This is a genomic window from Nitrospirota bacterium (assembly GCA_016212215.1).
In the GTDB taxonomy this organism is placed as follows: Bacteria; Nitrospirota; 9FT-COMBO-42-15; order HDB-SIOI813; family HDB-SIOI813; genus JACRGV01.
On the sequence record JACRGV010000131.1, the window covers coordinates 1 to 57,671 of the forward strand.

Below are 57,671 nucleotides of genomic sequence, written 5' to 3' on the forward strand. Positions count from 1 at the left end.
AAACGTAAGGACCTGCTGACCAATTTCAGGGATGATGAGAACTGCATGGTCTTTCTCTCAACAGATGCAGGCGGCGTAGGTCTGAATCTGCAGAGCGCTTCTTTCCTTATAAATATGGACATCCCATGGAACCCCGCTGTTTTAGAGCAGCGTATAGCACGTATACACCGCCTCGGGCAGCATAAGCCTGTAAATATTATAAATTTTATATCCAAAGGTACCATTGAGGAGAACCTGTTAGGGCTTCTGAAATTCAAAAAATCCGTATTTGCAATACTGTTGTCATGATAATCGGGTTTTACAAGTGTAATCCAATTCGCCTTTTTTATTCTTTTATCCCCCATATTTCCCCATATATCTATGATAAGATTATCCCGTTTATTCGCCTCAATTTTTATGCGATTAAGCAGGTCAAGATGAAATTATAAATAACAAATTGAACAAAAGGAGGGGAGTTAAATGGCGAAGGCAAATGGTTTTAGAATAGGTCACTTTGGTGTTAAGAATAGTGAAATCCAAAAATACATTGAAACTTTTCCCTCTTTATGTATAATAAACGTGGATTTTGATTGTTAATAATGAGTTTAATCTGAAGTTGTTGCTCAAAAATACCCCGATTTTTCAGCAACAACTTATGAAGGAGGTGTGATATTGGGCAGTGTAGTTAAAAAAAGAAAAAAGAAGATGAGAAAGCATAAGCACAAGAAATTGCTTAAAAGATCAAGGATAGAGAGAAGAAAGAGAAAGTAGGTTTTATCCCGAGTTATGGCAATTAAAAAGGGAGACGTAGAGGTATATTTAAGCGAAAATGTATTCATGGGGCTTATACTGTCCTCTGTTGAGGTGTATAAAAAAGAGTGTTTCGGTCTCCTGCTTGGATATAAGACACCGCAAAAGTATATTGTTGAACATGCAGTCCCATATCAGAGTGCAAGAAGGGGACATAAGTGGATAGAGCTTAGGAGTGATAAGTGGAAGATTATTCAGGAGGTACTGAATAACTTTCCTAAGCTCGATATGATAGGGGATTTTCATTCACACACGATGTACCGGGATGTACGGGCTGATGTATCGTTAAGTGAGGATGACATTATTCACATGTATCCTGATGAGTTGCAGATAGTGATAGCTGTGAATGAGAATCGCCGATCAACGGCATGGGCAACCAGCCCTGATAATACTATTTCAGGAACAATAAGCGGATACCATTTCAAATTAGCAGCCTATTATTTTCCTACAGAAGATAACGAAGGCGAGAAGAAAAACTCTGAGGTACTGCATACAGCAAAGATTATAATCCCCTTTGTTATTGAGTAAGGTTATTCCGGTGGGGGATAGTTTTTCATAAAATGGTCTTCGTAAAATTGTATTGCCTTGAGAAAACTGATATGTTAATATCTCATCATTCCAGAATACCCCGCGGTACGAAGGCCCCCCGGAGGTCCATTGGGCTATAAAGGAGTTAATATGTATCTGATGAAGGTAAGGGGTTTAGTGTTTGACCCGCATACAAACATGTATATTGTAATCCTTAATGATGAAATGGATAAGGAGATTTTGCCGATCTGGATAGGTAAGTTTGAGGCAAATGCAATATGTTTTGTGCTGGAAGGGATAATACCTCCGAGACCTATGACCCATGACCTTACTAAGAATATGCTTGATACATTAAACGTAAAAGTTATCAGCGTGGTTATCAATAATCTGCAGGAAAATACATATTTTTCCAAAATACACCTGTTATCTCATGGGTCTGAGGTGGTGATTGATTCAAGACCCAGTGATGCAATAGCTATTGCATTAAGGGCAAATGCACCAATCTTTGTATCTGAAGAGGTGATGGATAAACGTAACTCTGAAAATTTAGATCAATGGTTAAAAAACTTGAAGCCTGAAGACTTCGGAAGGTATATGACTTGAAACATTCAAAACTGCTAAAACACCCCACTATCCCGTTTGAAATAAAAGAAGACAGAAGTGTTGCTGATGCATTGACTGCAATGTCCCAGACTGCGTTTCAGGGAAAGAATTTTGCAGTTGCAGTTGATGTATGGGGGGCGATGCTCAAAAAAAAGGTAACTATATTCCTTGGTGTAGCAGGAGCAATGATACCTGCCGGAATGAGGAATATTATTGTATATCTTATTCAGAACCGTCTTATTGACTGCCTCGTTTCTACAGGGGCCAACCTGTTTCATGACATGCATGAATCACTCGGCCGTTTCCACTATCAGGGTAATGCATTTATAGATGATGTCCTTCTTCAGGAAGAGGGGGTGGACAGGATTTATGATGTATTTGCCTCTGAATCAGAATTCAGGACACTTGATGATTATGTAGGTCACTTTGCTGATACACTGGATTTAGACCGGCCTTACACCACGAGAGAGTTTTTATACCTGCTAGGCCAAAAAATATCAAATGAGACAAACAGGGAAGGGATTGTTACAGCGGCATACAAGGCAGGTGTCCCAATCTACTGCCCTGCCATCGGGGATTCGTCTATAGGCATCGGTTTGGCAGGAAGGACAAAGGGAAAAAAGTTTCTATTTGATGTTGTCGCTGATGTGCAGGAGACAGCGATACTATCTATGAAGGCAAAAGAGACAGGTGTTATCTACATAGGCGGCGGTACACCAAAGAACTTTATTCAGCAGATGGAGGTAACTGCCGGCATGTGGGATGCAAATGTTGAAGGTCATGAGTATGCCATACAGATTACTGCAGATGCCCCGCATTGGGGAGGATTAAGCGGATGCACATTTGACGAGGCCAAGTCCTGGGGGAAGATTAAGAAGGATGCCAGGATGGTAACAGTCTACTGTGATTCTACAATAGCCCTGCCATTAATAGTAACTGCAACAGCCCAAAAGTATAAAGAACCTATTGCAAAAAGAACCAGGCCGGACCTCCTGAAAGTCCTGGAAAAAAATAAGATAGAAGATTTGAAACGGATTTAAAAAGAGTTCTTGACTAATATTTTCCGCTGTGTTAATTATACAGCCCATTTAATCCGCATACGTTATATATAATGGAGGTTTTTATTATAAATTGGGCAACGATTCTCTTTTTGTAAATTCAAATTTCGGAGGAATTCCTCCTGAGATATCAGACTGGGACAAATCCCGCTTTGTAGTATTACCTGTCCCTTTTGACCATACCACATCATTTCAACCGGGAACAAAAAAAGGACCAAAGGCAGCCATAGAGGCATCTGCATATATGGAGCTTTATGATGAGGAACTAAATATAGAGCCTTGTGATGCAGGAATCCATACACTGGGTCAACTTGAAGTTTCTCTTGATTCTGAGGAAACGATCGAAAGGATACGGAAGGTCGCTTCTGACATTATAAGTGCCGGAAAGATACCTGTGACAATCGGCGGTGAGCACTCTGTTACCTTTGGGGTGGTCAAGGCTTTGAAGGAGAAGTATAAAGACTTCTCTGTGTTACAGTTTGATGCACATGCTGACCTTAGAAAAGAGTACCAGGGATTAGGGCTAAGTCATGCATGTGTAATGCGCCGAGTTCATGAACTGGGGTTAAAGATAGTACAGGTCGGGATTCGCAGTATGAGCAAGGATGAGGCGGAGTTTCTTCAAAAGGCAGAAAACATCTTTACTTATTATGCAGCAAATATAATTGATTCAGATGACTGGATGGAAGATGCTGCATCACATCTCACGGGTAGTGTATATATAACAATTGATGTGGATGCGTTTGACCCTGCCTACATGCCGGCAACAGGTACACCGGAGCCTGGAGGGCTTGACTGGTACAAGGTTATACGGTTATTAAAAAAGGTTTGTGAGAGGTGTAATATTATTGGTTTTGATGCCATGGAATTATCACCCATAGCAGGGCAACCGGCATCAGATTTTCTAACAGCGAAGTTATTGTATAAGTTGATGGGATATACTCTAACGGTAAGCGGTGAGCAGAGGTAAGAAGTTAGAAGGAAGAAGTTAGAGGCAAGAGGCAAGAAGCTAGAGGCAAGAAGGAAGAAGCTATAAGCTATAAGCTATAGGCTATAAGGAAGAAGCTAGAAGATAGAAGCAAGAGGCTATATTGCTACGAATTCTTCCCCTTAAAGGAGAGGGTTAGGTTACTCTACGAATTCCCTCCCCCTTGAGGGGGGAGGGTTAGGGTGGGGGTGAGCTATGGGGATTTTTAGCTGAATCGAAATAAGGGAGACTAAAATGCTATATGTACCTAAAAGAGTTTTTTTTACAAAAGGTGTAGGGACACACAAGGAAGAACTGAGGTCCTTTGAGCTTGCCCTGCGTGATGCAAAGATAGAAAAGTGTAATTTGGTGCAGGTTTCAAGTATACTTCCCCCTCTTTGCAAGATCGTTTCCATAAATGAAGGTAAGAAGGCTTTAGAGGCAGGTATGATTACTTATGTAGTCCTCAGCCGTTGTGCAAGCAATGAGCCGCACAGGCTTATAGCAGCCTCTGTGGGGTGTGCAATCCCTACTGATAAAAATGCTTATGGTTATCTCAGTGAACACCATGCGTATGGTCAGAGCGACAAGATAGCAGGCGATTATGCCGAAGACCTTGCCGCAGCCATGCTTGCGTCTACACTTGGTATAGAGTTTGATGAAGATAAAAGCTGGGATGAAAAGAAAGAGGTCTACCGGATCAGCGACCGGATAGTAAGGACAACAAACATTACTCAATCAGCAATCGTTAAAAGCGGTTTCGGTTATACTACTGTAATTGCTGCTACAGTATTTCTTTTTTAACCTATAATGTTTAGATGGCCTTTGCTCCTTTAAGTATATTTGCTACAATGGTCTTCAATTCTGCAAGATTGGCGGACTTAACAAAATAGGCGTCTGATGCCCACGTCCCGAAGTCCTGTTTGTAATCTTCATAAGCGCTTACAAATATTAATGGTACATCATTTTTTATTTCTTTAATCTTCCGGGCAAGTGTGATCCCATCAACGCCGGGCATCTTGATGTCAAGGGTTACAATGTCCGGTGACCCCTTTTCTACCTGTAAAAGGGCCTCATCCCCATTGCCTGCTGTCAATACATTATATCCTTCTTCTTCAAATTCTTCCTTGTATAATAATCTTATGTGTTCCTCATCATCAACAACCAGTATGGTTTTCTTTGACATGTTATTTTCCCTTTCTTTGGATCCCTTACTTTTGTTAACTTAAATTTAGCATAAACTGTATGCTTTTTCTACCCTAAGAAGTGCGTTTAAGTGCCTTTTCAATATTAAGCATGATTTTCTCCCCGCTGTCCCCTTTTTCCTTCCATGCGGAAAGGCATGAGCGTGCAATCAGTTTATCCAACGGCGGCGGGTTATACAACAACTTTTTAATAGAAAAAGGATTGAGTGAAATAGGATTGTAAGACTTACTGAGATAGCCGGCCTGAATAAGACGGCCTTCCAGTTTTGTATGCGGCTGTATACCGAGAAAGAATATCATAGGTTTTGCCTGTCCTTTTCCCATTATGCCTTCAATAGTCTTATATGAATTTATAGTCTCTAAAAGGGTTTCTCGTGTCTCTCCGGGGGCATTTATTGAATAGTTCAGTGTGGCCTTTCCCCTGTAACCCTCCTTTTTCAGATACCTGCATCCTTCGTATAGATTTTCAAGTTTAAACCCCATACTCATCTCATTTAATACCTTCTGAGAGCCTGATGTTATGGATATCTCAAGGTCGCCTACGCCTGAAGCGACCATCAGTTTTGCAAGTTCAGGCGTTACAAGGCTTGTGCGGACATAACCGCTCCATTCTATCGGCAGACCTTTATTTATTATATTCTTTAATATGGCTGTGCATTGAGGGATTGCCGTACTGCCTGGGATAAACTGTGCATCTGCAAACCAAATTTTCCGGACATTCCAGTTAGAGTATAGATACTCAATCTCTTTTATTATTGAATCAGGATTACGGAAGCGGACATGTTCTCCTTCTATATAGTTATACAGGCAGAATTCACAGTGATACGGGCATCCCCTCTTTGTCTGAACCCCTATCGCCTCTCCGAAATAGGTTTTAACCTCCGGGAAAATAGTCTGAATGTATCTGTAATCAATCTCAATATCTTCTATTGATACAGGTCTTGCCTGTTTCCCTGATTTAATTATCCCGTCTTCTTTATAGATTACCCTGTGTTTATTAATATCAGTCCCGTCTGCTGCAGCAAGCAAGGCATCTTCTCCTTCACCAATAATACCTGTGATACCCTCAGGAAGTCTGGATATAAGCTCATTTGAGAATACGCTCATAGCCCCTCCTCCCAGTAATATTGTCTTGCCGGGAAAGGCATTCATCGTATCCTTAATCAATATGAATTTCTCTCTGATACTGTTTTCATAATTAAAGACCATGCTGATCCCTTTGATACTGGCCGCCAGTCTTCTGAATAAATTCTTTGAATAATAGAAATCAAAGGCAAGCTCAAGTGACCTATCTTCTTCATGAGGTGCGTATATCTGAATATCCCGCCAAGTAAAAGCGATAACATCCGGCTTAAATGCCTCCACCATATCATGTATGGCAGTACTCCTCTCTTTCTTATTTATCTGAGTAAGGTCTAATATACGCTGTCTGATATGCGGCCGTTTTGTATGGATATAATTTGATAGATAGGTAGGTCCAACAGGGTATATCTTCTTACACGGCAGCCAGATGTATAATATGGATTGCTTTTCTTTATTCATGTCAGCTTTAGATTATACAATAAATAACCCGGCGATTGAAGCACGTAAAATATAAATTTTAAAAATTGATTGACAGGAGATATGCCAAGATGATAAATATATATGTTCTGAATAATTAGTTGGGCCGCTAGCTCAGTTGGTAGAGCACCGCCCTTTTAAGGCGGGTGTCGATGGTTCGAATCCATCGCGGCTCATCAGTTTAGAAAACTGAAGGCTTCGTAAAAAAATCATGTGCAAGGCGCGGGAATCCTGAGGAATGAGGCGTACTTTGTTTGGACGCTGCAATGACGAAGGATGAAGTGCAACGCCGCAGATGGAGTTTTTACGAAGCCTGTTACGTCCCCATCGTCTAGCTCGGCTCAGGACGTCGCCCTTTCACGGCGCAAACAGGGGTTCAAATCCCCTTGGGGACACCAAATTTTCCAGCCTGCATGGTCTTTTAATTCTTATTGACACAACCACCTAAATTTATTAAAATTTAGTTCCTTCAAAAAGGTTAAAAAGAGTAGAAAGGGTAGAAGTCACCGACGGTCCTCCGCTTTTTTGAAACCTTGTAAACAAAGAAAAATTTATATTAATAGAAAGGAGAACAATATGGGAGCAAATATAACCCAGAAGATTCTTAAAGAACATCTGGCATCAGGAGAAATGGAGACCGGTAAGGCGATTACTATACGGATTGACCAGACCCTTACTCAGGATGCAACAGGGACTATGGCATATCTGCAATTTGAGGCAATGGGTGTACCGAGGGTAAAGACAAAGCTGTCTGTAAGTTATGTAGACCATAACACATTGCAGGTAGATTACATGAATCCTGATGATCACCTGTTCCTTCAGAGTATTGCGGCAAAATACGGCATCTACTTTTCAAGGCCTGGCAATGGTATCTGTCATCAGATTCACTTAGAGCGCTTCGGAGTTCCGGGAACTACACTCCTCGGTTCAGACAGCCACACACCAACAGGCGGAGGCGTCGGCCAGATTGCAATAGGCGCCGGCGGCCTTGATGTGGCATTTGCAATGGCCGGTAAGCCGTTCGGCCTGAAGATGCCTGAAGTGGTAAATGTGCGTCTGTCAGGAAAACTACCGCCTCTGGTTTCTGCAAAGGATGTGATTCTTGAGCTTTTGAGAAGAGTCGGGGTTAAAGGAGGAGTAGGAAAGGTGTTTGAATATTCAGGCCCCGGTGTTGCAACACTCAGTGTTCCTGAGCGTGCCACTATTACTAATATGGGTGCTGAGACAGGTGCAACAACTTCGGTTTTCCCAAGTGATGATATTACAAAGGGATGGCTTGAAAGCCAGAATCGCGGTAATCAGTATGTTCCTTTGGCGGCTGATAATGATGCAGTGTACAGCGATAATATAGAAATTGATTTATCTTCTTTAGTTCCACTATTGGCGGTTGACCCAAGTCCTGGAGATGTCAAAACCGTTGAGGAACTTGCAGGTATGAAGGTGAATCAGGTTGCTGTTGGAAGCTGTACAAACAGTTCATTCCGAGACCTGGCTATTTTTGCTGAATTATTAAAAGACAAGGTTGTGAATCCGGGACTTTCTGTAACTGTCTCCCCTGGTTCAAGGGCGGTATATCAGCAGATAGAGAAGTCAGGTCATCTTTCGATGCTGATAGCCTCCGGTGTACGTATACTGGAAGCAACATGCGGTCCATGCATCGGACAGGGAGGCGCACCTCCGAGTGACGGTGTGACTGTAAGAACCTTTAACAGGAATTTTGCAGGCAGAACCGGTACTAAAACCGCAAAGGCATATTTAGTCAGCCCTGAGGTAGCAGCAGCTTGCGCAATCACAGGTGTTATGACAGACCCCCGCAAGCTTGGAATAGTTCCATCAGTTAAGATTACATCTCCCGTTGTTGATGACCGCATGATTATACCGCCTCTTCCAGAAGAGGCTGCAAAAGAGGTACAGGTTGTACGCGGTCCCAATATTGCACCGCTTCCGGAATTCAGACCGCTTCCAGAAGCAGTCTCCGGTGAGGTGTTATTGTATCTTCCTGATAACATTACAACTGATCATATACAGCCGGCCGGTAAATATCTGCCGCTCAGATCTAATGTCCCTGAGTATGCCCGTAAGGCAACATTTGTTCAGGTTGACCCTACGTTTGCAAACCGCGCTGAGGCATTGCGTGACAGCGGCGGGTATGGATTTATTGTGGGCGGAGAAAACTACGGACAGGGTTCCAGTCGTGAACATGCAGGGCTGTGTCCGATGTTCCTTGGTGTTAAGGCTGTTATTACCAAGTCATTTGCCAGGATACATCTTGCAAACCTGATCAACTTCGGCATACTTCCCCTTACATTTGCCAATCCGGATGATTACGGGAAGATAAAGCAGGGGGATAAGGTCTCAATAAAGACAAGTGACATATCATCTGAATTATCGCTGGTTATAAACGGGGCCGCAGAGATTAAGTTAAAGCCTGCATTCACAGAGAAAGACATCCCGATGCTCAAAGCAGGCGGGGCGTTGGCAATGATTTAAAGACAGGCAATAGGTAAGAGGTTAGAGGTAATAGATACTAACTAACGGATAAACATTTCCATGCCCACCATGCACATAATTCCCTCCCCGACACTATGAAGGGGAGGGTCAGAGCCTGCCCCCGAAGTAGTAATCGGGGGGTGGGGATGGGGTTTCAGTTTTTCTCCTCTCTTGTATAAACTGTTACATATTTGTCACACTTATTTACATGCGTTTTTTCTACACAGTTGTTCCTTCCTTTACGGTTTGTATCTTAAAGATATATAACTTTAAATTGTTCAATTAAAACAAGTAGTTACTGATAATTATAAATGCGGCATTTACGACATCCATAAATGGCATAATAAATGCATAATTATATTATTAAATACTTCTTAGGGAGGAATACAGAATGAATGAGATCGTTCGTACATATCTGATAAGTCTTGAGATGCATTTACCGCCGCAGGAAACGTTGGCACTTATTCGTAAGATGGTTGGTTCACATAGAGAATTACCTGTTTTTATTCAGCCTTATACCGGCACAGCTTAATATATTAACGTCCGCATATATCTCCTAAGGAGGTTAATGAGATGGAATTAATAGAAGAGACACTGAAGTTAAGCCCGCTCTACTTTACCCTGTCACAGCAGGAAGTAAAAGAGCTTATTAAAAAACTTTCAGCCGGTTTTGATAGTCCTTCAGAAGATGAAGAAGAATCTCCTGTAAATTAAAGAATCTCCCCTGTTATAATTTCTTTCCTTTAAATCCAAAACAGAGTATACTCTGTTCCCGAAAAAAGAATTCAATGTATTGTAGATTTTGACTATGAATGTCAAAAAATAATGCTATGGCCTCCAAAAAAGAATTTTTAAAATCATTATCTATCTTTTCTACACTCACTGATGCTGAAATATTCAAGCTATCAGATATTTCAGATGAGTTCACGTATAAAAATGGCGAATACATATTTTACGAAGGGGACTCTCCTGACTGGCTTTGTATAGTTAAAGAGGGTAATGTAAAGGTTTTAAAACAACAGGAGGAAGGGAAAGAGACTATACTCAGGATTTTCAAACTGGGAGAGATATTCGGTGCAATGCCTGTCTTTGACAGACGGCCTTATCCGGCATCTTCAATCTCAATGGGGCAAACCGCCATATTAAAAATATATTACACCGATTGCCTTGAATTCTTCGGTAAGAGACCTGACATAACCATTAAGCTTATTGGAGATATCGGTAAGATGCAGAGAGAGTTTGTTGACAAGTTCAATGTATCATTAACAACCCGTGTAGAACATAGGATAGCCAGTACCTTAATGAACCTTGCAAGTAAAGTCAATGTGGAAGGCAGGCAGAATATTGAATTACATCTTACCCGAAAAGATATTGCGAGCATGGTAGGAACAACGATAGAGACAACAATAAGAATAATGAGCCGGTTCCAGAAAGATGGGATAATTGAAAGCAAGAAAGGATATATCACGATATTGAAGCCGGATATGCTTAGTAAGTTAGCAGGAGATATTGAAGATGAATAATCGTGAGCGGGGTGTTCACAAAGGTGCATGAAAATCAGCGGGACAAGAATGTCCCGCCTATCCTCATAGAAATGGATAGGCGGGGTTTTCTTACCCCGCCGGAGGTATTTTCGGATGAACCCTAAATATGATTTACGTCATTGTTTGAGAAATATGTGTATGATAACTTTTAAAATATAAAGGAGGTTAGAAAAAATGGCAGAGATTAGCAAAGAGATGACAATCAACCAGATTTTAAAACTCTATCCAAAAAGTTCGGCAATTCTAAATAAATTTAATATTGATACCTGCTGCGGCGGAACCAGGACACTTGAACAGGCTGTTAAAGAAGACAAGGCAGAGCTGGGTTCATTACTGCAGGCCCTCAACAGTTCTGTTGATTAACAGGACTTAACTTCATAACAAACGAAAGGAGATTTAAAATGTCAGATGAAAGAAGGGTAGTAGAGCTTGACGTAAGATATATTCCTCCACAGTGGAAACATCCTAAAATATTTGAGACCTTTGATTCTCTCAAAACAGGAGAGGTGTTGTTGATTATCAATGACCATGATCCAAAACCGCTGAGATACCAGTTTGAGTTTGAAAGGCCCGGTAAATACGGATGGAAATATATGGAAGAAGGGCCTGAGATATGGAAGGTTGAGATTGAACATCTTTAAACATAGATCCCTCTCCCCTTTTGGGGAGAGGGTCAGAGCTTGCCCCCGAAGTATTTATCGGGGGGTGAGGGGGAGATAAATTAAAATGGATTTCTTAAACAAAAACGTGGTTGAACTTGATGTAAGGGCAGAGGTGAATTCAGGTAGCGACCCTTTCAAGACCATCATGACCGCAGTAAACAGCATTAAAGAAGGAGATGTTCTGCACCTGATTAACGGCTTTGAACCGGTCCCCCTTTATACGGTTATGAAGATGAAGGGGTATGACCATACTACAGAAAACAAGGCAGGTGTGTGGCACATCTATTTTTATCAGGAATCAACATCAGGGTCAGAAGCGGCAAGCGTACAAAGCGAAAGTGCATGTACATTAGGTGGAAATACAGTAGAGATAGATGTAAGGGGGCTTGAACCGCCGGAACCAATGGTGATGATATTGGAGACATTGCCTAAGATTGGTGCCGGAGACTTATTGCTTGTGCATCATCACCGTGAGCCGTTAATGCTTTACGATAAGCTGGAGCATCTTGGATATGAGGCATCGGCAGAGAAGGTCACAGAAGGATACTACAAGGTAAGGATCACAAAGAAGGCATAGAGGTAATTTTTAATTATGAGTACACCATTTTCAGGTAACATTGCAACACCATATTCACCGCCGTTCAGTGTAGTAAAACAGTATTTTATTGCCGCAACAATAACATTTATACTATTGAACGGGATGATGCTGTTAAGCTATCAGTATATACAAGGGTATCATTTCCAGCCGAGACTCCTGGCCTTTGCCCATATAGCCGTGCTCGGATGGGCAACAATGATTATTATGGGTGCAATGACACAACTTGTCCCTGTTATCCTCGAGACATCACTATTTAGTGTGCGGATGGCACGCTGGGGATTATGGTTATTTTTATTGGGTGTATCAGGCATTGCCGGACACTTCTGGCTTTTTGCAACCAGAGGTTCCGGTATGCTCTCTGCTGCAGGAACAGCTTATGTTGCAATCATCCTGTTTGTCATTAATATTGGTCTGACTCTGAAAAAGGTCAGGAGTATCAACATAAGCTCAGCCCATATTATTGCTGCAATTACATATCTCGGCATAGTTGCAACTGTAGGTCTGTTACTTGGTATTAATCTTGGTAACCCATTTATAAGAGGCAACCACCTACACTATCTTGCACTCCATGCGGCATTAGGATTTGCAGGGTGGTTTTCTATGGTTATAATGGGCGTTTCATACAGACTACTCCCGATGTTCACATTATCTTATTCATATAAGACATGGCCTGGCTGGACGGCATTCGGGCTTGTTAATGCCGGCATATTGGGAGTTGTGATTGAGTTTCTTTTTGATATGCCTCTTTACAGTTCGTTAATAATTGCTGCCGGTCTGTTTATGTTCTCCTATCAGGTGGTGCTTATTATAAAGGGGAGGATGCGGAAGGCAATGGACCTTGGCCTTCGCTATGCAGTTCTTGCTTATGGCTATATTCCATTAGCGACAGTAGTTGGAGTCTACATAGCACTCAGCCACGCTTTACCTGCAATGAGACAGCGGTTTGTATTGATATACGGTTTTACAGTGGTATTCGGCTGTATAACTTTTCTGGTTATAGGCATGATGTATAAGGTAGTCCCTTTCCTTGTCTGGTTTCACAAATACAGCGACAAGGTAGGGAAGGAGAAGGTGCCTCTACTTAAAGATATGTTTTCAGAACGTCTCGGGAATATCCAGTTCTATCTTATAAATATTGGAGTACCGGCTGTGATAGCAGGTCTTCTAATCGGCAATCAGATTGTAGTCGGTCTCGGTACAGCTATTATGTTCATCGCATCACTGTTGTTCGGATATAATATGCTGATGGTTTTTACAAGGAAATAACCCCATCCCCACCCTGACCCTCCCCTTGAAAGGGAGGGAAATATCATCACCATCACAGGGATAGGATAAAGGTGAGGGGGGAAACAATGCTAAAACGTGAGGGCAAAATGGTATCAGAAAATCTAATATTAACTGCATTAAAACATGTACTGGACCCTGAACTCGGTCTCAATATAGTAGACCTTGGCCTTGTATATGATGTGAAGTCCGAAGAAAACGGTGATGTCCATATCAAAATGACTATGACTACTGCAGGATGTCCCCTTCATGCAAGCATATCAAAAGGGGCTGAAGAGGCGGTAAAACAACTACCCGGTGTTGAAAAAGTGGATGTCGAATTGGTGTGGGAACCCGCATGGACTCCTGATAGGATGACAGACTGGGCACGGAAACAGCTCGGATGGAAATAGAAGTCTGTGTTGCATACATAAGTGTAACTCAGACATATTTTAACTTTTTTATTTACATTGCAGAATAAACCTGCTATATTTTTTTCGTCATTTTATATTTCATCTCGATATTAGTAAACACTTCAAAGTCTTACCAGATAAAAACTAAATAGTTGTGGGCATGCAGGATAGATAGCTTACCCTGTGTATTTTTTTATTATTAATTCAAAGAAAGGGAGGAATATTATGAGAAAAAAAGGTGGTATATTGGGATTTATTTTTTTGTTGTTGTTTGGTTTCTCTTATGTTGTGCCTGATGTTGCTCAGGCAGTCCCTGCATTTGCAAGGCAGACAGGGCTTTCCTGTTCATCCTGTCACTTCCAGCATTTTCCTGCTTTGAATGCATTCGGCAGGGCATTCAAGTCCGGTGGGTACACCATGATTGGGGGACAGAGCATGGTTGAAGGGGACATGCTGTCACTTCCGAGTGTAGTTAATGCATCCGTAGTGGTTAAGGTAAGATACCAGAAGACGAATGGAGATTCAGCGACCGGTACAAATATGGGAGAATTACAGTTTCCAGATGAGGCGTCTCTATTTTTGGGCGGTCGTGTAGGTGAAAATGTAGGATTTGTGCTTGAGGGGCAAATTTCTAATGGGGCGGATCCAATGTTTGCATCATTTAAAATGCCTTTTGTGTATGATGTCGCAAGTTCCAAATTTAGTATTATTCCATTTATAACAGACGGACTTGGACCCTCATTTGGTTTTGAACTCCTGAATACCGGCGCAGTCAGAAATGTGCGTATTATGGAACACAGAAAAGAGTTGTCTGCTCAACAGTTTGTCGGAACAGACGGGGCAGCAGAAGGTGTGGCATTTGTTGCTTCTAACAATATGGGTTTTGTAAATGCCACACTCTGGACACCTAATCATGGCTCAGTGGCTGTAAACAGCCCTGCATATTACCTTCGTGCTGTTGCTACTCCAACTCTTGGTCCTTGGGACGTTGGTGCAGGAATACAGTACTGGACCGGGACAGTTAGCAGGGATGCAACCGGAGGGGGAGAAGAAGATGCGAAGGCTATGGCAGTTGATGCTCAGGCACAGGGCATGGTTGGCTCTATGCCGTTAGGTGTATATTTTACTTATGCTAAAGCAGACAAATCCGGAGGAACAACAAACATATTTAACAGCAGTACAACTGATGATACATCTGCCTTTTCCGTTGCCGGAGAGATTGGGGTACTACCAGGTAAAGTATCCTTAACTGCAGCTTACAGGGCAGGGGATAAAAGCGGGAAAAGCAACAATGGTATTTTACTTGGTGCATTATATCAGGTAGAGCAAAACATTCAGTTCCAGCTTAACCATACAACCTACGGCGGAGATACGTATGATGCAGCGAAAAAGGCGGCTGATGGTGACCAGCTTACTACTCTGATGATGTTTACAGCGTTCTAAAAAAGGGTTCAAGGATTCGAGGGGGCAAGGGTTCCAGTGGAAGGAACAATAAGCCCCCTTAACCCACGACCCCTTGAATCCTTGAACCCTGACTTTTCTACTTCCTCTTAACCGTCTTTTCTATCTTATCTACGATATGTTCTGCGGTGAGTCCGTATTTCTTGAAGAGTTCATCCGGCTGGCCTGATTCTGCGTAGGTATCTTTAAGGCCGATAAAACCCATTGGAACAGGGTAGTGTTCTGAAACAACCTGTGCAACGGCCGCGCCAAGACCACCTGATAATAGATGTTCTTCAGCGGTTACGATTGCACCGGTATTTTGTGCTGACTGTACAATTGCATCTACGTCAATCGGTTTTACTGTGTGCATATCAATTACCCTTACATCTATCCCTTTTTCACTGCATATACATGCCGCTTCAACAGCCTCCTGTACAAGCAGTCCGTTTGCAATAACAGTTATGTCAATACCTTCCCGTATAATATTTGCCTTACCTATCTCAAAATTCCCGCCATTCTGATAAATTACAGGGGCCTTTGGTCTCCCGGTTCTTATATATACCGGCCCTATATGTTTGGCAGCTAACCTGACCAGTTCTTTTGTGGAAAGTTCATCAGCCGGTACCATCACTACGAAACCCGGCAATGAACATGCTAATGCAATGTCTTCAACGCCCATTTGAGATGCACCGTCTTCACCTATGCTTATCCCGCCGTGAGAGCCGACAAGTTTTACATTGAGGTGCGGATTGGCAATGCTCATGCGGAGCTGATCAAAAGTCTTACATATCAGAAATGATGCAAAGCTGGATGCAAAAGGTATCTTGCCGCAGGATGCAAGGCCGGCAGCAGTTGACACCATATTTGCCTCAGCTATACCCATATTAAAAAATCTCTCTTTAAATTCTTTGGCGAATAAAATACTTTTTGTTGACTTGGAAAGGTCTGCATCAAGTGCAACTATCGCAGGGTTTTCCTTCCCCAGCTCTGCCAGAGTCTTCCCATAAGCATCCCTCGTTGCCATTCCATAAACCCGTTTACAAGACACGTTCCTGTTACCCCCTGTTTATCTTCCTTCTTATTTCTAATGTCTTTTGTCTCACGTCTTACTTCTTGCTTCTGACTTCTTCCTTCTATCCCCCCAGCTCCTTCAATGCTAATTCCTTCTGTTCCTTCGTTGGTGCCATGCCATGAAATTCTACATTATGTTCCATGAATGACACGCCCTTCCCTTTTATTGTCTTTGAAATAATTACTGTCGGTTTTCCTTTTGTGGCCTTTGCCTCAGCAATTGCATTTAATATCTGAGGAAAATCATGCCCGTTAATCTCTATAGCGTGCCAGCCGAACCCCTTCCACTTGTCTATGATAGGTTCAAGTTCCATGATGTCTTTTACCCACCCATCAAGCTGCTGGCTGTTGCTGTCAACTATTGCAGTAAGATTATCCAGCTTATAGTATGCCGAGGACATGGCTGCCTCCCATACCTGCCCTTCCTGCGATTCACCGTCTCCCATCATCACATAAACCCTGTAATCCTTTTGATCCAGTTTGCCTGCCAGCGCCATTCCAAGCCCGATTGAAAGCCCCTGACCGAGTGAACCTGTTGATGCCTCAATACCGGAAAGCCGCCTTACCTCAGGGTGTCCCTGAAGCGGACTGCCGAATCTTCTTAATGTTAAAAGCAAGTCCGGGCTGAAATATCCTGAACGTGCCAGTGCACTGTACAAGGCCGGTGCAGCATGACCTTTACTCAATATGAAACGGTCCCTGTCAGGCCATGTGGGATTTTTTGGGTCATGCCTCATTTCCTTAAAATATAAAGATGAAATAACCTCAACAGCAGAGAGCGAGCCGCCCGGATGACCGGAATTAGCCTCTGCAATCATATTGATAATGTCTATGCGCATAGTCCGTGCTATTTCTTTCAGGCTTTCTATATTCATACGAAAATCTCCATAGCTCACCCTCCCCCTAACCCCCTCCCGTCAAGGGAGGGGGAATTAACATAGCCCCCTCTCCCCTGGCGGGAGAGGGTCCGGGTGAGGGGGCCTTATTTTCATCTACCTTCTTGCTTGTGATTATTTTAGGCTTAACAAAGGTTTCAAATTATAATATAATTTGGTTGCTAATACAAGGAGGGTATTGTCATGGCAAAGATATTAGGGGAGTTGACCCCTGTGGACATGGTTAAGAAATAATGGACAAAGAAAAAGAGATAGAAGAGATTGAAGAAGATAATGAGGAGGAGGAAGAGGATGAAGAGCCTGATTATCTTTCTATAGAACATACTGGAAAACATATTGAATCCGGCGATGCCGATATAGAGCTTTCTGATGGAATAGATTATATAGCCGGTATAGATGAACATGCGGCTGACAGATCATTAGTAACTTATGACCCCCTCCAACACTACCTAGCAGAGGTCAGGAAATACCGCTTCCTGACAAAAGAAGAAGAGCACAGGCTTGCAGTCAAATACAGGGAAGAGGGTGACCTCGATGCTGTATCCAGATTGGTAATGGCAAATTTAAAGATAGTTGTTGTTATTGCAATGGAGTATAAAAATATTGGAATGAATATGATGGACCTGATTCAGGAAGGAAATCTGGGGCTGATGCAGGCAGTAAAGAAGTTTGACCCTTACAGAGATATTCGGCTTGTTACTTATGCGGCGTGGTGGGTGAGGGCCTATATTCTTAGATACCTGATCAATAACTGGAGGCTTGTAAAGATAGGGACAACTCAGGCACAGAGGAAACTGTTTTTTAATTTAATGAAAGAGAAGGCGAGGCTCGAGTCGCTTGGATATGAGGCAGGGCCAAAACTGATAGCAAGCGGCCTTGGTGTAAAGGAAAAAGAGGTGATTGAGATGGACCAGCGGCTCGGAAGCCGTGAGATGTCTCTGGATGAACCGGTTAAAGATGATTCAGAAACATCTTTGATGAGTATAATTCCATCACATGAGCCTGCCATAGATGATAAGCTTGCAGATGAAGAGGTCTCTGCCCTTTTCAAGGAGAAGGTCGCAGAGTTTATGAAGACAATGAATGAGAGAGACTTAAATATATTACAGAACAGGATACTATCGGAAGAACCAAAGTCCCTCCTTGAAATTGGTGAGTTTTATGGAATATCGAAAGAGCGTGTTCGCCAGCTTGAGGCAAATATAATAAAGCGGCTCAAAAAATATATTGAGAAGGAGATAAAGGATATTGATGACCTCAGGCCTGCCTGATATTGATTTAAATTTAATGGGGAGAACAGCCCTTGTTACAGGCGGGAGTAATGAGATCAGTGGTGCGATTTGTCGAGTCATGGCATCTGCCGGCGCATCAGTAATTATTCATTACAACAAAAACAGGGAAATTGCAGAGCAGACATGCAAAGATATAATCTCAAGCGGCGGCACAGCAGTTACTTTCAGTACAGATTTTTCTGATGAAGATTCCATAGACGCTCTTTTCAGCTTTATCAAAGAACGATTCAACCACCTCGACATCCTTGTTAATAATGCCCACCTTCCTCTTAAAAGAACCTTCCTCAAAGATATAACATGGGAAGAACATCAGGAGCAGATAGACGTTATGGTGAAGGGGACATTCTACTGTTCTAAGAAAGCTATAGAGATGATGCGGGAGCCGGTCATGAGCGAGGCGCTCACAAAGGACAATGAAAATGAGTGGGACAAGAATGTCCCACCTATCCTTGATATATATCCGGATAGGCGGGGTTTTCTTACCCCGCCGGAGGAATTTTCGGGTAAACAGCGTAAAGGCGGCTCAATCATCAACATCCTTACATCACAGACAGAGCATCCTGTAAGCGGCTACAGCAGTTATGTAACAGCCGCATCTGCATTAACGGGTTTTACAAGAAATCTTGCTGTAGAGGCGGGATGTATGGGGGTAAGGGTCAACATGATTGCACCTAACTTTGTCCTTACCTCACATACACCCAACGCACCTCAACACGTCCACGATGCAATTATAAAATCCACACCCCTTGGCCGCCTTGCAACACCGAATGACATAGCAAAGGTTGTCTTATTTTTTGCCTCAGACCTGTCAGAATTTATAACCGGATGCTATTTTGTTGTTGATGGGGGATACGGTTTATCGGGAAGGCGTTAGGAGTTCACTCGAAAATCCCCTCCGGCGGGGTAAGAAAACCCCGCCTATCCATGTGTAAATTTGGGGGAACCCGCCTATCCATGCCTAACCTGAGGATAGGCGGGACTTTCTTGTCCCGCTGATTTTCATGGCCCTTTGTGAACCCTCGGTTCATGGGAGTTCACCCGAAAATACGATTTTCTAACACAGAGGCACATAGATTCATAAATTTAAAATCTTTAATCTTTTCTCAGTGCCTCTGTGCCTCTGTGGTTAATTTTCAGCTTCATTTGTGCGTATATATATCATGGGCTATTTTTCTGTTTCAGCGTCTTATTTTTCCTATTTGAAGATTTGGTTTTATTTTCTTTTATGGATGGGTGAATCCGCAGATTTTTTGCCGGATTGCTGAATGTAAACCGTCCGGCAAGGATGCACCCTTTCATACCAGGGTCACAGTCGTGATTGCGTACCCGCAGGCACTTGTTATTGACTTCATGAGGACAATCCCAGCTACCGCTCATTATATCTTCCTGTTCTGTAAGTTTCTCATAGGAGGCTCTTGCAAAAGTATTTGTCATCCCCGAAGTCTTTTATCCCCGATAGCAACATTCGGGGACGGATATGATTTTCTGTTAAAAAAAACAATAGATTCCCGCTTACAACATGCGGGAATGACAACATTTTGGGACTTTTGCAAAATCCTCATAGAATTAATGCATTAAGCCGGAAGCCTTACAATGACTGATGTTCCGGCTCCAACTGTACTCTTAATTTTAATTGTCCCGTTGTGGGCTTCGATAATCCTCTTTGTAACAGCAAGTCCAAGACCTAAACCGGTTCCTTTTGTAGTCGTAAATTCAGTAAAGAGGTCTTTTAGTCTATCCGGTGGAATACCCTGTCCGGTATCCTGCAGTTCAATATCAAGAAAATTATGGGATAATTTAACCGATATAATAAGCTCACCACCCTCCGGCATTGCATCAATAGCATTGCGGATGATATTCTTAAATACCCTCTCAATTAAAAACTTATCAACTTTGACGTTCATAGGTTCAGTGGGACAATTTGCCTTAACAACTATCGCCTTATTTTCCATCTCTTCCCTGAACATCTCAATAATGCCTTTTACCTCTTTGCAAATATTTACAGAGATTAGCATAATCTGAACCGGTTTAGATAAGTCCATCAGGTCATCAAGAAACTGATTTATGTTGGCAAACTCTCTTGTAACAACCTTTTTAAACGTATTTCTACATTCTTCATTGTCATACATCTTTATCATAAGACGACTGCAATTCTCTATATTCCTGACAGGGTGCCTCAAATCATGAACAAGACCTGCGGCAATCTTATTCATAAAGGCGATCCTCTCGTTCCGTTTAATATCCTCCTGAAGAACCTTGAGATCAACCATCATCTTATTAAACCCTTCGCCTACCTCCTGAAACTCATCACCTGTTTGTATTGAAACCTTCTCTTCAACATTACCACCGGCGACCCTCCTTGTTGCGGCCAGTAAGTTCTGAAGCGGTTCCAGTATATATCTTCTGCTGCCGGAATATCCTAAAAAAGATGCAGCAGCTATACATAAAATTATCATAACACTAAGAAGAACTGTCATGCTCCTCGAGGATGCATAAGCCTCTTTTAAAGGTTCTTCAATAATTATTCCCCAGCCGAGTGATGGAATCGGGGCTGCCACACCTATAACATACTTATCTTCCATGTTTTTATATATATCAGTTGAATAGCCTCCCTTTAACACATCTTTGACTATCTTTAATCGTCTAAGGGTATTATTTGCAAGTACAGGAATTTTGTTGTTTCCACCACGACCATGTGCTATCAGTGTGCCGTCCCCTGATACAACAAAGGCATACCCGCTTTCTCCAATCCTGATACTTTCCACTAAACTCCACAGATGCAAAAGGCTTATATCAGTAACAGCAACCTTCGTGATTGTATTAAGATTTTTTACAGGAACTGCTATAGTTATCTGCGGGACATTATCATTAGAAAGATATACTTCTGATTTATATACCTCACCTTTAAATGCGCGTTTGAATGCCGTTCCCTTAAACTCCATTTCAGAACCGCTTTTATTGACAGATACCAACTCTTTGCCCCGATGGTCCAGAATACAGATATATTTAAATTCCGGAAAGTTTAATAGATAATTACTCAGGATCATCTTTTGCTCTTGCATAGGGATCTGAAACCTTCCCAGATTTTGCAGGAGGGCGTTCAATATTGACACCCTGTTGATAACATATAAATCAATCTCTTCTGCCGCCCTCTTTGCTGTATTAATATTGCCGTCTTTAACCACATTTGCATTGAAGTATCTTGACGTCCATATAGACAATATTCCATAGACAATAAGAGGCACAAAAACAGCGATGATAAGTAATAAACTTAGCTTTGCAGATATACTTTTCAAATTAACACCTGGTAATTGTGTTACCTAACTTAAATTAACTTGTTATGGCTGTCAATATAATATAATTTTTGTTTGGTATTACATGTTTGGATTAGCAATGTTTAGACAGGTAAGGGTCTGTCATGAAATAACTTGTGCATTTAGGCGCTCAGATTTCGGTCAGATTTGAGTGCGACCGATTGAGCAAACCCGGAGGCGTAGTTGAATCTACGCTGAGGGGTTGCGATTGAGGAGCACACAAAGATGGCCGGAAGATGAGATGCATAAATGTATAGGTTATTTTATGACAGACCCTAAGAGGTAATGAACTACTTTTTTCCTGCAACATGCTTCACCAATGTGAGCATGCAATCTCTGCACTCGGTATTTTCTATCTTTCTCAGATTTTCCACTAATTGACGTTCCTGCGGGGAGAAGTAGGGGTTTTCCCTTTCCATAACCATGATCTTGCTGCCGGCCTGTTCTTCAAAAAAATATGTTATAGGCACATCAAGGATATTTGCTATTGCCTGCAGTCTGTCAGTGTTTAAATTGCTGGTACCTTTTTCATATCTCTGTACCTGTTGATAGGTAATGCCGATCTCTTCTGCCAGCCGTTCCTGTGACAGACTCAGGTCTTTTCTCCGTGTTTTTATCTTTATGCCTATGAATTTCCGGTCCCTTATCTTATACATTTGACCGCCCCGCATTATCATTACATGAAATGGATTTCAGACAAACTATACAAGCGGGTCTCTGAAATAGCCACAACATCCGATTTGTGCCTGGCCATTGACTTTTACTAAATAATTGTTGTATTTAATTATCATTATGCCGGGCTTGAATAACTTTTTAAGAAGATTCGGATATCAGGTCCGGATATTCAGAAAACAGAAGATGCTTTCCTTAGAGGAACTGGCCGGCATGGTTGGGATTTCTGAAAATGACATAAGGGATATGGAGAATGGAAAGTCTGATCCAAGGCTGAGTACCATACTGCTTATATCAAGTGTACTTGGTGTTTCACCTGAAGACTTGCTGACTTTGCCGGATAGACCGGATAGAAATGCCAACCAATATTATGCATTGCGCTACCAATTCTTAAAAAATCTTAATAATATGTCTGATGATGAGTTGAAAAAGTTGATTGAACTTAGTCATTCTATAATTCCTTGACACTCCCCCCTGCCTTCTATAAGGTAATACCCAAATGAACCACTGGGTATTCTTTGCACTCCTTGCTGCATTCACACTGGCAACCGCAGATGCCATAAGCAAGAAGGCTATGGGCAGGACTGATGAGCTTGTCATTGCTTGGGTAAGGCAGGGATATTCACTCCCTTTTCTAAGCCTCTCCTTCTTATTTATAAATATTCCACATCTTGACAGGACTTTTTGGCTGTCCCTTCTCTTTCTTGTCCCAATGGAAGTAACAGCCATTATCCTTTATGTAAAGGCAATTAAGATTTCCCCGCTGTCCCTCACCATTCCCTTCATGGCATTAAGCCCTGTATTTATTATATTTACTGCATTCCTTATGCTTGGAGAACTGCCTGACAGGTCAGGACTTTTGGGAATATTTATGATAGTTGCAGGTGCATATATCCTGAATGTCAGGGCAACAAAGGAGGGATTACTCGGACCAATTAAGGCAATAAAAAGGGAAAAGGGTTCTGTACTAATGATAATCGTGGCACTTATTTATAGTGTTACAGCTACTATTGGAAAGATTGCCATTCAACATTCAAGTCCTGTATTCTTCGGCGCTTTCTACCCTTTTATACTAACCATAGTTTTTTCAATCATACTTATTAAAAAAGGAGAGATTCAAAAGGTAATCTCACGTCCTCTAATATTTCTCGGAATAGGTTTCTTTATCGCTGTAATGGTCTTATCACATTTTACAGCCATCAGCATGGCAGACGTGGCATATATGATCTCCGTCAAAAGGACAAGCCTCATATTCAGCGTTATCTACGGCCGGCTTTTCTTTGGAGAAAAACACACAGGCGAGAGATTGACAGGCAGCGTATTAATGGTCGCTGGAGTAGTACTGATAACCGTGTTTTAATCAATAGCCTGTTACCTATCATCCACAACCCATCATCTGTCACCTATTGCCTATTACCCCTTACCTGTTTTTTATGATTTGACTGAAATGTAACCTCTGATGTATAGTACTCATATTATTTTTTTATATATAACCCAAAGGGGAGGTGCTAATGAAGGTAGAAGAGATAAAAAAGATTGCACAGAAAATGGGAGTACCGGCAGTTGGACCTAAGGCAGAGATGATCAAGACTATCCAGAGGACAGAAGGGAACTTTGATTGCTTCGGCACTGCGGCAGATGGATTCTGTGACCAGGGCGGCTGTCTTTGGAGAACTGATTGCTTGAAGCCGGCCAAGAAGAGTCAGTAAGTAAAATAGGTAAGAGGATGAAGCAAGAAGTGGGAAGTTAGAAGTTAGAAATAAGATTATACGGCCTTTCGGGAATTTTTCTCTGTTATCTTACATCTTGCCTCTTGCTTCTGTCTTTCCTTCATCTCTTGACACTGATAAAGTTTTCTTCTAATCTCATCACTCAGATGTTATCCCAGCTATCAAAGTCATCCCATGAAAGATTTATGGATGTTGCCTTACAAGAGGCGGGGCTTGCTGTTTCCTGCGGGGATGTTCCTGTCGGCGCTGTGGCTGTGATCGAGGGAGAGATAATATCAAAGGGATATAATATGAGGGAGGCTCAGCATGACCCGACTGCCCATGCTGAGATGGTTGTTATAAGAGAGTGTGCGGAGAAGCTCGGCAGATGGCGGCTCAATGATATTACCCTTTATGTAACTATTGAACCGTGTGTAATGTGTGCAGGCGCGCTTATCCTTGCACGGATACCAAGGGTTGTTTTTGGTGTCTATGATGCTAAGTTCGGCGGAGGCGGCTCGGTATTTCAGATACTTCAGGACCCGGTGCTCAATCACAGGGTGGAGATAGTTTCAGGTATAAGAGAAGATATGTGCCGGAAGATTCTTCAGGACTTTTTTTATGGTCGAAGACAATCGTTAAAAATAGCCGGTTGAAATATCAGCAATTCCCTGTGATGTATCAGGCAACTGGCCTTACAGCGGGGTTAGAAAACCCATCCTATAGCGATAGGCGGGACATTCTTGTCCCGCATTCACAAGGGAGAAATATTGTTACCAAGAATTGCTGTTGAAATATAAATTAATACTCTGTTATAATACACAGATTGTTTTTTAGGTTTCCTCCTGAAAAAACCATGGGATAAATTATTCAGTCCGGCGGTTTAAAAAGGCGGATACCTTTTGAAGGGAGTTATTTTTGGATCCCGGGAACCCCGAAGCAGTAGTTGAGGCAGATTCTCCTGAGTACAGTAAGGCAAATATCCTTAACAGATTTATAGCAAAGATTATTGACATCATTGTTGCAGCCGCGTTTTCAAAATTGCTGCAACCGGTGGGATTTTTTGCCGGCCTGACATACCTTTTGATAGCCGACGGATTCTTTGACGGGAGGAGTCTCGGCAAGAAGCTGATAGGCATTAAAACTATTAAAGCAGATGGAGATCTGTGTACTTATAAAGACTCTATACTGCGGAACTTAACTATGAGTGCAGGGTATATCTTTTTTTTTATTCCTTATGTCGGGTGGCTGCTGACACTTATTATCTTCTCAATAGAAGGTCTTGTTATACTTGGGAATGAAAATGGGTTGAGGATAGGTGATGAGCTGGCAAAAACTTATGTAGTTGAGAATGGAGGTACAAAAATTGTTAAGTGACATCCTTGGATGGTTTTCGACGGATCTGGCAATTGATCTCGGTACGGCGAATACGCTTGTTTATGTAAAAGGTAAGGGTATAGTATGCGATGAGCCTTCTGTAGTTGCTATTGATAAAAAGACCGGAAAGGTGCTGGCAGTCGGTGCTGAGGCAAAGAGAATGTTGGGAAGGACGCCCGGCAATATTGTTGCTATCAGGCCGCTAAAAGACGGCGTAATTGCTGATTTTGACGTGGCGGAAAAGATGTTAAGCCACTTTATTACGAAGGTGCATAACAGAAAGGCATTCGTCAGTCCGCGTGTTATTATTGGTATCCCTTCGCGCATTACGCAGGTTGAGCAGAGGGCTGTGCGTGACTCAGCAGAGCTTGCAGGTGCACGTGAGGTTTATCTTATAGAACAGCCGATAGCCGCTGCCATTGGTGCAGGTCTTCCTATTACAGAGCCCTCAGGAAATATGGTTGTTGACATAGGCGGAGGCACCACTGATATTGCAGTTATCTCCCTTGCCGGTATAGTCTATAGTGATTCTGTGCGTGTTGCAGGGGACAGGATGGACGAGGCAATACTGTCATATATCAAGAGGAAGTATAATCTCCTTCTTGGTGACCACATGGCTGAGTTGATAAAGATAGAACTCGGTTCAGCATATCCTCTTGAGGAAAAGCGTGTTATGGCTATAAAAGGGAGGGATCTTTTATCCGGAATCCCTAAGACACTCGAGGCTAACAGTGATGAGATACGCGAGGCACTTGAAGAACCTGTCAGGGCAATTGTGGATGCAGTGAAGATAGCCCTTGAGAATACACCACCTGAACTTGCAGCAGATATAATAGACCGCGGAATTGTACTTGCGGGCGGCGGTTCTCTGCTGAGGGGGCTTGATTTGAGGATCAGGGAAGAGGTGAATCTGCCGATCATCACAGTTGAAAATCCAAAGACTACAGTTGTAATGGGTACAGGAAAGGTGCTGGAAGAGATTGAACTTTTAAGGAAGGTATCTGTATATTCACAGTGAAGTCTGCTGGTATGCACGCCATTAATAATGTCATTTAATACCGGGCAGGTATGTTTAGATTTCCTGCTGTAAACAAAAAGATATTAGCCGCCTTTTTTCTGGTGATAGGGATATTTGTCCTGTTATCCCCTGAAATAAAAGGCGCACCTCGTTTTTACTTTTTTGAGAGACCTTTTGCCTTTTCCATCAACGTAGTCCAGTCGGGTTTCACGTCAATATTTAATAGTATATCTTCAGTCTGGTCCGGTTACATTTCACTTACAAATGTGAATAAAGATAACAAGAGACTTCTTGAAGAAAATAAAAGACTCCGTAATGAACAAATAGTTATGCTGGAAAAGGCCCTTGCCGCTGACAGGCTTTTGGAGCTTCTGAGGCTTAAAGATACGATAAAAAAGGAATATGTTATTGCAGGTATAACGGCTAAAGACCCCGCAAGCTGGTCGAGTGTGGTAGTAATAAATAAAGGTGAGCGTGACGGATTAAGGCCGGGCATGGGGGTGATAAATGAAGACGGGGTTGTGGGCAGGGTTATAAAGACGACACCCTCGTACTCAAGGGTGCTCCTGATTTCTGACAGGAACAGTTCAGTCGCCGGTCTGATCCAGCGGACAAGAGATGAGGGTATTGTAGCAGGGGCAGGCGGTAGTCCATTAAGACTTAATTATATAACAATAACTTCTGATGTACTGAAAGGGGATATTATCCTGACATCCGGTACCGACAGCGTTTTTCCTGAGGGGATAGTTATAGGAAGCATCAGCAAGATAGAGACCCCCAAAAATGCCATGTTTCATTCAATAGAAGTCCTGCCGGGAGTGAACTTATCAAAAGTTAGAGAAGTAATGGTATTAAAAACCCCGCCGGCGCCGGAGATTGAAAGGATGTTAAAAGACAGTGATTAGTGGTTAGTGAATAGTGATGAGTGAGAAGCGAGAAGTAAGAGGCAAGAAGTAAGAAATAAGATGTCGGACGAAAATTCCCTCCCCTTCAAGGGGAGGGTTAGGGTGGGGATGGGGTTGATTTTCGGATGAAACTAATTCTATGGTTTATTTCTATAACAGCCCTTATTGCATTCCAGGGGAGTGTGCTGAATCCTTTTGTGGTGCACGGTATAAGACCTGATTTTATGCTGATTGCAGTATATTTTCTGGGGTTAGGCTATGGCGACATATTCGGTGGAATCGGCGGGGCAGTTATTGGTTTTATAATGGATGTAATATCAGGAGGTCCTGTTTATTATAACATCTTTACAAAGTTCTTTTCAGGATACCTCGCAGGGGTCATAGAAAGATGGGTACTACATCACGGATTTATGCTGCATACAGGGGTACTATTTTTATTGTCTTTAGCTCAAAGTATCATAGTATTAATTGCATACACGTTTCTTGGAACAATCCAATTTCCTGATGACCTTTTTTATATAGCAATACCTCAGGCTGTCTTTGACGGAATAGCCGGAGGGATTGTTTACCTTCTTCTTTTCAGGCAGAAGAGGGTTCTTGTATCACGATGGGAGTCATTTGTAAAATGACAGATTTTCAGGATAAGAACAGGGGGTTACAACAGAGAATAAAATATCTCAGGACATTCATTATCCTTTTATTTACTATTGTCCTTTTTCGTGGGTGGCACATGCAGATTATCAAAGGGTCATATTATAGAAAACTCTCAGAAGATAACCGTGTCAGGACAGTTATAATGCCTCCTCTCAGGGGCATTATATATGACCGCAATGGAGAGATACTGGCGAAGAATGTCCCTTCATTTGATGCAGGCATTGTTATTGCCGACACAAAAAATCTGAACAGGACTATAAGAAAATTATCACCCCTAATTCATCTTTCGTTTGAAGAGATTAAAGAGAGGATAAAGTATGCAAAAAATTATGACCCTTTCTCTCCTATATTAATAAAAGAAGACATATCAATAAGGGAGGTTGCCCTGATTGAGTCTCAGGGTTGGAACCTGCCTGGGGTTGTAACAATCATTGAAGGAAGGCGTGAGTATCCCAATAATGTCCTTGCAGCCCATCTGTTAGGTTATGTAGGAGAGGTTTCGCAGTCTCAGCTCAGGGAAGTTGATTACTCATCTGAACTGCCCGGAAGAATAATCGGGCAGAATGGTATAGAGAAGGAATACGATAGCCTGCTCAGGGGCAGGGTCGGCAGAAAAAACATTGAAGTAGACGCATCCGGCCATGAACGTCAGATACTGGATATTTCTGAACCAATAGCCGGGGATAACATAGTTTTGGCAATAGATATAGGATTACAACGTGCTGCTGAAGATGCACTTGGGGACAGGAGAGGGGCCGTAGTTGTACTGGATTCAGATACAGGAGAGGTGCTTGCATTGGCCAGTCACCCGGCGTATGACCCTAATGTCTTGTCAAGGAGGCTACTGCCTAGTGTATGGAAAAAGATTGCTGAAGACCCTGGTCATCCATTAAACAACAGGGCAATACAGGGTACTTATCCTCCAGGCTCAGTCTTTAAAATACTCATGGCTACCGCAGGTCTTGAGGGGGGGTATATTGACCCGGGCGGAAGAATAGCATGCAGCGGCGGGATGCAGTTCGGTAACAGGTTTTACAGGGACTGGACATCAGTCGGCCACGGGTCAGTTGATCTGCATAAGGCGATTACACAGTCCTGTGATGTATATTTTTATCAGCTTGGGAACCGTATGCAGATTGATACAATTGCAAATTATGCAATGCAATTCGGTCTTGGAGAGCCTACAGGGATTGATCTCCCTTCTGAAAAGAAAGGTCTTGTCCCCTCCACACAATGGAAACTTAATGCCAGAAAGGAACGCTGGTATGCCGGGGAGACTTTATCAGTAGCCATTGGACAGGGGTATCTTTCAGTGACCCCTTTACAACAGGCTGTAATGGTAAACACAGTGGTCAATTCCGGTTCATTAAAAAGGCCGAGGGTGCTTAAAGGCATAATCTCTGATAAGGAGAAAAAGACTTATGAATTTTCATCTGTTGAGGTACGTAAGATTGATATGAAGGAGTCTACCCTTAAAAATATAAAGAGCGCCTTACACGGGGTTGTGAATGAACCCGGGGGCACAGGAGGGGCTGCCAGAAGTTATCTGATTGATGTTGGAGGTAAGACAGGAACGGCACAGGCTGTTGGGAGGCAGTCCGTCACCGGTCTGAATGACCATGCATGGTTTGCCGCATTTGCACCCGTTGATAAACCAAAGATAACCGTTTCTGTGCTTGTGGAACACGGCGGACACGGCGGCAGCGCTGCCGCACCGGTGGCTAAGAAGATAATTGAGGAATATTTTAAGACAGTGAATAGTGATGAGTGAATAGTGAATAGTAAGAAGAAGCAAGAGGTAAGATAACGGATGAATATTCCCTCCCCCTTGACGGAGGAGGGGCAGGGTGGGGGTGAACTCTGAAAATTCCCTCCCCTTCAAGGGGAGGGTGCTAAGTTCATCCCCCCTCCCTTGACGGGAGGGGGTTAGGGGGAGGGTGTGCTTAAAAAAAATCCATTAGCTTTAATTGACTGGAAGGCGCTGGCAATAATTGCTGTAATACTTTTTATAGGGGTATTAACTATATTCAGTGCTACTTACAACAGTTCAGGCGGGGGGATACCTTTATATTATAAACAGGCAGGTTGGATTGCTATAGGGATGGTATTCTTTTTTGCCGGGGCAACCATAGATTACCAGACTATTGCAAAATATGCATATCCATTATATGCAGTATCACTGTTATTACTGGTTCTCGTAATGGTTATTGGGAGAAGTGGTTTCGGTGCACAGAGGTGGCTGTCTGTAGGAGGCTTCTCATTCCAGCCATCAGAGCTTGCAAAACTGGCGACTGTACTTGCAATAACAAGATATTTTTCCGATTATCCTGCCAGGTATGGTTATACTGTTAAAGAGTTATTTATACCCGGGGTTGTTATTGCTATTCCGGTACTGCTTGTATTGAAACAGCCTGACCTTGGAACAGCCCTTGTAATAACATTTGTATCATTGGGGCTTATATATCTTGTAAGGATACGTTCAAAGTTTTTTGGTCTTTCAATGCTGATAGGGATAATGACATTTCCCTTCCTCTGGCAGTTATTCTGGGAGAGTCTAAAAGGGTATCAAAAGATACGTCTTATGACATTCGTAAATCCAATGGCTGATCCTAGGGGCACAGGCTATCATATCATTCAATCCAAGATAGCTGTCGGCTCCGGTGGATTCATGGGAAAGGGGCTGTTTGAGAGCACACAGAGTCACCTGAATTTCCTTCCTGCGCGGCACACAGACTTCATTTTTTCAGTATTTTCTGAAGAGTGGGGATTCATAGGTCTTGCAGTGCTCATGTTGCTCTACCTTGGTCTGATAACATGGGGATTGGATACAGCAATAAAGTCCAGAGACAGGCTTGGGATGTTGATGGGCAGCAGTCTGGTATGTCTCTTTACATGCTACTGTCTTATAAACATCGGGATGACCCTTGGGATAGTCCCTGTAGTGGGAATACCACTGCCCCTTATGAGCTACGGCGGCACCTCTTTAATTACTACCTTGTTTTCTCTCGGTATATTATTTAATATAAAGAAAAAAAGGTACCTGTTTTCGTAATCTTCTTGACACCTACACACAATTAGAATTTTGAATTGACGTAGATGGCAGCAACTTAACTGCCTATCACCTATTGCCTCAAACCTGCCGTTAAAATTTACTGCTTGACCTGCAAGGTCATTTCCCCTAAAATTACATGTTGGATTGGAGAGGTACCCAAGCGGCTGAAGGGGCATGCCTGGAACGCATGTGTACTGGCAACGGTACCGTGGGTTCGAATCCCACCCTCTCCGCCAGGAAAAATGGTGTTGCCATTTTTCACTGATAGCAAATGGCTGATAGCCATTCACTATTTACTATTCACTGTCTCTTGTATGCAGTTGAGTATGGGGCTGGGGCCTGTGCGACACGGACTTACGAACCCCGTCAGGTCCGGAAGGAAGCAGCGGTAAGTAAATCTCCGTGTGTGCCGCAGATTTCCCTTGTCCTGTCTCAACTGCGTAGAGGAGATACTAAAAGAAAGTGATTAGTGATGAGTGATGAGTAAAAACACATTCCCCGTTACTAACTACTAATTTCTAATTACTAATTAACAATGTCTTATCAGGTTCTCGCAAGAAAGTGGCGTCCAAATACATTTCAGGAACTTACCGGCCAGGGGCATGTATCAAAGACAATTGAAAATGCTATAAAGTCTGAACGTATTGCCCATGCCTATTTATTCTCAGGGGTCAGAGGTGTCGGGAAGACTACTGTGGCAAGGATACTTGCCAAGTCTTTAAACTGTGCTGAAGGCCCGACCGCAATCCCATGTATGAAGTGTCAATCCTGTCATGAGATTACCGGAGGTTATGCAGTAGACGTAGTAGAGATAGATGGTGCATCTCATACAGGTGTGGATAATATAAGGGAGCTTCAGGAGAATGCTCAGTATGCCCCGCTCAGAGGCCGCTACAAGATATACATAATTGATGAAGTCCACATGCTGTCTACCTCAGCATTTAATGCCCTGCTGAAGATACTGGAAGAACCGCCTCCACACATTGTCTTTATTTTTGCCACAACAGAGCCTCATAAGATTCCTGCTACAATACACTCAAGGTGCCAGACCTACCAGTTCCGCAGGATTAGTTATAAGGAGATAATGGAGAGGCTTCAATTCATCCTCCATGAGGAGGGTATCAAGGCCGGTGAATCCGCACTCTCTATTGTGGCAAGGGCATCTGACGGAAGCATGAGGGATGCACTCAGCCTTCTTGATCAGGTGATTGCCTATACCGGCGAAAATATCACTGATGAGGATGTGGCGTGGATACTTGGTACGGCGGAGCATCTTACAGTCCATCTTATACAACACATTCTTAACAAAGATTCAGCAGGGGCATTGAACATATTAAAAGAGTTATCAGACGGCGGCTATGATATCAAGCAGTTCCTCCTTAATATTGTTGAACATATAAGAAATCTTACGATGATAAAACTTGGGGTTGGAGGGGATGTGATAGACCTCCCGTCAGAAGAAATTGCAGCGGCTTCAAAATTGGCAGAAGGTGTTCCTATTGAAGATTTCCAGAGGCTGTTCGGGATATTTTCATCCGCCCTTGAAGAGATGCGCTGGTTCCCATATCCGAGATTCTCACTTGAGATGGCTGTGATAAAGGCATCAAACATGAGGCCGGTTGTCCCTGTAGATGACCTGCTTGCAAAATTACAGGATATAGAACATCGTATGGTATCCGGTGTGCCGCCAATGGGTCTAAAGGGTGGTGAAAATCAGCGGGACAAGAATGTCCCGCCTATCCTCAATTTAGGCGTGGATAGGCGAGGTGTTCCAACCACGCCGGAGGGATTTTCGGGTAAAGCATCTATGCGTGTACCACTCACAAAGGACGATGAAGATTCCCTCCCCTTCAAGGGGAGGGTTAGGGTGGGGATGGGGTTATCTTCTGATGAAAACAAGCAGGAAACATCAGATAATCAGGCCATGCCTATTAAAGATGAAAGTGATTTAAAATCAGTATGGAAGAGCATAGTGGGAAGGATATTAGAGCGAAAGCCGAGCCTTGGCTCTTATATTGAGCAGAGTATACCGCTTGGAATTTCTGAAGGGATACTGACTATCGGTTTTAACGGCGGCGCTTCTGTGTTCATAACCTTATTAGACAGGAAGGATAGTAAAGACTATATCCTTGAAGTTGTTAAAGGTTATATGCAGGGAGTCAGCGGGATAAGATTTACTACAGCGTCAGATAAAACAGAGAACAACCCTGCACCGGCGTATGAAGAGTATGTTGCCACAGCACATGAAAAACAACAGGAAGAGGTGGATGATGCATTCTCAGACCCTATTGTTCAGGAGGCAATTGATATTTTAGGCGGAGAACTTGTAGAATTAAGGAATAAAAAGCAGATTAATTAACGGAGAAGTTAGAAGCAAGAAGTTAGAAGTCAGAAGCAAGAAATAAGAATATACTATCAGGAGGGAGAAAAATGTCAAAGAAGATGTTCGGTGATATTATGAAGCAGGCCCAGAAGATGCAGGAACAGCTTGCAAAGATTCAGGAGGAGGCGGCTAATAAAACAGTAGAAGCATCATCAGGCGGCGGAATGGTGTCAGTTACTGCAAACGGCCGTCAGGAGGTGCTCTCAATAAAAATTGAAAAGGATGTAGTAAATCCTGATGACGTGGATATGCTTCAGGACCTTATTCTCGCCGCAACTAATGAGGCATTGAGAAAATCAAAGGACATGATGGCAGAAGAGATGAAGGGGATGACAGGCGGGATGGGGATGAATATCCCTGGCCTGTTTTAAGAAAAGGATTTTCGGGTGAACTCATATGAGCCGAGGGTTCACAAAGGGCCATGAAAATCAGCGGGACAAGAAAGTCCCGCCTATCCTCGTAGAAATGGATAGGCGGGGTTTTCTTACCCCGCCGTAGAGGATTTCCGGATGAAAGACAATTTATTTAATCATTTAATTGAGCAATTGAAAAAATTTCCAGGCGTTGGCCAGAAGACTGCTCAGCGGCTTGCTTTCTTCCTATTAAAAGCAAATGCGGATGATGCAAAGGCGATAGCAGAGGCTATTATTGCAGTTAAGGATAATATCCGATTCTGTTCAGTATGTAATAATATTACCGAAGAAGACCCGTGCCGTATTTGCAGTGATTCTAACAGGGACAGGAAAAAGATACTTGTTGTGAAAGAGCCAAGCACCCTTTACACAATCGAACGTACAGGCGGTTACAAAGGCTTATACCATGTCATGTTAGGTACAATATCCCCTTTGGATGGGATAGGCCCGGATGATATAAAGATTGCCGGATTATTAAAGAGAGTTGAACAGGATGCAATCGAAGAGGTAATACTTGCCCTTGATCCTGACATGGCAGGAGAGGCGACCGCCATGTATCTTACACGCCTGCTGAAACCTTTTGAGGTACACGTAACCCGTATTGCCTACGGTATACCGGTCGGCAGTGATATTGAATATGCCGATGAACTCACTCTTGTTAAATCCCTTGAAGGCAGAAGGTGAGGTGTCTGTATTTTAACAACCGTCATTTCAGTCGTTTTAGTAGCAGGCTCCATCGGGGCTTATTTAGCCGGTCACAGAAAAAAATCCAAAAAGGTTGAGAAGAAGATAACAAAGGCAAAGGAATATGGCCTGCATGAGCCTGTCCATATTCACCCTTACATTGACCCTGCAAAGTGCATCGGCAGTGGTGCGTGTGTAACCGCCTGTCCTGAAAAAGACATACTGGGCCTTGCAGATGGGAAAGGTAAGCTGATCAATGCCTCCCATTGCATCGGGCACGGGGCTTGTGCCTCGGCCTGTCCTGTCAGTGCGATTACCCTCGTGTTCGGTACAGAGACCCGCGGGGTTGAGATACCGTATGTAAACCAGAATTTTGAGACCAATATCAAAGGTGTTTTTATTGCCGGTGAACTTGGGGGTATGGGACTCGTAAAGAATGCAATCACACAGGGCCGGGAAGCTGTGGAATATATTGCGTGCGGACTCAAAGAGGCAAAAGGGGCTGACAAGGGTGTTTATGACGTACTGATTGTCGGAGCAGGTCCTGCCGGCATAGGCGCATCATTAGCAGCGGTGAAGCATAATCTGAATTTTCTTACCATTGAACAGGAGGATATTGGAGGCACTGTATTCCACTATCCGCGTCACAAGATTGTCATGACATCCCCTGTTGACCTGCCGATGTACGGAAAAGTGAAACTGAACGAGACGACTAAAGAGGCCCTCTTAGAACTCTGGATGAGCGTTATTGATAAGACGGGCCTGAAGATTAATGTTGCTGAAAAGATGAAGGGTTTGAAAGAGGAAGATGGGAAGTTCAGGGTTATAACGACAAAAGGCGAGTACATTACAAAAAAAGTAGTCCTTGCAATAGGCCGAAGAGGGACACCGAGGAAACTGGGCGTACCGGGTGAGGAATTGCCGAAAGTTGCATACAGGTTATCTGACCCGGAACAGCATCAGAACCACAACATTCTCGTAGTAGGCGGCGGCGACAGCGCTATTGAAGCAGCGGTCTCATTGTCTAAACAGCCGGGCAATAAAGTTTTACTTAGCTACAGGGGAGATGCATTCAGCCGCATAAAACCCGCAAACAAAAGTCGCCTTGACGAGGCCGTTGCGAATAAACTGGTTAAGGTCATGTTGAATTCAAATGTCAAAGAGATAGGCGAAAAAGAGATCAAAATTGCAGTCGTAGAAGATATACAAGTAATCCCGAATGATTACATCTACATCTTCGCCGGCGGAGAACTCCCCAACGAATTCCTCAAATCAATCGGCATCCAGATCGAAAAGAAATTCGGAAAGGCGTGAACTTTATCATACAAAGATTGTCTTTAATCCTTCTTTCTTCGCAGATTCCTCTTGTCTTTTGTCAGATGTAACGAAAGTGAGATTGACTCCCGTTAACTCCTGAAATAATAATGCTGAGGCTATATGGATGGCATCGAGGGTGCGTGTAGCTGAAAGTAATACAATTTCCTCTGTTTTCTTTGACACATCATCTGTAAGTTTTATTATCTCGATATACGGCAGCCCCTTTTTTATGCGGGTTACCAGTCTGTTAAAGGTTTTTTCATCTGTCTCCTTTCCTTGTTTACGCCTTGAAAGGAAACTAACGCACCGTCTTTAAACAGTCTGTATTTGTCATAATTATGGCAAGCAAGGACTGGCTCTGTGAATAATCCTTTACCTGACGCACGGCTTCATCATAAGCAGTCTCCGGAAGATTGGGATTAAACTTTATAATCGCCTGTTGCAAATATCGCGTGAGCACCACCTCCCTGTCTGAATTTCTTCCTAAAAGCCCATCACGGCCAAAGGTTTCCTGATTATAGGCATACACAGTGTCCCATCCGAGATGGTCCCGAAGGTAATCTGCGGTTGTCTGCTGAACTAATGTATCTTCGTTAAAATAGGTCATTGTTTTTTCTTTTTAGACTCTAATAATTTATTTACCTCACGGTCAAAGTCAGATTCAAACAGCCTGTCCTGAACAATCCTGTATTTTTCATATTCGCTTTCCGCCAGTGCTACTGCAACCTCATGGCTGACATTGCCACTGTCTTTCAAAATATCCTCTTCATTAAACTGCAAAAAAGCATCTAACTTAGTTACCCAGTCTTTCATATACATGATGATGCCTTTTTGTGCCTGCATTTCCGCATAATCAAGGTACATGGTAACAATCCGGTTGAGCAGGTTCAATTCTTTTTCATCCAGATAATTTTTTGCAATACTGACATCGGTTTTGCGGATTGCACCTTTGGGGCTGTTTTTCCAACTGGTTAAACCCATATTCGGCTTTTTGCTATCGGCTCTTTGAGCAATGATTTCCGCTGCAGTCTGCCCGCTTATGGCAAAGTGCAGTTTATTCTGTACTACGGCAAAGAATTGTTTAGTGATTTCTGTATTCGGATTATAATCAGCGCTGCATTGTGCGTATATATCAGTAATCTTTTGATAGAACCTTCGCTCGCTGCTGCGGATATTCCTGATGCGGGCCAGTTGCTCTTCAAAGTAGTCCTGCCCAAAGATGTTATTGGGATTTTTAAGCCGCTCATCATCCATGGCAAAGCCTTTGATTATATATTCTTTCAGCACCTGAGTTGCCCATATACGGAATTGGGTTGCTTTCTGCGAATTAACCCGATAGCCTACAGAAATGATAGCATCGAGGTTATAAAAGTTTGTCTGATAGCTCTTGCCGTCAGCGGCAGTATGTGCAAAATTTGCACATACTGAATTTTCCTGTAACTCTCTGCTTTCAAAAATGTTTATAAGATGTTTCGTAATAACGGACCGATCCACATCAAAAAGTTCAGCAATCTTTGCCTGTGTCAGCCATATATTTTCATGGTGTAAAAAAATCTCTACCTTCACCTTGCCATTAGGCGTGGTGTAGAGCAAAAACTCCGTGAAGCTGTTTTGTGGAACAACCTGTTTATTTTTTTTCATAAGTTACACCTCAATCGCTCCGCTCATCAGCCAGGGCAAAAGCAAATCTCGGGCTTGGGAGAGTTTTTGATTTTGATTTGATAGATTCTCTATTTGAGGCTCTTGCCCTTGAAAATGTCGCCTCTGATTCATCGGCTATCCTTTTGTATGGTGTTTTATGCAAAACAAATTCTACCAAAAGGAGAGCAATTTTTCATCAAAAAAATCCACTTAAGTTATAACTTTTGCAAGAGCCTAATCTTGTAACCAGCATTGCGGGAGAAGAAGAGTTCAGACCCTCTCTGTTTCCTGACCTGATTATCGCTCTCAAAGAAATCTGGAAGTAAAATTGATATTGGAGGATTTTGTTACCTTCATCCGTAACCCCCTCCTGAGCCACTCTAATCAACAAATTATTTATCTTTTTATACACTCTGATTTTATGGTAAAATTAGCCGTTTTTTTATTATGTAGCAAAATTGCAAGAAAGAAATATTCAAAAAGGGAGTGACATCTTTATAGTTGACTCCAGTGACCAGAATTGGAATGCCAGAGAGTGACGGGTATGCCTTTAACGTTAGAGAAACTAAAAAAGCAGTTAGAAAGCATAAAGGCTATGGGTTTCATTAAAACTCGCAGATTACATGACACAGGCATTGGAAAAACTCTGGAGGATCTTTTAGGGATTAAAGAGAACAACTTTCAAATACCGGATGTCGGCGATGTTGAACTGAAGGCCAAGAGGATTGACTCCGGAAGTATGCTTACAATTGCAACAAAGTCACCGGAACCCAAGGGGATTAATAAATTTTTGTTTGAAAAATATAAATATACCGACAACGAAGGTCGTTTCAACCTCCATTCTACTGTTTACGGGTCTCGGGAAAATCCTCAAACATTCAGGGTTGTTTTTGAATATGATCGCCTTGTTTTAAGAAATAAATTAAATATAGAGGCTTACTGGCCAATTTCTATCTTTGATAGTGTTTTAAAGGCAAAGTCAAATATAATTTTATTAGTTTACGCTGAAACTAAAGGCAAGAGAAAAACTGCAGAAGAACAATTCCACTTTGTAGAAGCATATTTGTTATCAAACCTCAATTTAAATAAATTTCAATCTGCTGTAGAGAATGACAAATTAAAGATTGATATTAGGATAGGTGCATATAGAAGCGGTAAAAATAAAGGCAGATACCACGACCATGGGACAGCTTTTAGAATAAATAAAAAGGATTTTCTTCATCTTTATGATAATTTCAATCAAATTATTTAATCCTTTCTCAAAACAACAATACTCTCTTTATTCATTGTCTCTTCTAATGCTCCAACAATATTAGTCGGTGAATTTTTCATAGGCATTCTTTTGCCAGGAATATTTCTCACAAAAATATCTTCACAAGTAAATCCTATACTCTCACTCAATTCAGCAATAATAAAATCAGTAGGTATCCTTACTTGCTTCACCATTCTATTACCAATTACAATGCAGAAATATTTTTTTGGTTTCAGTATCCTATGGGCTTGCCTTAAACAAGTGTTTAATCCGATATAAAAACTTAATACCTCTTTAGCCCTCTTTTCATCTCTCTTTATAATTTTATCTAATGATTCTTTTAAATAATTAGAAAGTAAATGATGCTCTATAGTTTTAGTGGCTTTACCGCCGAGCAGCTCATTATCTAAACCGGAAGCCTTATTTGGGTCATCAAAAATATTAGCCCATTGTGCCGACAATCGTGAAAATTGACCATAAGCAACGGTAGTTCTGCTGTCTCCATAAGGGGGGGAGGTTAATATAAAATCAATTGAGTTATCTTTTATTTTATTATCTTTTGCAGAATCTCCATAAATTATTTTTGTAAATACGTCTTTACCTGCTTCCTTATAAAAATCTGCCATTCCTTTTATGTTGAGTTCTGTTCTTTTTCTAAAAATTCCTAAAACATCAGGACAATAGTTTTCCAATTTATCTCTGCTTATTCTCACAAGCTTAAATTCCCCACTCTTTGTGTTTGATGATAATCTGACACTTTCACTGAAAGGTATCATAAAAAAATTTCTTATATCTGAATTCTCTATTTTTAAAATAGCGTCTTTTATTTTGGCTAACTGTAGAATAACATCTTCCTTAAACCAGAAATCAATATTGTTAAAATTAGGTTTATGTACTTCTTTCCCCTTTACTTTATCAATCTCTGAAAGCAATTTAAAATATGCTTTTGTAAGTAAAGAGGGATTTATCGGAGTTGTTTTAACCCTTGCCAGCAAGATTGCTAATGGATTCAAATCTATCCCATAAGCATTTCTTCCTAACAGTTTACTTTCAACTAATGCTGTACCGGATCCACAGAATATATCACAAATCGTATCTCCTTTTTGGCTATAAGTTTCTAATAGTCGGCGTGCAACTTGAGGAATGAACATTGCAGGATAGGTATGTATACCGTGAGTATATTGCTTAGTATTTTCTCCCTTATAATCCCATGAATAATCTATTCTTCTAACATATTTTTCATCTTTTACTCTTTCTTTCTCGATTTGAGTTTCTAAATTTCTAATAATTTTTACGACAATCCCTCTTATCTCTACATCCTCTCTGTAGAAAGGAAATAGTGTAGGGTTTGCCGGTTGAAGTCTAATGCGGTCTCTTTCTCTATAAATTTTCTTAAGTGTTGCCTGATTATCATCAATAATTGCAACGACTGTTTGCCCGTTATCTGCAAATTCCTGTTTTCTGATAATGACAATATCCCCATCAAAAATTCCTTCATCAATCATACTGTTGCCTTGTACTCTTAATGCATAATGTTTGCCGTGTGTTCCAACTTCGTCTTTTGAAATGGCAATGATTTCATTAGGAGCTTCTATTGGTTCGATGGGTTGACCCGCTGCAATCGTCCCGACTAAAGAGACCTCAATAATTGATTTCTCTTTTACTGGAGATAAAGCTCTTGGTTGGTTATATTCTTTTTGTAAGTATCCGGATTCTTGTAATTTCTTTACATGATGATGAGCAGTTGAAACAGAAGATAGTTTAAGATGTTTTTTTATTTCCTCAAGAGATGGTGAAAGACCTTTCTTATTTCTAAAAGATGTTATAAAATCAAGGGCTTGTTTCTGTCGTTTTGTAAGCATATAACTATCACCTCATGTTTTCGATTTATTTTCTATTGGCAGGTAATTTATATCGAAACTTTATCGAAATGTCAATTAATTTATTTTTATAAAATCCTTAATCCCCCCTCCCTGTAGGATGGCAATTCAAACACTGGCTGTTGGTGTAATTCTTTTTGTGTTCATTTCCGTGGCAGGTTGTGCATCCGCCGCTGTTTTTATATGCGACTGCAGGATGACAGGCAGCGCAGTCAGCGGGATTTGTTCCCCTGTGATTGAGGGGGAAGGTGGTTGACGGGTGAGTGAAGGTCCATGTGGTTGTAGACTTATGACAGGTTTCACAGGTGGTCCAATTATTCGCAGTATGGTCTGCCGGTTTCGCAGGTGTACTTTTCGTTGCGTGACATGTTGAGCATCCGGATTTTACTGCTGAATGGGTGAATGTCCATGCTGTTGTAGACTTATGACAATCTTCACAGGTGGTCCAGTTATTTGTTGTGTGACTTGTGGGTTTCGCAGGTGTACTGTAACTTGTGTGACATACGGAACATCCTGATGTTGATATTGAATGGCTGAATGTCCATGCAGTTGTGGACTTGTGGCAATTCTCACAAGTGGTCCAGTTGTTCGTTGTGTGGTCTCCAGGTTTCTTAGGTGTACTGTAACTTGTGTGACAGGTAGAACAGCCTGTCTTTGCAGTCGGGTGAGTGAATGACCATGATGCCCCTTGTGTGAAGGTATGACAACTCCCGCATTTTGTCCAGTTGTTTGCAGGATGGCTCGAAGGTTTCACTGGATTGCTGTATGTAAGATGGCAAGTGGAACAATCAGTTATTGCAGAAGGGTGCGTAAAAGCCCATGCCGGATATTTGTGGCAGGTTTCGCATGTTGTCCATGTATTTGCAGTATGGCTTGCCGGCTTCTGAGGATTACTATAACTTGAATGACACGCGGCGCATCCTGTTGTTACAGATGTATGTTTACGCGAACCCCACGATACTATGGATGTATGGCATGTCTCACATGTATCAGGGTATGCGGCCGGATTTGCTGTATGGCTGAGCGGCTTTGCTGAAAGATGACAGTTCGAGCAGTTGGATGTCGTCCCCGTTATATTGATATGTTTGAAACTCCACGAAGCGGCTGACACATTATGACACTGAGTGCAGTCCTGACTGTATGCCCTGAGAAGATGATTGGGTGCTGAGTAGTATGTGGAGAGATGGCAATTAACACAGACAGATGATGTGCCTCTGTACTGCCGATTCTTGTGACACTCCTGACACTCTGCATCTCTATGTTTGCCTGAAAGCGGGAATCCCGTATCATTATGCCTGAATCCCACAGCCTGCCATGAATTCTGGCTGTGACATTTGGAACATTCAATACTGCCGAACTGGTTCAGGTGCGGGTCTGTGTGGCACTGGTTACAGTACCGGTTTACCTTTTTATAGTTGTCTTTTGACTTGTGACAATAATTACAGGGCACATCATTGTGAAGCCCTTTCAACTCAAATCCGGTTCTTTTTTTATGGTCAAACTTCCTCGCCTCCCAGTCAAACTGCGTATGGCATGAACTGCACTCTTCCTTAAACTCCCCCTTGTGTATGTCCTTATGGCAGTCAACGCATCGCTCTGCCTTTGTCTTATACCGCTTCTCCTTATGGCATTTCTCACATTCCGTATCCTTGTGTTTACCTATCAATGGAAACTTTGTCTGAAGGTTATGATTCAGGGTCGTCTTCTTCCAGTCCTCTGTTGTGTGACACTTCTTGCAGTTCTTACCAAGTTCTTCCTTGTGCACATCGTCTTTTTTATGACAGGTAAGACACTCCTGTTCAATCGGCCTATATTTTCCGTCTGCATGACACTTTTCACAATCTGTCTTCAGATGTTTCCCATCCAGCTTATAACCCTTATATTCCGGTGCATTGTGTTCAAACAGTATGGACTTCCAATCCTTTGTTACGTGACATGACTCACAGGTCTTATCTGCAAATTGTTTCTTGTGCGGATCAGTGTGACAGTCTGCTGAGTCGCAGGTCTTGTATTTAAGCGGTTTATAGCGTCCCTTTGTATGGCACTTTTCACACTTTACTTCTATATGTTTTCCTTCCATCTTGTATCCCTTGTATGCCGTTGCATTGTGGTCAAATGATGTTGTCTGCCATCCCTTTGTTGTATGACATGACTCACATGTCTTTCCTTCAAACTGTTTTTTATGCGGATCAGTGTGACAGTCTGCTGAATTGCATGTCTTGAAATTAAGCGGCTTATAGCGGCCTTTAGTATGGCACTTTTCACAATCAACCTTAAGGTGCTTGTCTTCGAGCTTATATCCTTTATATGCCGGTGCATTATGGTCAAACAGTACAGACTTCCAATCCATGGTTGTATGGCAGGACTCACATGTCTTTCCTTCAAACTGTTTTTTATGCGGGTCATTATGACAGTCTGATGAGTTGCATGTCTTATAATTAAGCGGTTTAAAGCGGCCTTTAGTATGGCACTTTTCACATTCAACTTTCAGATGTTTTCCATCGAGCTTATATCCCTTGTACTCCGGGGCGTTGTGGTCAAACAGGATTGTCTTCCACCCTTTTGTAGTGTGGCATGATTCGCAGGTCTTTCCTGCAAGCTGTTTTTTGTGCGGGTCAGTGTGGCAGTCCGCTGAATTGCAGGTCTTGTAATTAAGAGGTTTATAGCGGCCTTTTGTATGGCACTTTGCACACTTTACTTCAATATGCTTGTCGGCGAGGATATACTTTGAATTTGTGTTGTGATTGAATTTTTTAATATCCTTCCAGCCCTTGATGTTGTGACAACGGCTGCAATCTTTATCCAACTGACTATTGTGGTAATCCTTGTGACAAGACAGGCAATCCTGTTTCAGCCCTGTATAAACCCCGCTCTTTTTGTGACACTTATTACAACTCGTCTCAGCATGTTTATCTTCAAGCGGATAATCTGTAAGTTTATGGTCAAACTTCTTTTCATCAAGGGAGATCATCTGGTAGCCTCTTCCCTTGTGGTCGCTGTGGCAGGAGATGCAGGGGTCTGTGTATCTGGCATGGACGCCCTGTTTGTTCTTTATCTTAATCGCCAGTTTATCGTGACAATCAAGACAATTGCTGTCCGGAACCCCGCCTCTCAGCTTATGACATTTTGTACAATTGGAAATGCCTTCGAATTTTGCATGAGGGGCCGCCAGCTTGCCGGGGCTTATGAGAGTCTCCATACTGTCCTGAGCAAAGGAAGCTGACGAGATGAGGAGAAAACTTAGTAAGAAAAATATATATTTGTTCATCCGAAAATCTCCTCCGGCGGGGTAAGAAAACCCCGCCTATCCAAATCAACGAGGATAGGCGGGACATTCCTGTCCCGCTGATTTTCATGGCCCTTTGTGAACCATGGTTCATGACGGTTCACCCGAAAATCTCCTAACAGCATAGAATGGTTCGACAGGCTCACCATGACACCCAAGTTGTCATCCTGAGCCTTCGGCTTCGCTCAGGACAGGCCTGTCGAAGAATGATTTCATTTTCATCACCCGCCTATTATTATCTATTCTCCATATCATTTTCAACTTCTCAAATATATATGGCATATTATTCAGAATAAATGTATTATATTACGGTTCAATAAATAACAGAAAAGGAAAATAACAGTGGAAAATTTAAGATTTGAAGAATTAAATTTATCAAAAGAGATACAGAAGGCTATTACGGAGATGGGTTTTGAAGAGGCCACGCCGATCCAGTCGCAGTCCATTCCATATCTTTTAGATGGAAGAGATGTGCTTGGCCAGGCACAGACCGGTACGGGAAAGACAGCGGCATTCGGTATACCTGTTTTAGAGATGGTAGACCCGCATTCAAGGAACTTACAGGCGGCGATTGTATGTCCTACGAGAGAGCTTGCCATTCAGGTAGCAGAAGAACTTAAAAAACTCGCAAAATATAAAAGGGGAATCGAGATACTGCCTGTCTACGGAGGTCAGCCGATAGACCGCCAGTTTATTGCATTAAAAAGGGGTGTACAGATTATGATAGGCACACCCGGCAGGATCATGGACCACATGAAACGCCGTACACTGAAGATGGAAGGCGTTAAAATGGTTGTACTGGATGAGGCAGACGAGATGCTGGATATGGGATTCAGAGATGACATTGAGGCCATACTGAAACAGACTCCAAAGGATAGGCAGACTATCCTGTTTTCTGCAACGATGCCTAAGGCAATCCTTGAATTGACAAAGAGATACCAGAACAATCCGATGACTATAAAGCTGGTACATAAAGAGATGACTGTCCCTAAGATTGAGCAGGTCTATTTCGAGGTCAAGGAACATGCTAAGGCAGAGGTCTTCTGCCGCCTGATTGACGCCTATAACCTTAAACTATCGCTTGCGTTCTGTAATACAAAAAAGAAGGTAGACGAACTGGTGGAGACGCTCAAGGCAAGGGGATACCAGGCTGAAGGACTTCACGGTGATTTGAGCCAGTACCAGAGAGACCGGGTGATGTCACGGTTCAGGAAAGGTACTGTTGAGATATTAGTTGCAACAGATGTGGCGGCACGCGGAATTGATGTCGAGGACATTGAGGCAGTGTTTAATTATGATGTCCCTCAGGATGATGAAAACTATATACACAGGATAGGCAGAACAGGCAGGGCCGGCAGGGCTGGAAGGGCATTTACATTTGTGGTTGGAAGAGATATTTACAAGATAAAAGATATACAGAAATTTACTCATGCAAAGATTAAGTTAGAGAGGGTGCCTTCCCTGAGTGATGTGGCAGAGGTCAAGACAAACATCCTGATGGAAAAGATTAAGAAGACTATAGATGAGGGTCATCTGACGAAATACGAAAGTATGATAGAAAGGGTCATAGATGAAGATTATACATCTTTAGATGTAGCCGCTGCACTGTTAAAGCTTACTATGGATGAAAAACCTAAAGAAGAACGGCCACATGAGGTTGAAGATGATACTAAAGAAACCGGAGCCAAACATGGAATGGTGAGGTTTTTTATTAATATTGGAAGCCAGCAAAAGGTTCAGATAAAGGATATCGTAGGGGCTATTGCCGGAGAAACAGGTATTCCATGCAAGGCGATAGGGGCAGTAGATGTTTTTGATGGCTATACATTTGTGGAAGTACCCAAAGAGTTTGCAAAGGATGTTCAGCGTGGAATGAAAGAGGCTAAGATAAAGGGGAAGAGGGTTAATATAGAGATAGCGAATCCGAAAGTCAGCAGGGACACCAGGGGCAGGGATTAGTAAGTTACCTCGTTTTCTGCCTTGGGAAAACAAACACAAAATATCCGACAGCTAATATTAACGGAACTAAACTCAGCACCTGGCCCATTGATAAGGGGAATGCGTCAGGCAGGACATGGAGGTCCTTTTTAAATTCAATAATGAATCTGCCGCCGAAGTAAAGTACGGTGTAGAGAAACAGAAAAAACATCGGCGGTGTCTTTCTGTAATATTTTTTGTAGAGCAGGAATAAGATAATAAAGATGAAAATGCTTAGCACTGCCTCATAAAGTTGTGCAGGATGACGCGGAAAATTCTCACCGGCGTATTTAAACACAACTCCCCAGTTTCCACTTGTAGGTATGCCGACTATCTCTGAATTAAAAAAATTCCCAATCCTAACACACGCGGCTGTAATAGGAAAACCGAGTACAAAGGCATCCGCATATTTTGAGAACTTTATCTTGTGAACTCTTATCCATATATTGAAGGAGATAAAGACACCTATTGCCGCACCATGACTCGATAGCCCGCCGTTCCATATCTTGATCATCTCTGACGGATTGCTGAAATAAAATCCCGGCTCGTAAAAAAGTATCTCTCCCAGCCTTGCACCTATAAGCAGGCCGAAGAATAGATAAGTAATGCCGCTCTCCGCATCGGACAGAGGGTATTGTTCCCTCCTGAATATCCATCTGACAAAAAGGTAATTTAACATAACCCCTGCAGCAAAAAGCACACCGTACCAGCGGATGCTGAACGGCCCCAGCTCAATCATCACAGGAGACAGGTTGTGAATAAAAATCATAGTTTTTTATACCCCACACTTTATTCTCCCCTCCCCTTGCGGGAGGGGATTAAGGGGAGGGGGGGTCTACCTTTCTTTAATTTATTCAGATATAATCCCATTTAAATCGTGAATCATTTTAAACTTTAGAGAAGCCGGTGTAAAGAGATAAAACAGGAGGTAATATAAATGATAAAGCACATCGTTTTGTTCAGGTTGCAAGAATCAGCATTGGGCAAGAGTAAAGATGAAAACCTGCGGGAACTGAAAGCCCGGCTTGAATTACTTCAGGATAAAATTACAGTGGTAAAGTCCCTTGAAGTCGGGATCAATATTGGTGCCTCTGCAAGCGCCTCTGACATAGCCATCTACTCTGAGTTCGATGACATGCAGGCACTGGAAGAATACCGCGTACATCCTGAACACGTAAAGATAGTAGAGTTTATTGACAAGGCATGCTCGGAGAGGCGTGTGGCAGACTATGAAGTCTAATATCGAAGCCCTGCTATGATTTCTCAAACAGCCGTTTATATTTACCATATCCCTCTTTTTCAAAGTCCTCTTTCGGGATAAACTTAATCGCAGCGGAGTTTATGCAATACCTCATGCCCTCAGGCTCAGGGCCGTCATTAAACAGATGACCGAGATGAGAATCAGCCGTTCTGCTCCTGACCTCTGTCCTCGTCATAAAGAGACTCCTGTCCTCTTTTTCAATAAGACATTCAGACTCCATCGGTTTTGTAAAACTTGGCCAGCCTGTCCCTGAATCGAATTTATCAAGGGAACTAAAGAGAGGTTCTCCGGATACCACATCAACGTATATCCCTTCCCGGTGATTATCCCAATATTCGTTTTCAAATGCCCGTTCAGTGCCGTTCTCCTGAGTGACATGATATTGAATCGGGGTTAATTTCTTTTTTAATTTCCTGACGCTCCAGACCTTTTCAATATATTGATCCCGTCCTGACATGTATCTGTAATATTTATATCTCTCAGGATCCTTTTTGTGGTAGTCCTGATGATAATCTTCAGCAGGATAAAACTCAGCACACCTCCGGATTTCTGTTGCGATTGGCTTCTTAAACTTCCCTGACTTTTCTATCTCTGTTTTCGATTTCTCAGCAAGTTGCCTCTGTTCATCATTGTGATAAAAGATGGCTGACCTGTATTGTGACCCCCTGTCCACAAAGGAACCGCCTGCATCTGTCGGGTCAATCTGTTTCCAGAATGTATTCAGCAGTTGATTATAACTTACTTTGGCAGGATCATAGATTATCCGGACTGCCTCAATATGTCCTGTTCGCCCGGACGATACCTCTTCATAAGTGGGATCTGATTTCTCACCGCCTGTATAGCCGGAGATTACATCTGCAACCCCGTCAAGCTCTTCAAAGGCTGGCTCCATGCACCAGAAACACCCGCCTGCAAATATCACCTCTTCAAACTGCATATCCTGATTGCCCATGTAATTCTCCTCCTCTTATTTATATTATATGGGACAATCAGGATAATTTTCAATGTTCAATGACCGATTATACAACTCCTTTGCTGTTAAGGAATGGGCTGTATTTCTTATCCGTTCCGCAGATATGTTTTATCAACCAGTCTTTTAAAAACGCCATCACCTCCACGCTGAGTACAACCTTTCCGGATTTGAAATTATCCCTCATTTCAATGGCCTGTTTTGTAAAATTGGCATGTTGTTTCTGATGTTCCAGATACCCGGCATAAGAATACTTCTGAAACATTTTCTCTTCCGCATTGAAGTGAAAGACCGTGTAATTTACAAGGTCAGATAATATACTTTCCAATACGTCCTTTCCTTTACCGGACTTCATCCCCTCATTCAATTTGTTAATCAGCTCGACAAGCTTCCTGTGATGTTCATCAAACACCTTTACATTCACGCTATAATTCTCATCCCATGTAATTAATGCCATTTTTCATTCTCCTTTCGGCAAATTTTATCGGGGCTATGCAGGATTAATGAATACCTCCCACCCTTTTCTAAATTGGGAATCTGCACGATTCTTGGATGAACCGGTTTGTTTGCAATTCCCCTCTATTTTTCCCAATAAAAAAATCTTGACAAATCTTAATATATAGTGTTTTATTAAGTCTCATAACGAAGAGGTGAACCTCTTCAGGTAAAGATTCAAAGCAAAATAACGATATAATAAAGGCCACGAAGGTCTATCAACTTGAAAAAAGCTGGTAACTTTCGTGGCCTTTTTTATTTCGGTTCATTCAATCTATGGACCATGAAGGTTCTATCCACATTGTATTGTGGAAGAATATACCTTCGTGGTTTTTTTTTGAGTGACCCCATGAGCTCATGACTCACAAAGGATAAGGGAAATTCCCTCTCCCTCAGGGAGAGGGTCAGGGTGAGGGTGGGTTATTTTGTATGTACGTTTAACCAACAAGCAGAAAGGAGAGTAGAACAATGGCTTCAAAGAGAAGATTTATGCTAAACATTCTGGCAGCAACATCAGCAGCAGTCCTGTTTTCCAGTACATTTATGTATTCAACCGTACTGGCGCATGATGGGGAGGAAGACAGTGATCATCAAGGGGAAATCCTCTTAGCTCGTGAAGGTGAAGATAGTGTAACCAGACCAGCTACAGAAGAACACCATGAGGTCGGTGCAGAGCTTGGTCACAAGCTCCACCCGATCCATTCTGACAATCAGGCCAGGATTAGCGGCTGGCTTACAGCGATAGCACAAGGGACATTAGGAAGTAAGGATGTCTCCGGCAGGAAAAATGACATGGCAGAGGGTTCTCTATCCGGTGACATATTCTACGAGGCCAGACTTGATGGGAGTGACGACTTCATGCTTCACATAGATATCCAGCAGGGTGAGGGTTTGGTCAATACCCCTGCACTATTTGCCTCTCCTAATGGAAATGTTACAGGACCGAATAACGATGTTGAGTCATTTCTGGGTGACCAGGTCCATCTGGCGGAGGCATGGTATGAGACAAAATTTGTAAACGACACGTTGACCCTTACCCTCGGTCAGCTTGACCCGACGGTCTATTTTGATACCAACAATTATGCAAATAATGAGCGGTTTCAGTTTATAGCAAATCAATTCGGCAATAACACGACAATAGAGTTTGGGGGAACAGGGAACTTCTATGGGGCTGGATTCAGGTTAACCTACTCACCAATGGATCTGATTGAGATTACCGTTGGTGGGTTGGATGGTGATGGGGATTATAAAGAGATGTTTGACCGGCCTTTTGTAATCGCTGAGGTGGATCTAAAACCAAAATTGGCAGGGAAGGAAGGGAATTACAGGTTCTATGTTTGGCAAAACTCCCTTCCTCACTACAGGCTTGATGGAGATGGGAATACATCCTTTGTTACTACGGTAGGTAATCCATCAGTAAACCTTCCCACTGTGTTAATTGGCGACAAGAACTCCGGCTTTGGCATCAGCCTGGATCAGGTACTTACAGATAATCTTGGTCTTTGGGCCCGCCTTGGGATCCAGGATGGTAATGTATCCCAGTTTGACCGCCATGTGAGTGGAGGCATTCAGCTTTCAGGCGGGGCCTTTGGCAGGAAAGATGATGTTATTGGAGTAGGAGTTGGTTATACCTTAATTAGTGATACCTATAAAAAAGCCTCAGGCCTGAACGGCAACGAGCTTTATGCTGAGGCATACTACAATATTGCTGTAAAAGAGGGCTTTTATGTGACACCGGATATCCAGTATATTGCCAATCCAGGAGGCGATGATAACAGGGATTCTTTTGCAGTCTATGGCGCAAGGGCCGGGGTGATGTTTTAAATAAAATAATAGAATGACAAGCTACGAGGAAGGAACAAAGATGAAGAAGGCAGGGATTTTTTTAATAACTATGATATTGGGATTTTGCATTAGTGGCATTGCCAATGCACATTTCCAGATGATAATCCCATCTGACGAGATGGTGTCACAGATAGAAAGCAATAAGATCAATTTAGATGTGAGATTCTACCATCCATTTGAAGGGCAGGGAATGAATATTGATAAACCTGTGCAGTTCGGCGTGATGATTGGCGGAAAGAAGTTCAATCTTCTTAATGAGCTTAAAGATATTAAACTTAATGACAGACAAGGTAAAAAGTTTACTGCCTTCAAGTCTACTTATGCAATTAAAAACCCGGGTGACCATGTCTTTTTTGTGGAACCTAAGCCATACTGGGAGCCGGCGGAAGAGACATTCATAATCCATTACGCAAAGGTAATAGTTAATGCCCTTGGGATGGAAGAGGGGTGGGGTACAGAGGTTGGACTGAAAACTGAGATAGTGCCGCTTACAAGGCCTTATGGATTATGGGTCGGCAATGTATTTCAGGGTATTGTAAAACTTAATGGCAAGCCGCTTCCTTTTGCGGAGGTTGAGGTAGAATACTTCAATGATCAAGCAAAGATGAAGGCCCCTGCAGACCCTATGATTACTCAGGTTGTTAAGGCTGATCAGAACGGTGTCTTTACTTATGCAATGCCAAAGGCCGGTTGGTGGGGATTTGCAGCCCTGAGTACGGATGAAAAGACAATGGTACATGATGGGAAGGAGTATCCAATAGAGATTGGGGCTATATTATGGGTGAAAACATATAACATGAAGTAAGTAATAATTTCCCCTCCCCTTGCGGGCGGGCTGTAAATATGTTTAATCAAAACTTCTCCCCCACTTGCGGGGGGAGGCAGGAGGGGGGCAAAGGGGAGGGGGAAATGGTCTCTTGACTTTAAATTTCATGTTAGGTATAGTTTTTGCTATATTTTATATAATGGCATATAGTATAACACTCCTCAAGAAGAGGATGCTGAAGTTAGTGAAAGAAGTGCATCATTATAATGAATGATGGCCATGTAGGCCTGATACCCTTTTTTAGATAGTAAAAGGGGCCTATATGGCCATTTTGTTTTTTAGACACGGAGAGATTTAAAATGATAAAATCATCAGAAAAAAAAGTTCGGTTTTTCTTGCTTCTGACTTCTTGCTTCTTGCTTCTTACGTTCTTTTCTTTTATCCATGCTGACAATGCCCATGCCCATAAAGTCCAGATGTTCACCCATGTAGAAGGTGATAAGGTCTTTATTGAGGGATATTTTCCGGACGGGAAAAAAACTATTAACAGCGAAGTGACCGTCTTTGATAACAAATCAGGAGAAGAACTGCTCAGAGGAAAAACTGATGTTGAAGGTAAATTCTCATTTAATCCACCCAGAAAGACAGACCTCAGGATAGCCCTTAATGCCAGTCTGGGTCATAAAACAGAATATATACTACCGGGTGATGAACTTGCCGATACAAAAAATAAACCTGATAAGAAGACCGTTTCTGATAAAAAAGTAAAATCAGATAAAGGGAGTGAACAATCTATAGCCTTAGCTCAGACCGACACTGCAGAACTTTTGCTTGCAGTTGAGAAAGGTGTTGAGAAGGGTGTTACCCCTTTGATGCGTGAGTTTGCAGGTTGTAAAGAACATGTCTTTTATTCCGAGATTATCGGCGGGATTGGTTATATTTTTGGGGTGCTTGGTATCGTACTTTTCTTTCAATCAAGAAAGAAGAAGTAATCAACAGTTTATGGAGGCAAAATAAAATGCACATCTCCGAAGGAATCCTTTCTGCCCCGGTTCTTGCAGGCGGTTTTGTCGGGACAGCAATTCTGGCCGGTATCACTTTGAGAAAAATGGATATGGAAGAAATCCCAAAGATATCCGTTGTTACAGCGGCCTTTTTTGTGGCGTCTCTTATCCATGTTCCTATAGGCATTACAAGCATACATCTTATCCTAAACGGTCTTGTAGGTATTACCTTGGGGTTACGGAGTTTTCCGGCTATAATGCTTGCACTTGTACTCCAGGCCCTCCTTTTTGGTCATGGAGGGGTTACAGTAATCGGGGTAAATAGTATTATGCTTGGCGGCGGTGGTCTGGTTGCATATTTTATCTGGCAGATGCGCCATCGTTTTAGAACAACTCCAAAGCGGGAACCGATATTCGGCGGCATAGCCGCTGCCTTGAGTGTTGTATTTTCCGGCATTATACTTGCGCTTGCACTTGTAACAACAGGTGAGGAATTCAGGGCTACTGCCGGTTATGCGCTTTTGGCCCATGTTCCAGTTATGGTAATAGAAAGTATTGTTGTAGGTGCGTGTGCAGGATTTCTTATGAAGGTAAAGCCTGACATACTTGCAGGTCATCGTCAGACAGGACAACGCCATGCCCCTTGATATAGACCGCTATGCACATTTAGAAACTTCTATACACCGCTGGGACCCAAGGTTGAAGATACTGTCTCTCGGTATATTCATGTTTGGAACAGCTATCCTTAATTCGATTCCCCTTGTCATTATTGCGATTATTATGGCGATGATATTTCTGAAAATAACAGGCCTGCCGCTCTATTTTATTGTCCAGGGTCTGACATGGGTAGTTTTTTTCTTAGCGCCATTCTTTTTAATCATGCCTTTTTCCTATCCGGGCGAGGCTGCGTTTTACATCTGGAAAATTCCATTTGCATGGGAGGGGCTTCGTCTGGCGACCCTTATATTTATTAAGGCACTTGCCATTGTGATGACTACTTATGCTATATTTGGTTCTGCTCGATTTGATATTTCAATGATTGCGATGCAGCGTTTAAAATGTCCAAAGGTTATTGTGCAGATGCTTCTGTTTACTTACAGGTATATATTTGTTTTTGTAGATGAGATGAAGCGGATGGATACTGCCATGAGATGCCGCGGATTTGTTATGAAGACAGATTTAAATACGCTGTATGTTATGGGTAATTTTGTCGGAACTTTACTTGTGCGAAGTTTCGAAAGAACTACGAGGGTATACAAGGCGATGCTTTCCAAAGGATACCAGGGTGAGTTTCATACAATGGTAGAGTTCAACGCAGGGTGGAAAGATTTTGTAAAGGCTGCTATGGTTCTTTGTGTTATTATAGTGCTTCTTGCATGGAATTTGCTGGGGATATTTAAACCGGCGGTGAAAGGATGGTATTAGTTTAGTAAGCGGTAAGCAGTTAACAGTAAGCAGTAAGTATAGGTCAGAAGCAATAAGTAAGAGGTTAGAAGTAAGACGCAAGAGGCAAAAGTAAGAAAAAAGGAGAGTTATGAATGGCAAGAGATAATGCGATTGAAGTAAATAATGTATTTTTTACGTATCCTGATGGGCATGATGTAATAAAGGGGATTTCATGTAACATCGGGCATGGTGAAAAGGTTGCATTGATCGGGCCTAATGGTGCAGGAAAGTCCACATTTATGAGTTTATTAAACGGTGTACTGCTGTCCAGTGATGGGAAGGTTGTAATAGATGGGTTGGAAATAAGAAAAGAGAATCTTATCGAGGTGCGGAAAAAGGTAGGTATAGTTTTCCAGGACCCTGATGATCAGCTCTTTTGTCCTACAGTGTTTGACGATGTTGCATTTGGCCCTCTTAATCTTGGCCTTTCGAAAGATGAGATACATAGCCGTGTTAAAGACGCCCTTGAGATGGTTGGTTTAACAGGCCGTGAAGAGCGCCCGTCATTTCACCTGTCATTTGGTGAGAGAAAGCGTCTTGCACTTGCAACAGTTTTATCATACCAGCCTGAGATACTTGTATTTGATGAACCTTCTACCAATATGGACCCCCTCAGCCGCAGGAGAATGATAGATTGGCTGAAGACTTCAGATAAAACCATTCTTCTGTGTACCCATGACCTTGATATTGCATTAGAGGTATGTTACCGCTGTATCGTATTGACAGACGGCAAAATTGTTGCGGATGGGCTTGCCTCAGAAATACTTTATGACCGTAAGTTACTTGAGGCAAACAGTCTTGAATTACCGCTGGCGCTACAGACACATGAATTACTCCACGACATGCTTCACTCAGCAACGATGGACGAGGAACACCGCGATATTATCAAAAACTTTCTTCATGCTCATCTTCATATACACGGTCCGGATCAGCATAAGCATGTCCACTTGCATGCACATGAACATGGACATGAACATCTTCACGAAGAGACTGTTCCTGAGACCCACATTCATGAATTAAAGCACCCTGAACATTCACCTGAACATCCTGATGTAATAGTCCCACATTCGCATGAGCATGAGAAAAAACCGGATAAAGAGCCTGCCCCGCAAAAGGGCACCAGACCAAAACGCAAACTCTTCGGCGGCGGCCATTCCCACGGCGACGGGTTTCATACGCATTGATCCGCAGGGCTCATCCGAAAATCAACCCCATCCCCACCCTAACCCTCCCCTTGAAGGGGAGGGAATAAACTTGGCACCCTCTCCCACATATTGCTTAACTCAATCTCAATCTTATTCTTAATCCTACTTCTTGCTTCTCACTTCTTTCTTTTGATCTTTCCCTTGAGCATTGACACTTATAGCCATTTCGAGTAACCTACAAATCCATGACACCGGAACAACAGGATTTATATGAAGAAGGTAGAGTTTTCTTTGAACAGGGAGACTTTGATTCAGCATCAAGGTGTTTCTCTGAGATTGTAAAAGACGGGCCTGACAGATATGCAGATGTTTATAATAAACTCGGAATTATTTACCAGCGTAAAGGACTTTCCCAAAAGGCAGCGACCCTTTTTGAAAAGGCCCTGAAGATAAATCCGGCATATACTGAGGCCGCCCTTAATCTATCTATCGTCTATAATGAACTTGGACGACATGAGAATGCCTATAAGATATTTAATACTGCCGTAAAAACTGTATATAAAACCAGAAAGGTTAAAGACCCTTACATTGACGGGAAACTGGCAAATGAACACGCAAGACTGGGAGAACAGTATTATTTTCTCGGCAGGTTTAAAGAGGCAATATCAGAATACAGGAAGGCACTTAAGTTATGTCCTAACTATCCTGACATAATTACTCAACTTGGACTTGCGTACAGGGAAAATGGCGACCTTGAATCTGCAGCAGATATTTTCATTAAGGCACAGAATGCGGGTCCAAAGTATGTGCCGGCCTTCCTGCACCTCGGTATTACTTATTACATGAAGGGGTTTGTTGATATGGCAATACGGGAATGGAAGCGGGCACTGACTATTGACCCTGAAAATCACGACGCCAGAATATACCTGTCATTTGTATCAAATGCAGAACTCTAAATAGGGCTTATGTTACTAAAGGTAGAAAAACTCAGGACTCAATTTTTTACTTCAGAAGGTGTCCTTCCTGCTGTTGATAATGTCAGCTTCAGCGTAGACAAAGGGAAGATACTTGGGATAGTCGGTGAATCCGGTTGTGGTAAGAGTGTTACAGGTCTCAGTATTATGCGGCTTGTCCCTCCTCCGGGGAAGATAGTTTCAGGCGGCATATCCTTTGATGGACAGGACATCTTAAAATTAAGCAATGAAGAGATAAGGAATCTGCGGGGAAACCGTATTACAATGGTTTTTCAGGACCCGATGACCTCCTTAAATCCTGTGTTTACGATTGGGAACCAGATTGCAGAGATACTGAGGACTCATAAGGGATTCAATCGAAGAAGGGCGATGGAAGAGGCAGCAACATTGCTTCAGCGTGTCGGTATACCTGATTCTGATAGAAGAGTAAGAGAATACCCGCACCAGATGAGCGGTGGGATGAGGCAGAGGGTGATGATTGCAATGGCCGTTGCCTGTGACCCTGCCCTGATAATTGCTGATGAACCGACTACAGCACTGGATGTAACTATACAGGCACAGATACTGAGGCTTCTGAAAAACCTTGTTGAGTCACTCCACACAGCCCTTATCCTGATATCCCATGATTTAGGGGTAATAGCGGAGACAGCAGACGATGTAGCTGTAATGTATGCAGGTAAGATTGTTGAATATGCAGCAACTAATGCGCTATTTAAAGAACCGCTTCACCCATATACTATTGGCTTACTTGAATCCATCCCACAGCCCGGAGATGTGAGGGGACAAAAGCTCAGGGCTATAAATGGCTTTGTGCCGAGGCTTACAGAGTTGCCGGAGGGATGTAAGTTCAGTCCAAGATGTAAATATGTTATTGATAAATGCAGGAGCAAGGAGCCTGAACTCATTGATGCCGGAGGCGGGCATTTTGTAAGGTGCTGGGAGTATAAGACAGTAAGCGGTAAGCAGTGAGCAGATTAAAAGCAGAAGTTAGAAGCAAGAAGTAAGAGGTCAGAATAAGAAGACTGAAGGCTGAAGGTAGAAGTAAGAGGCAAGAAGTAAGAAAAACCTCAGTGGGATTCTAATAATATCCTCCCCCTTTGGGGGGAGGGTGAGCTATGGAGTATTTCATATAAACATGAAGGAGCAACTACTAACAGTCAGGGATTTGAAAAAGTATTTTCCGGTACATGAAGGGATGTTCGGAAAAAAAGGCCGGGTGGTACATGCTGTAGATGGCATTAGCTTTGACCTCTATAAAAATGAGGTGCTGAGCCTTGTTGGTGAGAGCGGATGCGGGAAATCAACAACCGGACGGCTGATACTGAGGCTGATTGAACCTACTGAGGGTGAAATAAAACTCATGGGTGAGGACTTGGGTCAGGTCAGTAAAAAGCGGTTGAAGGAGTTGCGTCGTGAAATGCAGATAATATTTCAGGACCCTTATGCATCTTTAAATCCCAGGTTAACTGTAGGTGAGATTATCGAAGAGCCTCTTATAGTTCATAAGATTGGTACTAAGGCTGAACGCCGGGAAGAGACGGCAACACTCTTACAGAAGGTCGGGCTATCTCCTGATGTTATGAGACGTTATCCCCATGAATTCAGCGGCGGACAGAGGCAAAGGATAGGTGTGGCGAGGGCGATAGCATTAAAACCAAAACTGATTGTGGCAGATGAACCGGTGTCAGCCCTTGATGTCTCCATTCAGGCCCAGGTTGTAAACCTTCTGAAAGAACTACAGGATGAGTATCATATATCCTATCTCTTCATAGCACATGACTTAAATGTTGTAAGGCATATCAGTGACAGGGTAATTGTCATGTATCTCGGTAAAATAGTGGAGCTTGCT

General features: G+C 42.5%; 62 protein-coding genes, 3 tRNA genes and 1 other RNA gene (1 of these 66 running past the window's edge). 49 read left to right on the top strand and 17 right to left on the bottom strand.

The features are described 5' to 3' along the window. The 7 genes from HZA08_11820 to HZA08_11850 all read left to right on the top strand — a co-directional run. Positions 1 to 288: SWF/SNF helicase family protein (locus tag HZA08_11820; protein ID MBI5194111.1), on the top strand; the 288-nt coding region annotated here is incomplete at its 5' end. A gap of 363 nt (positions 289 to 651) precedes the next feature. Beyond that, a complete protein-coding gene (locus HZA08_11825; protein ID MBI5194112.1) occupies positions 652 to 750 on the top strand; it encodes an AURKAIP1/COX24 domain-containing protein in 99 nt (32 codons plus the stop codon). 15 nt (positions 751 to 765) lie between these two features. Continuing rightward, positions 766 to 1,317: a hypothetical protein gene (locus tag HZA08_11830; protein ID MBI5194113.1), complete on the top strand. Its 552-nt coding sequence runs from the start codon at positions 766 to 768 to the stop codon at positions 1,315 to 1,317. Positions 1,318 to 1,467: 150 nt separating this feature from the next. Next, on the top strand, positions 1,468 to 1,920 hold the full coding sequence (locus HZA08_11835; GenBank protein ID MBI5194114.1) for a bifunctional nuclease family protein: 453 nt from the start codon (positions 1,468 to 1,470) through the stop codon (positions 1,918 to 1,920). After that, positions 1,917 to 2,960 (top strand): deoxyhypusine synthase, encoded by a 1,044-nt coding sequence (locus HZA08_11840; protein ID MBI5194115.1) that lies wholly within the window; start codon positions 1,917 to 1,919, stop codon positions 2,958 to 2,960. Before HZA08_11835 ends, HZA08_11840 begins: the two co-directional genes overlap by 4 nt. A 91-nt stretch (positions 2,961 to 3,051) precedes the next feature. Beyond that, positions 3,052 to 3,948, top strand: a complete 897-nt coding sequence (gene speB / locus HZA08_11845) for an agmatinase (GenBank protein MBI5194116.1) — start codon at positions 3,052 to 3,054, stop codon at positions 3,946 to 3,948. A 252-nt stretch (positions 3,949 to 4,200) separates the two neighbouring features. After that, positions 4,201 to 4,749, top strand: coding sequence for an arginine decarboxylase, pyruvoyl-dependent (locus tag HZA08_11850; GenBank protein MBI5194117.1), 549 nt, complete (start codon positions 4,201 to 4,203; stop codon positions 4,747 to 4,749). 10 nt (positions 4,750 to 4,759) lie between these two features. Here HZA08_11850 and HZA08_11855 read toward each other — a convergent pair whose 3' ends face one another. Beyond that, the gene (locus tag HZA08_11855) at positions 4,760 to 5,131 is read right to left on the bottom strand and encodes a response regulator (GenBank protein MBI5194118.1); all 372 of its coding nucleotides are present in this window, start codon (positions 5,129 to 5,131) and stop codon (positions 4,760 to 4,762) included. A 73-nt stretch (positions 5,132 to 5,204) separates the two neighbouring features. Further along, a complete protein-coding gene (locus tag HZA08_11860) occupies positions 5,205 to 6,692 on the bottom strand; it encodes a radical SAM protein (GenBank protein ID MBI5194119.1) in 1,488 nt (495 codons plus the stop codon). 121 nt (positions 6,693 to 6,813) lie between these two features. Here HZA08_11860 and HZA08_11865 point away from each other — a divergent pair. From HZA08_11865 to HZA08_11920, 12 genes are all read left to right on the top strand, one after another. Then, positions 6,814 to 6,886, top strand: a tRNA-Lys gene (locus tag HZA08_11865). Between the two features lie 144 nt (positions 6,887 to 7,030). Next, positions 7,031 to 7,108, top strand: a tRNA-Glu gene (locus tag HZA08_11870). A 178-nt stretch (positions 7,109 to 7,286) separates the two neighbouring features. Beyond that, the gene (locus HZA08_11875) at positions 7,287 to 9,200 is read left to right on the top strand and encodes an aconitate hydratase (protein ID MBI5194120.1); all 1,914 of its coding nucleotides are present in this window, start codon (positions 7,287 to 7,289) and stop codon (positions 9,198 to 9,200) included. Positions 9,201 to 9,591: 391 nt separating this feature from the next. After that, complete coding sequence (locus tag HZA08_11880) at positions 9,592 to 9,732, top strand: hypothetical protein (protein MBI5194121.1); 141 nt, start codon at positions 9,592 to 9,594, stop codon at positions 9,730 to 9,732. A gap of 41 nt (positions 9,733 to 9,773) precedes the next feature. Beyond that, on the top strand, positions 9,774 to 9,914 hold the full coding sequence (locus tag HZA08_11885) for a hypothetical protein (protein ID MBI5194122.1): 141 nt from the start codon (positions 9,774 to 9,776) through the stop codon (positions 9,912 to 9,914). A 98-nt stretch (positions 9,915 to 10,012) separates the two neighbouring features. Continuing rightward, positions 10,013 to 10,723, top strand: a complete 711-nt coding sequence (locus HZA08_11890) for a Crp/Fnr family transcriptional regulator (GenBank protein MBI5194123.1) — start codon at positions 10,013 to 10,015, stop codon at positions 10,721 to 10,723. Positions 10,724 to 10,918: 195 nt separating this feature from the next. After that, on the top strand, positions 10,919 to 11,107 hold the full coding sequence (locus tag HZA08_11895; GenBank protein ID MBI5194124.1) for a DUF542 domain-containing protein: 189 nt from the start codon (positions 10,919 to 10,921) through the stop codon (positions 11,105 to 11,107). 38 nt (positions 11,108 to 11,145) lie between these two features. Further along, positions 11,146 to 11,385, top strand: coding sequence for a DUF2249 domain-containing protein (locus tag HZA08_11900; protein ID MBI5194125.1), 240 nt, complete (start codon positions 11,146 to 11,148; stop codon positions 11,383 to 11,385). A gap of 85 nt (positions 11,386 to 11,470) precedes the next feature. Next, a complete protein-coding gene (locus HZA08_11905; GenBank protein ID MBI5194126.1) occupies positions 11,471 to 11,983 on the top strand; it encodes a DUF2249 domain-containing protein in 513 nt (170 codons plus the stop codon). Positions 11,984 to 11,998: 15 nt separating this feature from the next. Continuing rightward, positions 11,999 to 13,270, top strand: a complete 1,272-nt coding sequence (locus HZA08_11910; GenBank protein ID MBI5194127.1) for a cbb3-type cytochrome c oxidase subunit I — start codon at positions 11,999 to 12,001, stop codon at positions 13,268 to 13,270. A gap of 107 nt (positions 13,271 to 13,377) precedes the next feature. Then, on the top strand, positions 13,378 to 13,680 hold the full coding sequence (locus HZA08_11915; GenBank protein MBI5194128.1) for a metal-sulfur cluster assembly factor: 303 nt from the start codon (positions 13,378 to 13,380) through the stop codon (positions 13,678 to 13,680). A 225-nt stretch (positions 13,681 to 13,905) separates the two neighbouring features. Next, positions 13,906 to 15,123, top strand: coding sequence for a hypothetical protein (locus HZA08_11920; protein ID MBI5194129.1), 1,218 nt, complete (start codon positions 13,906 to 13,908; stop codon positions 15,121 to 15,123). A gap of 97 nt (positions 15,124 to 15,220) precedes the next feature. Here the strand turns inward: HZA08_11920 and HZA08_11925 are convergent, their stop codons facing one another. Both HZA08_11925 and HZA08_11930 read right to left on the bottom strand, forming a co-directional pair. Continuing rightward, positions 15,221 to 16,147 (bottom strand): transketolase family protein, encoded by a 927-nt coding sequence (locus HZA08_11925; protein MBI5194130.1) that lies wholly within the window; start codon positions 16,145 to 16,147, stop codon positions 15,221 to 15,223. Between the two features lie 109 nt (positions 16,148 to 16,256). After that, positions 16,257 to 17,069: a transketolase gene (locus tag HZA08_11930; protein ID MBI5194131.1), complete on the bottom strand. Its 813-nt coding sequence runs from the start codon at positions 17,067 to 17,069 to the stop codon at positions 16,257 to 16,259. Positions 17,070 to 17,323: 254 nt separating this feature from the next. Here HZA08_11930 and HZA08_11935 point away from each other — a divergent pair, with 254 nt between their 5' ends. Beyond that, positions 17,324 to 18,361: an RNA polymerase factor sigma-32 gene (locus HZA08_11935; protein MBI5194132.1), complete on the top strand. Its 1,038-nt coding sequence runs from the start codon at positions 17,324 to 17,326 to the stop codon at positions 18,359 to 18,361. After that, positions 18,339 to 19,256, top strand: a complete 918-nt coding sequence (locus tag HZA08_11940; protein ID MBI5194133.1) for an SDR family oxidoreductase — start codon at positions 18,339 to 18,341, stop codon at positions 19,254 to 19,256. Before HZA08_11935 ends, HZA08_11940 begins: the two co-directional genes overlap by 23 nt. Before the next feature lie 4 nt (positions 19,257 to 19,260). On the opposite strand, the gene HZA08_11945 is transcribed toward HZA08_11940, so the two are convergent. The 4 genes from HZA08_11945 to HZA08_11960 form a co-directional block, all read right to left on the bottom strand. After that, on the bottom strand, positions 19,261 to 19,410 hold the full coding sequence (locus HZA08_11945; protein ID MBI5194134.1) for a hypothetical protein: 150 nt from the start codon (positions 19,408 to 19,410) through the stop codon (positions 19,261 to 19,263). A gap of 130 nt (positions 19,411 to 19,540) precedes the next feature. Continuing rightward, the gene (locus HZA08_11950) at positions 19,541 to 19,759 is read right to left on the bottom strand and encodes a hypothetical protein (GenBank protein MBI5194135.1); all 219 of its coding nucleotides are present in this window, start codon (positions 19,757 to 19,759) and stop codon (positions 19,541 to 19,543) included. Positions 19,760 to 19,956: 197 nt separating this feature from the next. Next, entirely contained in the window at positions 19,957 to 21,678 is a 1,722-nt protein-coding gene (locus HZA08_11955) for a sensor histidine kinase (protein ID MBI5194136.1), read from the bottom strand. 308 nt (positions 21,679 to 21,986) lie between these two features. Continuing rightward, on the bottom strand, positions 21,987 to 22,352 hold the full coding sequence (locus tag HZA08_11960; protein ID MBI5194137.1) for a helix-turn-helix transcriptional regulator: 366 nt from the start codon (positions 22,350 to 22,352) through the stop codon (positions 21,987 to 21,989). 136 nt (positions 22,353 to 22,488) lie between these two features. Here HZA08_11960 and HZA08_11965 point away from each other — a divergent pair, with 136 nt between their 5' ends. The 16 genes from HZA08_11965 (at position 22,489) to HZA08_12040 (ending at position 35,877) form a co-directional block, all read left to right on the top strand. Then, positions 22,489 to 22,833 (top strand): helix-turn-helix transcriptional regulator, encoded by a 345-nt coding sequence (locus HZA08_11965; protein MBI5194138.1) that lies wholly within the window; start codon positions 22,489 to 22,491, stop codon positions 22,831 to 22,833. Between the two features lie 34 nt (positions 22,834 to 22,867). Next, the gene (locus HZA08_11970; GenBank protein ID MBI5194139.1) at positions 22,868 to 23,728 is read left to right on the top strand and encodes an EamA family transporter; all 861 of its coding nucleotides are present in this window, start codon (positions 22,868 to 22,870) and stop codon (positions 23,726 to 23,728) included. Positions 23,729 to 23,879: 151 nt separating this feature from the next. Next, entirely contained in the window at positions 23,880 to 24,077 is a 198-nt protein-coding gene (locus HZA08_11975) for an SAP domain-containing protein (protein MBI5194140.1), read from the top strand. A gap of 167 nt (positions 24,078 to 24,244) precedes the next feature. Further along, the gene (locus tag HZA08_11980) at positions 24,245 to 24,733 is read left to right on the top strand and encodes a nucleoside deaminase (protein ID MBI5194141.1); all 489 of its coding nucleotides are present in this window, start codon (positions 24,245 to 24,247) and stop codon (positions 24,731 to 24,733) included. Positions 24,734 to 24,995: 262 nt separating this feature from the next. After that, positions 24,996 to 25,454, top strand: a complete 459-nt coding sequence (locus HZA08_11985; protein ID MBI5194142.1) for an RDD family protein — start codon at positions 24,996 to 24,998, stop codon at positions 25,452 to 25,454. Then, entirely contained in the window at positions 25,429 to 26,472 is a 1,044-nt protein-coding gene (locus HZA08_11990) for a rod shape-determining protein (GenBank protein MBI5194143.1), read from the top strand. The genes HZA08_11985 and HZA08_11990 overlap by 26 nt, the downstream gene beginning before the upstream one ends. Before the next feature lie 50 nt (positions 26,473 to 26,522). Continuing rightward, on the top strand, positions 26,523 to 27,377 hold the full coding sequence (gene mreC / locus HZA08_11995; protein MBI5194144.1) for a rod shape-determining protein MreC: 855 nt from the start codon (positions 26,523 to 26,525) through the stop codon (positions 27,375 to 27,377). Positions 27,378 to 27,502: 125 nt separating this feature from the next. Next, on the top strand, positions 27,503 to 28,006 hold the full coding sequence (mreD, locus tag HZA08_12000) for a rod shape-determining protein MreD (GenBank protein ID MBI5194145.1): 504 nt from the start codon (positions 27,503 to 27,505) through the stop codon (positions 28,004 to 28,006). Further along, entirely contained in the window at positions 28,003 to 29,802 is a 1,800-nt protein-coding gene (gene mrdA, locus HZA08_12005) for a penicillin-binding protein 2 (protein ID MBI5194146.1), read from the top strand. Before mreD ends, mrdA begins: the two co-directional genes overlap by 4 nt. 168 nt (positions 29,803 to 29,970) lie before the next feature. Further along, a complete protein-coding gene (rodA, locus tag HZA08_12010; protein MBI5194147.1) occupies positions 29,971 to 31,083 on the top strand; it encodes a rod shape-determining protein RodA in 1,113 nt (370 codons plus the stop codon). A 146-nt stretch (positions 31,084 to 31,229) separates the two neighbouring features. Next, positions 31,230 to 31,319 (top strand) — tRNA-Ser (locus HZA08_12015). A gap of 94 nt (positions 31,320 to 31,413) precedes the next feature. After that, an RNA gene (gene ffs, locus HZA08_12020) (signal recognition particle sRNA small type) lies at positions 31,414 to 31,512 on the top strand. Positions 31,513 to 31,618: 106 nt separating this feature from the next. Next, positions 31,619 to 33,442 carry a DNA polymerase III subunit gamma/tau gene (gene dnaX, locus HZA08_12025; protein MBI5194148.1) on the top strand — a complete coding sequence of 608 codons (1,824 nt, stop codon included), beginning with the start codon at positions 31,619 to 31,621 and terminating at the stop codon, positions 33,440 to 33,442. 71 nt (positions 33,443 to 33,513) lie between these two features. Continuing rightward, entirely contained in the window at positions 33,514 to 33,837 is a 324-nt protein-coding gene (locus tag HZA08_12030) for a YbaB/EbfC family nucleoid-associated protein (protein ID MBI5194149.1), read from the top strand. Between the two features lie 138 nt (positions 33,838 to 33,975). Next, positions 33,976 to 34,563, top strand: a complete 588-nt coding sequence (gene recR, locus HZA08_12035; protein MBI5194150.1) for a recombination protein RecR — start codon at positions 33,976 to 33,978, stop codon at positions 34,561 to 34,563. Positions 34,564 to 34,572: 9 nt separating this feature from the next. Beyond that, positions 34,573 to 35,877, top strand: coding sequence for an NAD(P)-binding domain-containing protein (locus HZA08_12040; protein ID MBI5194151.1), 1,305 nt, complete (start codon positions 34,573 to 34,575; stop codon positions 35,875 to 35,877). A 6-nt stretch (positions 35,878 to 35,883) separates the two neighbouring features. Here the strand turns inward: HZA08_12040 and HZA08_12045 are convergent, their stop codons facing one another. The 4 genes from HZA08_12045 to HZA08_12060 form a co-directional block, all read right to left on the bottom strand. Then, positions 35,884 to 36,063, bottom strand: a complete 180-nt coding sequence (locus HZA08_12045) for a hypothetical protein (GenBank protein MBI5194152.1) — start codon at positions 36,061 to 36,063, stop codon at positions 35,884 to 35,886. 115 nt (positions 36,064 to 36,178) lie between these two features. Continuing rightward, on the bottom strand, positions 36,179 to 36,487 hold the full coding sequence (locus HZA08_12050) for a hypothetical protein (GenBank protein MBI5194153.1): 309 nt from the start codon (positions 36,485 to 36,487) through the stop codon (positions 36,179 to 36,181). Beyond that, the gene (locus HZA08_12055) at positions 36,484 to 37,521 is read right to left on the bottom strand and encodes a virulence RhuM family protein (GenBank protein MBI5194154.1); all 1,038 of its coding nucleotides are present in this window, start codon (positions 37,519 to 37,521) and stop codon (positions 36,484 to 36,486) included. The genes HZA08_12050 and HZA08_12055 overlap by 4 nt, the downstream gene beginning before the upstream one ends. 10 nt (positions 37,522 to 37,531) lie before the next feature. Beyond that, positions 37,532 to 37,699, bottom strand: a complete 168-nt coding sequence (locus tag HZA08_12060; GenBank protein ID MBI5194155.1) for a hypothetical protein — start codon at positions 37,697 to 37,699, stop codon at positions 37,532 to 37,534. 366 nt (positions 37,700 to 38,065) lie between these two features. On the opposite strand from HZA08_12060, the gene HZA08_12065 reads away from it, so the two are divergent. Beyond that, positions 38,066 to 38,773 (top strand): glycosyl hydrolase, encoded by a 708-nt coding sequence (locus HZA08_12065; protein MBI5194156.1) that lies wholly within the window; start codon positions 38,066 to 38,068, stop codon positions 38,771 to 38,773. Here the strand turns inward: HZA08_12065 and lexA are convergent. Further along, complete coding sequence (gene lexA, locus HZA08_12070) at positions 38,770 to 40,635, bottom strand: transcriptional repressor LexA (protein ID MBI5194157.1); 1,866 nt, start codon at positions 40,633 to 40,635, stop codon at positions 38,770 to 38,772. The two genes, HZA08_12065 and lexA, sit on opposite strands and share 4 nt — an antisense overlap. A 97-nt stretch (positions 40,636 to 40,732) precedes the next feature. Next, entirely contained in the window at positions 40,733 to 43,921 is a 3,189-nt protein-coding gene (locus HZA08_12075) for a hypothetical protein (protein ID MBI5194158.1), read from the bottom strand. A 360-nt stretch (positions 43,922 to 44,281) separates the two neighbouring features. Between HZA08_12075 and HZA08_12080 the strand changes: the two genes are divergently transcribed. Beyond that, complete coding sequence (locus HZA08_12080) at positions 44,282 to 45,898, top strand: DEAD/DEAH box helicase (protein ID MBI5194159.1); 1,617 nt, start codon at positions 44,282 to 44,284, stop codon at positions 45,896 to 45,898. Positions 45,899 to 45,902: 4 nt separating this feature from the next. Here the strand turns inward: HZA08_12080 and lgt are convergent, their stop codons facing one another. Then, entirely contained in the window at positions 45,903 to 46,685 is a 783-nt protein-coding gene (gene lgt, locus HZA08_12085; protein ID MBI5194160.1) for a prolipoprotein diacylglyceryl transferase, read from the bottom strand. Between the two features lie 168 nt (positions 46,686 to 46,853). Between lgt and HZA08_12090 the strand changes: the two genes are divergently transcribed. Then, entirely contained in the window at positions 46,854 to 47,156 is a 303-nt protein-coding gene (locus tag HZA08_12090; GenBank protein ID MBI5194161.1) for a Dabb family protein, read from the top strand. A gap of 13 nt (positions 47,157 to 47,169) precedes the next feature. On the opposite strand, the gene msrA is transcribed toward HZA08_12090, so the two are convergent. Both msrA and HZA08_12100 read right to left on the bottom strand, forming a co-directional pair. After that, on the bottom strand, positions 47,170 to 48,114 hold the full coding sequence (gene msrA, locus HZA08_12095; protein MBI5194162.1) for a peptide-methionine (S)-S-oxide reductase MsrA: 945 nt from the start codon (positions 48,112 to 48,114) through the stop codon (positions 47,170 to 47,172). Between the two features lie 82 nt (positions 48,115 to 48,196). Further along, positions 48,197 to 48,604: a hemerythrin family protein gene (locus HZA08_12100; protein ID MBI5194163.1), complete on the bottom strand. Its 408-nt coding sequence runs from the start codon at positions 48,602 to 48,604 to the stop codon at positions 48,197 to 48,199. 506 nt (positions 48,605 to 49,110) lie between these two features. Here HZA08_12100 and HZA08_12105 point away from each other — a divergent pair. From HZA08_12105 to HZA08_12145, 9 genes are all read left to right on the top strand, one after another. Then, entirely contained in the window at positions 49,111 to 50,466 is a 1,356-nt protein-coding gene (locus tag HZA08_12105) for a carbohydrate porin (protein MBI5194164.1), read from the top strand. Positions 50,467 to 50,506: 40 nt separating this feature from the next. Continuing rightward, entirely contained in the window at positions 50,507 to 51,292 is a 786-nt protein-coding gene (locus tag HZA08_12110) for a DUF4198 domain-containing protein (protein MBI5194165.1), read from the top strand. 320 nt (positions 51,293 to 51,612) lie between these two features. Continuing rightward, a complete protein-coding gene (locus HZA08_12115; GenBank protein ID MBI5194166.1) occupies positions 51,613 to 52,245 on the top strand; it encodes a hypothetical protein in 633 nt (210 codons plus the stop codon). Between the two features lie 26 nt (positions 52,246 to 52,271). Further along, positions 52,272 to 52,904, top strand: coding sequence for a cobalt transporter CbiM (gene cbiM / locus HZA08_12120; GenBank protein MBI5194167.1), 633 nt, complete (start codon positions 52,272 to 52,274; stop codon positions 52,902 to 52,904). Next, positions 52,864 to 53,682, top strand: a complete 819-nt coding sequence (gene cbiQ, locus HZA08_12125) for a cobalt ECF transporter T component CbiQ (protein ID MBI5194168.1) — start codon at positions 52,864 to 52,866, stop codon at positions 53,680 to 53,682. The genes cbiM and cbiQ overlap by 41 nt, the downstream gene beginning before the upstream one ends. A 113-nt stretch (positions 53,683 to 53,795) precedes the next feature. Next, positions 53,796 to 54,887, top strand: a complete 1,092-nt coding sequence (locus HZA08_12130; protein ID MBI5194169.1) for an energy-coupling factor ABC transporter ATP-binding protein — start codon at positions 53,796 to 53,798, stop codon at positions 54,885 to 54,887. 206 nt (positions 54,888 to 55,093) lie between these two features. Continuing rightward, entirely contained in the window at positions 55,094 to 55,804 is a 711-nt protein-coding gene (locus HZA08_12135; protein MBI5194170.1) for a tetratricopeptide repeat protein, read from the top strand. A gap of 9 nt (positions 55,805 to 55,813) precedes the next feature. Then, positions 55,814 to 56,791, top strand: coding sequence for an ABC transporter ATP-binding protein (locus HZA08_12140; GenBank protein MBI5194171.1), 978 nt, complete (start codon positions 55,814 to 55,816; stop codon positions 56,789 to 56,791). Between the two features lie 166 nt (positions 56,792 to 56,957). Continuing rightward, positions 56,958 to 57,671, top strand: the 5' portion of a protein-coding gene (locus tag HZA08_12145; GenBank protein MBI5194172.1) for a dipeptide ABC transporter ATP-binding protein. 267 nt of this gene lie beyond the right edge of the window; the window shows 714 of its 981 coding nt (coding positions 1–714); it begins with the start codon at positions 56,958 to 56,960; its stop codon lies beyond the right edge, outside the window.

Bases quoted from the DNA above. Each gene is read 5' to 3' on its own strand.
- HZA08_11830 (MBI5194113.1), top strand. From the start codon at position 766: ATGGCAATTAAAAAGGGAGACGTAGAGGTATATTTAAGCGAAAATGTA.
- HZA08_11835 (MBI5194114.1), top strand. From the start codon at position 1,468: ATGTATCTGATGAAGGTAAGGGGTTTAGTGTTTGACCCGCATACAAAC.
- HZA08_11850 (MBI5194117.1), top strand. From the start codon at position 4,201: ATGCTATATGTACCTAAAAGAGTTTTTTTTACAAAAGGTGTAGGGACA.
- HZA08_11855 (MBI5194118.1), bottom strand. From the start codon at position 5,131: ATGTCAAAGAAAACCATACTGGTTGTTGATGATGAGGAACACATAAGA.
- HZA08_11860 (MBI5194119.1), bottom strand. From the start codon at position 6,692: ATGAATAAAGAAAAGCAATCCATATTATACATCTGGCTGCCGTGTAAG.
- HZA08_11875 (MBI5194120.1), top strand. From the start codon at position 7,287: ATGGGAGCAAATATAACCCAGAAGATTCTTAAAGAACATCTGGCATCA.
- HZA08_11880 (MBI5194121.1), top strand. From the start codon at position 9,592: ATGAATGAGATCGTTCGTACATATCTGATAAGTCTTGAGATGCATTTA.
- HZA08_11885 (MBI5194122.1), top strand. From the start codon at position 9,774: ATGGAATTAATAGAAGAGACACTGAAGTTAAGCCCGCTCTACTTTACC.
- HZA08_11890 (MBI5194123.1), top strand. From the start codon at position 10,013: ATGTCAAAAAATAATGCTATGGCCTCCAAAAAAGAATTTTTAAAATCA.
- HZA08_11895 (MBI5194124.1), top strand. From the start codon at position 10,919: ATGGCAGAGATTAGCAAAGAGATGACAATCAACCAGATTTTAAAACTC.
- HZA08_11900 (MBI5194125.1), top strand. From the start codon at position 11,146: ATGTCAGATGAAAGAAGGGTAGTAGAGCTTGACGTAAGATATATTCCT.
- HZA08_11905 (MBI5194126.1), top strand. From the start codon at position 11,471: ATGGATTTCTTAAACAAAAACGTGGTTGAACTTGATGTAAGGGCAGAG.
- HZA08_11910 (MBI5194127.1), top strand. From the start codon at position 11,999: ATGAGTACACCATTTTCAGGTAACATTGCAACACCATATTCACCGCCG.
- HZA08_11915 (MBI5194128.1), top strand. From the start codon at position 13,378: ATGGTATCAGAAAATCTAATATTAACTGCATTAAAACATGTACTGGAC.
- HZA08_11920 (MBI5194129.1), top strand. From the start codon at position 13,906: ATGAGAAAAAAAGGTGGTATATTGGGATTTATTTTTTTGTTGTTGTTT.
- HZA08_11925 (MBI5194130.1), bottom strand. From the start codon at position 16,147: ATGGCAACGAGGGATGCTTATGGGAAGACTCTGGCAGAGCTGGGGAAG.
- HZA08_11930 (MBI5194131.1), bottom strand. From the start codon at position 17,069: ATGAATATAGAAAGCCTGAAAGAAATAGCACGGACTATGCGCATAGAC.
- HZA08_11935 (MBI5194132.1), top strand. From the start codon at position 17,324: ATGGACAAAGAAAAAGAGATAGAAGAGATTGAAGAAGATAATGAGGAG.
- HZA08_11945 (MBI5194134.1), bottom strand. From the start codon at position 19,410: ATGAACCGAGGGTTCACAAAGGGCCATGAAAATCAGCGGGACAAGAAA.
- HZA08_11950 (MBI5194135.1), bottom strand. From the start codon at position 19,759: ATGAGCGGTAGCTGGGATTGTCCTCATGAAGTCAATAACAAGTGCCTG.
- HZA08_11960 (MBI5194137.1), bottom strand. From the start codon at position 22,352: ATGTATAAGATAAGGGACCGGAAATTCATAGGCATAAAGATAAAAACA.
- HZA08_11965 (MBI5194138.1), top strand. From the start codon at position 22,489: ATGCCGGGCTTGAATAACTTTTTAAGAAGATTCGGATATCAGGTCCGG.
- HZA08_11970 (MBI5194139.1), top strand. From the start codon at position 22,868: ATGAACCACTGGGTATTCTTTGCACTCCTTGCTGCATTCACACTGGCA.
- HZA08_11975 (MBI5194140.1), top strand. From the start codon at position 23,880: ATGAAGGTAGAAGAGATAAAAAAGATTGCACAGAAAATGGGAGTACCG.
- HZA08_11980 (MBI5194141.1), top strand. From the start codon at position 24,245: ATGTTATCCCAGCTATCAAAGTCATCCCATGAAAGATTTATGGATGTT.
- HZA08_11990 (MBI5194143.1), top strand. From the start codon at position 25,429: ATGGAGGTACAAAAATTGTTAAGTGACATCCTTGGATGGTTTTCGACG.
- mreC (MBI5194144.1), top strand. From the start codon at position 26,523: ATGTTTAGATTTCCTGCTGTAAACAAAAAGATATTAGCCGCCTTTTTT.
- mreD (MBI5194145.1), top strand. From the start codon at position 27,503: ATGAAACTAATTCTATGGTTTATTTCTATAACAGCCCTTATTGCATTC.
- mrdA (MBI5194146.1), top strand. From the start codon at position 28,003: ATGACAGATTTTCAGGATAAGAACAGGGGGTTACAACAGAGAATAAAA.
- dnaX (MBI5194148.1), top strand. From the start codon at position 31,619: ATGTCTTATCAGGTTCTCGCAAGAAAGTGGCGTCCAAATACATTTCAG.
- HZA08_12030 (MBI5194149.1), top strand. From the start codon at position 33,514: ATGTCAAAGAAGATGTTCGGTGATATTATGAAGCAGGCCCAGAAGATG.
- recR (MBI5194150.1), top strand. From the start codon at position 33,976: ATGAAAGACAATTTATTTAATCATTTAATTGAGCAATTGAAAAAATTT.
- HZA08_12050 (MBI5194153.1), bottom strand. From the start codon at position 36,487: ATGACCTATTTTAACGAAGATACATTAGTTCAGCAGACAACCGCAGAT.
- HZA08_12055 (MBI5194154.1), bottom strand. From the start codon at position 37,521: ATGAAAAAAAATAAACAGGTTGTTCCACAAAACAGCTTCACGGAGTTT.
- HZA08_12065 (MBI5194156.1), top strand. From the start codon at position 38,066: ATGCCTTTAACGTTAGAGAAACTAAAAAAGCAGTTAGAAAGCATAAAG.
- lexA (MBI5194157.1), bottom strand. From the start codon at position 40,635: ATGCTTACAAAACGACAGAAACAAGCCCTTGATTTTATAACATCTTTT.
- HZA08_12075 (MBI5194158.1), bottom strand. From the start codon at position 43,921: ATGAACAAATATATATTTTTCTTACTAAGTTTTCTCCTCATCTCGTCA.
- lgt (MBI5194160.1), bottom strand. From the start codon at position 46,685: ATGATTTTTATTCACAACCTGTCTCCTGTGATGATTGAGCTGGGGCCG.
- HZA08_12090 (MBI5194161.1), top strand. From the start codon at position 46,854: ATGATAAAGCACATCGTTTTGTTCAGGTTGCAAGAATCAGCATTGGGC.
- msrA (MBI5194162.1), bottom strand. From the start codon at position 48,114: ATGCAGTTTGAAGAGGTGATATTTGCAGGCGGGTGTTTCTGGTGCATG.
- HZA08_12100 (MBI5194163.1), bottom strand. From the start codon at position 48,604: ATGGCATTAATTACATGGGATGAGAATTATAGCGTGAATGTAAAGGTG.
- HZA08_12105 (MBI5194164.1), top strand. From the start codon at position 49,111: ATGGCTTCAAAGAGAAGATTTATGCTAAACATTCTGGCAGCAACATCA.
- HZA08_12110 (MBI5194165.1), top strand. From the start codon at position 50,507: ATGAAGAAGGCAGGGATTTTTTTAATAACTATGATATTGGGATTTTGC.
- HZA08_12115 (MBI5194166.1), top strand. From the start codon at position 51,613: ATGATAAAATCATCAGAAAAAAAAGTTCGGTTTTTCTTGCTTCTGACT.
- cbiM (MBI5194167.1), top strand. From the start codon at position 52,272: ATGCACATCTCCGAAGGAATCCTTTCTGCCCCGGTTCTTGCAGGCGGT.
- HZA08_12130 (MBI5194169.1), top strand. From the start codon at position 53,796: ATGGCAAGAGATAATGCGATTGAAGTAAATAATGTATTTTTTACGTAT.
- HZA08_12135 (MBI5194170.1), top strand. From the start codon at position 55,094: ATGACACCGGAACAACAGGATTTATATGAAGAAGGTAGAGTTTTCTTT.
- HZA08_12140 (MBI5194171.1), top strand. From the start codon at position 55,814: ATGTTACTAAAGGTAGAAAAACTCAGGACTCAATTTTTTACTTCAGAA.